Source organism: Blattabacterium sp. (Cryptocercus kyebangensis), assembly GCF_003226855.1.
In the GTDB taxonomy this organism is placed as follows: Bacteria; Bacteroidota; Bacteroidia; order Flavobacteriales; family Blattabacteriaceae; genus Blattabacterium.
In genome coordinates this window covers 173,015-230,685 of record NZ_CP029820.1, presented here as the reverse complement: position 1 = coordinate 230,685, position 57,671 = coordinate 173,015, and the positions used below count along the sequence as shown (strand labels likewise).

The 57,671-nt window shown below is 25.3% G+C and carries 56 protein-coding genes, 5 tRNA genes and 1 other RNA gene (2 of these 62 running past the window's edge); 25 read left to right on the top strand and 37 right to left on the bottom strand.

Translation table 11 applies throughout. The features are described from left to right. Both rpsI and rplM read right to left on the bottom strand, forming a co-directional pair. Positions 1-163: the beginning of a 30S ribosomal protein S9 gene (gene rpsI, locus DM815_RS01125; RefSeq protein WP_110508722.1), read on the bottom strand. The gene continues 212 nt to the left of window position 1, outside the view; the window shows 163 of its 375 coding nt (coding positions 1-163); the start codon lies at positions 161-163; its stop codon lies off the left edge, out of view. Next, positions 160-603, bottom strand: a complete 444-nt coding sequence (gene rplM / locus DM815_RS01120) for a 50S ribosomal protein L13 (protein WP_110508720.1) — start codon at positions 601-603, stop codon at positions 160-162. The genes rpsI and rplM overlap by 4 nt, the downstream gene beginning before the upstream one ends. Before the next feature lie 191 nt (positions 604-794). Here rplM and dnaK point away from each other — a divergent pair, with 191 nt between their 5' ends. Further along, positions 795-2,702, top strand: coding sequence for a molecular chaperone DnaK (gene dnaK, locus DM815_RS01115; RefSeq protein ID WP_110508718.1), 1,908 nt, complete (start codon positions 795-797; stop codon positions 2,700-2,702). A 38-nt stretch (positions 2,703-2,740) separates the two neighbouring features. Here the strand turns inward: dnaK and DM815_RS01110 are convergent, their stop codons facing one another. The 4 genes from DM815_RS01110 to rsfS are packed head-to-tail and all read right to left on the bottom strand — an operon-like array spanning position 2,741 to position 6,541. After that, positions 2,741-3,403, bottom strand: coding sequence for a phosphatidylserine decarboxylase family protein (locus DM815_RS01110; protein ID WP_110508716.1), 663 nt, complete (start codon positions 3,401-3,403; stop codon positions 2,741-2,743). A 9-nt stretch (positions 3,404-3,412) separates the two neighbouring features. After that, positions 3,413-4,222: a phosphatidate cytidylyltransferase gene (locus tag DM815_RS01105; RefSeq protein ID WP_110509372.1), complete on the bottom strand. Its 810-nt coding sequence runs from the start codon at positions 4,220-4,222 to the stop codon at positions 3,413-3,415. A gap of 13 nt (positions 4,223-4,235) precedes the next feature. Further along, positions 4,236-6,182: an ATP-dependent zinc metalloprotease FtsH gene (gene ftsH, locus DM815_RS01100; protein ID WP_110508714.1), complete on the bottom strand. Its 1,947-nt coding sequence runs from the start codon at positions 6,180-6,182 to the stop codon at positions 4,236-4,238. Between the two features lie 38 nt (positions 6,183-6,220). Continuing rightward, positions 6,221-6,541 (bottom strand): ribosome silencing factor, encoded by a 321-nt coding sequence (gene rsfS, locus DM815_RS01095; RefSeq protein WP_110508712.1) that lies wholly within the window; start codon positions 6,539-6,541, stop codon positions 6,221-6,223. An 88-nt stretch (positions 6,542-6,629) separates the two neighbouring features. Between rsfS and DM815_RS01090 the strand changes: the two genes are divergently transcribed. Next, a complete protein-coding gene (locus tag DM815_RS01090) occupies positions 6,630-7,388 on the top strand; it encodes a biotin--[acetyl-CoA-carboxylase] ligase (RefSeq protein ID WP_110508710.1) in 759 nt (252 codons plus the stop codon). Here the strand turns inward: DM815_RS01090 and yidC are convergent. Both yidC and DM815_RS01080 read right to left on the bottom strand, forming a co-directional pair. After that, on the bottom strand, positions 7,385-9,202 hold the full coding sequence (gene yidC, locus DM815_RS01085; protein ID WP_110508708.1) for a membrane protein insertase YidC: 1,818 nt from the start codon (positions 9,200-9,202) through the stop codon (positions 7,385-7,387). The genes DM815_RS01090 and yidC overlap by 4 nt on opposite strands. Further along, on the bottom strand, positions 9,199-10,842 hold the full coding sequence (locus DM815_RS01080; protein WP_110508706.1) for a CTP synthase: 1,644 nt from the start codon (positions 10,840-10,842) through the stop codon (positions 9,199-9,201). The genes yidC and DM815_RS01080 overlap by 4 nt, the downstream gene beginning before the upstream one ends. Before the next feature lie 143 nt (positions 10,843-10,985). Between DM815_RS01080 and ffs the strand changes: the two genes are divergently transcribed. Next, an RNA gene (ffs, locus tag DM815_RS01075) (signal recognition particle sRNA small type) lies at positions 10,986-11,087 on the top strand. A gap of 28 nt (positions 11,088-11,115) precedes the next feature. Then, entirely contained in the window at positions 11,116-12,342 is a 1,227-nt protein-coding gene (clpX, locus tag DM815_RS01070) for an ATP-dependent Clp protease ATP-binding subunit ClpX (RefSeq protein ID WP_110508704.1), read from the top strand. Here clpX and obgE read toward each other — a convergent pair. The 3 genes from obgE to lpdA form a co-directional block, all read right to left on the bottom strand. Next, positions 12,328-13,332 (bottom strand): GTPase ObgE, encoded by a 1,005-nt coding sequence (gene obgE / locus DM815_RS01065; RefSeq protein WP_110509370.1) that lies wholly within the window; start codon positions 13,330-13,332, stop codon positions 12,328-12,330. The genes clpX and obgE overlap by 15 nt on opposite strands. Positions 13,333-13,346: 14 nt before the next feature. Beyond that, positions 13,347-13,928 (bottom strand): nucleoside monophosphate kinase, encoded by a 582-nt coding sequence (locus DM815_RS01060; RefSeq protein ID WP_110508702.1) that lies wholly within the window; start codon positions 13,926-13,928, stop codon positions 13,347-13,349. Between the two features lie 130 nt (positions 13,929-14,058). Beyond that, positions 14,059-15,441: a dihydrolipoyl dehydrogenase gene (gene lpdA / locus DM815_RS01055; RefSeq protein ID WP_110508700.1), complete on the bottom strand. Its 1,383-nt coding sequence runs from the start codon at positions 15,439-15,441 to the stop codon at positions 14,059-14,061. A gap of 96 nt (positions 15,442-15,537) precedes the next feature. Here lpdA and fsa point away from each other — a divergent pair, with 96 nt between their 5' ends. Then, positions 15,538-16,200: a fructose-6-phosphate aldolase gene (fsa, locus tag DM815_RS01050; protein ID WP_110508699.1), complete on the top strand. Its 663-nt coding sequence runs from the start codon at positions 15,538-15,540 to the stop codon at positions 16,198-16,200. Here fsa and DM815_RS01045 read toward each other — a convergent pair. From DM815_RS01045 to DM815_RS01025, 5 genes are all read right to left on the bottom strand, one after another. After that, on the bottom strand, positions 16,193-16,504 hold the full coding sequence (locus tag DM815_RS01045; RefSeq protein WP_110508697.1) for a hypothetical protein: 312 nt from the start codon (positions 16,502-16,504) through the stop codon (positions 16,193-16,195). The genes fsa and DM815_RS01045 overlap by 8 nt on opposite strands. Further along, positions 16,504-17,193: an outer membrane protein assembly factor BamD gene (locus tag DM815_RS01040; RefSeq protein ID WP_110509368.1), complete on the bottom strand. Its 690-nt coding sequence runs from the start codon at positions 17,191-17,193 to the stop codon at positions 16,504-16,506. Before DM815_RS01040 ends, DM815_RS01045 begins: the two co-directional genes overlap by 1 nt. 1 nt (position 17,194) lies before the next feature. Continuing rightward, positions 17,195-17,725 carry a ferritin gene (locus tag DM815_RS01035; protein WP_110508695.1) on the bottom strand — a complete coding sequence of 177 codons (531 nt, stop codon included), beginning with the start codon at positions 17,723-17,725 and terminating at the stop codon, positions 17,195-17,197. 13 nt (positions 17,726-17,738) lie between these two features. Then, positions 17,739-18,620: a 4-hydroxy-tetrahydrodipicolinate synthase gene (gene dapA / locus DM815_RS01030; protein WP_110509366.1), complete on the bottom strand. Its 882-nt coding sequence runs from the start codon at positions 18,618-18,620 to the stop codon at positions 17,739-17,741. A 139-nt stretch (positions 18,621-18,759) separates the two neighbouring features. Next, complete coding sequence (locus tag DM815_RS01025; protein ID WP_110508693.1) at positions 18,760-19,029, bottom strand: RNA recognition motif domain-containing protein; 270 nt, start codon at positions 19,027-19,029, stop codon at positions 18,760-18,762. A 203-nt stretch (positions 19,030-19,232) separates the two neighbouring features. On the opposite strand from DM815_RS01025, the gene pncB reads away from it, so the two are divergent. The 7 genes from pncB (at position 19,233) to groL (ending at position 25,983) form a co-directional block, all read left to right on the top strand. Continuing rightward, positions 19,233-20,408 carry a nicotinate phosphoribosyltransferase gene (gene pncB / locus DM815_RS01020; RefSeq protein ID WP_110508691.1) on the top strand — a complete coding sequence of 392 codons (1,176 nt, stop codon included), beginning with the start codon at positions 19,233-19,235 and terminating at the stop codon, positions 20,406-20,408. 76 nt (positions 20,409-20,484) lie between these two features. Further along, entirely contained in the window at positions 20,485-21,879 is a 1,395-nt protein-coding gene (miaB, locus tag DM815_RS01015; RefSeq protein WP_110508689.1) for a tRNA (N6-isopentenyl adenosine(37)-C2)-methylthiotransferase MiaB, read from the top strand. Between the two features lie 20 nt (positions 21,880-21,899). Then, positions 21,900-23,168: a sigma-54 interaction domain-containing protein gene (locus DM815_RS01010; RefSeq protein WP_110508687.1), complete on the top strand. Its 1,269-nt coding sequence runs from the start codon at positions 21,900-21,902 to the stop codon at positions 23,166-23,168. Next, a complete protein-coding gene (locus DM815_RS01005) occupies positions 23,158-23,637 on the top strand; it encodes a hypothetical protein (protein ID WP_110508685.1) in 480 nt (159 codons plus the stop codon). Before DM815_RS01010 ends, DM815_RS01005 begins: the two co-directional genes overlap by 11 nt. Positions 23,638-23,643: 6 nt before the next feature. Then, positions 23,644-23,883 carry a preprotein translocase subunit SecG gene (secG, locus tag DM815_RS01000; RefSeq protein WP_110508683.1) on the top strand — a complete coding sequence of 80 codons (240 nt, stop codon included), beginning with the start codon at positions 23,644-23,646 and terminating at the stop codon, positions 23,881-23,883. 115 nt (positions 23,884-23,998) lie between these two features. Beyond that, positions 23,999-24,277, top strand: coding sequence for a co-chaperone GroES (gene groES / locus DM815_RS00995; RefSeq protein WP_201260571.1), 279 nt, complete (start codon positions 23,999-24,001; stop codon positions 24,275-24,277). Positions 24,278-24,339: 62 nt separating this feature from the next. Continuing rightward, a complete protein-coding gene (gene groL, locus DM815_RS00990) occupies positions 24,340-25,983 on the top strand; it encodes a chaperonin GroEL (protein ID WP_110508681.1) in 1,644 nt (547 codons plus the stop codon). Positions 25,984-26,034: 51 nt separating this feature from the next. Here the strand turns inward: groL and DM815_RS00985 are convergent, their stop codons facing one another. The 3 genes from DM815_RS00985 to DM815_RS00975 all read right to left on the bottom strand — a co-directional run bounded on the left by DM815_RS00985 (position 26,035) and on the right by DM815_RS00975 (position 28,767). Then, positions 26,035-26,514, bottom strand: coding sequence for a KdsC family phosphatase (locus DM815_RS00985; protein ID WP_410491981.1), 480 nt, complete (start codon positions 26,512-26,514; stop codon positions 26,035-26,037). A 114-nt stretch (positions 26,515-26,628) separates the two neighbouring features. Next, positions 26,629-27,018, bottom strand: coding sequence for a DUF3276 family protein (locus DM815_RS00980; RefSeq protein ID WP_110509362.1), 390 nt, complete (start codon positions 27,016-27,018; stop codon positions 26,629-26,631). 72 nt (positions 27,019-27,090) lie between these two features. Continuing rightward, positions 27,091-28,767, bottom strand: a complete 1,677-nt coding sequence (locus DM815_RS00975) for an ABC transporter ATP-binding protein (RefSeq protein WP_235610022.1) — start codon at positions 28,765-28,767, stop codon at positions 27,091-27,093. A 155-nt stretch (positions 28,768-28,922) separates the two neighbouring features. Between DM815_RS00975 and nusB the strand changes: the two genes are divergently transcribed. The 4 genes from nusB to DM815_RS00955 are packed head-to-tail and all read left to right on the top strand — an operon-like array spanning position 28,923 to position 30,966. Next, positions 28,923-29,861 (top strand): transcription antitermination factor NusB, encoded by a 939-nt coding sequence (gene nusB / locus DM815_RS00970; RefSeq protein WP_110508675.1) that lies wholly within the window; start codon positions 28,923-28,925, stop codon positions 29,859-29,861. Between the two features lie 58 nt (positions 29,862-29,919). Continuing rightward, positions 29,920-30,267, top strand: a complete 348-nt coding sequence (gene yajC, locus DM815_RS00965) for a preprotein translocase subunit YajC (protein ID WP_110508673.1) — start codon at positions 29,920-29,922, stop codon at positions 30,265-30,267. Continuing rightward, the gene (gene coaE / locus DM815_RS00960) at positions 30,264-30,878 is read left to right on the top strand and encodes a dephospho-CoA kinase (protein WP_110508671.1); all 615 of its coding nucleotides are present in this window, start codon (positions 30,264-30,266) and stop codon (positions 30,876-30,878) included. Before yajC ends, coaE begins: the two co-directional genes overlap by 4 nt. After that, positions 30,862-30,966, top strand: coding sequence for a 30S ribosomal protein THX (locus DM815_RS00955; protein ID WP_110508669.1), 105 nt, complete (start codon positions 30,862-30,864; stop codon positions 30,964-30,966). The genes coaE and DM815_RS00955 overlap by 17 nt, the downstream gene beginning before the upstream one ends. Before the next feature lie 6 nt (positions 30,967-30,972). On the opposite strand, the gene DM815_RS00950 is transcribed toward DM815_RS00955, so the two are convergent. Then, positions 30,973-31,662 carry a zinc metallopeptidase gene (locus DM815_RS00950; protein WP_110508667.1) on the bottom strand — a complete coding sequence of 230 codons (690 nt, stop codon included), beginning with the start codon at positions 31,660-31,662 and terminating at the stop codon, positions 30,973-30,975. 98 nt (positions 31,663-31,760) lie between these two features. On the opposite strand from DM815_RS00950, the gene DM815_RS00945 reads away from it, so the two are divergent. Then, positions 31,761-33,050: an NAD(P)/FAD-dependent oxidoreductase gene (locus tag DM815_RS00945; protein WP_110508665.1), complete on the top strand. Its 1,290-nt coding sequence runs from the start codon at positions 31,761-31,763 to the stop codon at positions 33,048-33,050. Here the strand turns inward: DM815_RS00945 and DM815_RS00940 are convergent. Continuing rightward, positions 33,047-34,129 (bottom strand): chorismate-binding protein, encoded by a 1,083-nt coding sequence (locus DM815_RS00940; RefSeq protein ID WP_110508663.1) that lies wholly within the window; start codon positions 34,127-34,129, stop codon positions 33,047-33,049. The genes DM815_RS00945 and DM815_RS00940 overlap by 4 nt on opposite strands. Next, the gene (locus DM815_RS00935) at positions 34,101-34,493 is read right to left on the bottom strand and encodes a PaaI family thioesterase (protein ID WP_110508661.1); all 393 of its coding nucleotides are present in this window, start codon (positions 34,491-34,493) and stop codon (positions 34,101-34,103) included. Before DM815_RS00935 ends, DM815_RS00940 begins: the two co-directional genes overlap by 29 nt. A 196-nt stretch (positions 34,494-34,689) precedes the next feature. Here DM815_RS00935 and DM815_RS00930 point away from each other — a divergent pair, with 196 nt between their 5' ends. The 7 genes from DM815_RS00930 (at position 34,690) to miaA (ending at position 41,965) form a co-directional block, all read left to right on the top strand. Further along, the gene (locus DM815_RS00930; protein WP_235610021.1) at positions 34,690-35,232 is read left to right on the top strand and encodes an NUDIX domain-containing protein; all 543 of its coding nucleotides are present in this window, start codon (positions 34,690-34,692) and stop codon (positions 35,230-35,232) included. Positions 35,233-35,243: 11 nt separating this feature from the next. Next, positions 35,244-35,654, top strand: coding sequence for a 6-pyruvoyl trahydropterin synthase family protein (locus tag DM815_RS00925; RefSeq protein ID WP_110508657.1), 411 nt, complete (start codon positions 35,244-35,246; stop codon positions 35,652-35,654). Next, positions 35,641-36,747 (top strand): glycine cleavage system aminomethyltransferase GcvT, encoded by a 1,107-nt coding sequence (gene gcvT, locus DM815_RS00920; RefSeq protein ID WP_410491980.1) that lies wholly within the window; start codon positions 35,641-35,643, stop codon positions 36,745-36,747. Before DM815_RS00925 ends, gcvT begins: the two co-directional genes overlap by 14 nt. Positions 36,748-36,900: 153 nt before the next feature. Next, positions 36,901-38,190 carry an MATE family efflux transporter gene (locus DM815_RS00915; RefSeq protein ID WP_235610020.1) on the top strand — a complete coding sequence of 430 codons (1,290 nt, stop codon included), beginning with the start codon at positions 36,901-36,903 and terminating at the stop codon, positions 38,188-38,190. 78 nt (positions 38,191-38,268) lie between these two features. After that, the gene (locus tag DM815_RS00910; RefSeq protein WP_110508653.1) at positions 38,269-39,921 is read left to right on the top strand and encodes a DEAD/DEAH box helicase; all 1,653 of its coding nucleotides are present in this window, start codon (positions 38,269-38,271) and stop codon (positions 39,919-39,921) included. Between the two features lie 26 nt (positions 39,922-39,947). After that, positions 39,948-41,033: a chorismate synthase gene (gene aroC / locus DM815_RS00905; RefSeq protein ID WP_110508652.1), complete on the top strand. Its 1,086-nt coding sequence runs from the start codon at positions 39,948-39,950 to the stop codon at positions 41,031-41,033. A 38-nt stretch (positions 41,034-41,071) separates the two neighbouring features. Continuing rightward, on the top strand, positions 41,072-41,965 hold the full coding sequence (gene miaA / locus DM815_RS00900) for a tRNA (adenosine(37)-N6)-dimethylallyltransferase MiaA (RefSeq protein WP_410491982.1): 894 nt from the start codon (positions 41,072-41,074) through the stop codon (positions 41,963-41,965). Here the strand turns inward: miaA and DM815_RS00895 are convergent. Together DM815_RS00895 and DM815_RS00890 are read right to left on the bottom strand one after the other, a co-directional pair. Continuing rightward, positions 41,925-42,000 (bottom strand) — tRNA-Val (locus DM815_RS00895). The genes miaA and DM815_RS00895 overlap by 41 nt on opposite strands. A 7-nt stretch (positions 42,001-42,007) precedes the next feature. Then, positions 42,008-43,273, bottom strand: a complete 1,266-nt coding sequence (locus DM815_RS00890; RefSeq protein WP_110508650.1) for a bifunctional folylpolyglutamate synthase/dihydrofolate synthase — start codon at positions 43,271-43,273, stop codon at positions 42,008-42,010. An 80-nt stretch (positions 43,274-43,353) separates the two neighbouring features. On the opposite strand from DM815_RS00890, the gene DM815_RS00885 reads away from it, so the two are divergent. After that, the gene (locus tag DM815_RS00885) at positions 43,354-45,045 is read left to right on the top strand and encodes a glutamine--tRNA ligase/YqeY domain fusion protein (protein ID WP_110508648.1); all 1,692 of its coding nucleotides are present in this window, start codon (positions 43,354-43,356) and stop codon (positions 45,043-45,045) included. Here the strand turns inward: DM815_RS00885 and rpoC are convergent. The 13 genes from rpoC to DM815_RS00820 all read right to left on the bottom strand — a co-directional run. Next, a complete protein-coding gene (rpoC, locus tag DM815_RS00880; protein ID WP_110508646.1) occupies positions 45,040-49,278 on the bottom strand; it encodes a DNA-directed RNA polymerase subunit beta' in 4,239 nt (1,412 codons plus the stop codon). The genes DM815_RS00885 and rpoC overlap by 6 nt on opposite strands. A 62-nt stretch (positions 49,279-49,340) precedes the next feature. Beyond that, positions 49,341-53,165 carry a DNA-directed RNA polymerase subunit beta gene (rpoB, locus tag DM815_RS00875; RefSeq protein ID WP_110508644.1) on the bottom strand — a complete coding sequence of 1,275 codons (3,825 nt, stop codon included), beginning with the start codon at positions 53,163-53,165 and terminating at the stop codon, positions 49,341-49,343. A gap of 42 nt (positions 53,166-53,207) precedes the next feature. Continuing rightward, the gene (rplL, locus tag DM815_RS00870) at positions 53,208-53,585 is read right to left on the bottom strand and encodes a 50S ribosomal protein L7/L12 (RefSeq protein WP_110508642.1); all 378 of its coding nucleotides are present in this window, start codon (positions 53,583-53,585) and stop codon (positions 53,208-53,210) included. Between the two features lie 46 nt (positions 53,586-53,631). Next, the gene (rplJ, locus tag DM815_RS00865; protein ID WP_110508640.1) at positions 53,632-54,150 is read right to left on the bottom strand and encodes a 50S ribosomal protein L10; all 519 of its coding nucleotides are present in this window, start codon (positions 54,148-54,150) and stop codon (positions 53,632-53,634) included. Beyond that, positions 54,147-54,845, bottom strand: a complete 699-nt coding sequence (gene rplA, locus DM815_RS00860) for a 50S ribosomal protein L1 (RefSeq protein ID WP_110508638.1) — start codon at positions 54,843-54,845, stop codon at positions 54,147-54,149. Before rplA ends, rplJ begins: the two co-directional genes overlap by 4 nt. Positions 54,846-54,869: 24 nt before the next feature. Beyond that, entirely contained in the window at positions 54,870-55,301 is a 432-nt protein-coding gene (gene rplK / locus DM815_RS00855; protein WP_110508636.1) for a 50S ribosomal protein L11, read from the bottom strand. An 11-nt stretch (positions 55,302-55,312) separates the two neighbouring features. Continuing rightward, positions 55,313-55,861, bottom strand: a complete 549-nt coding sequence (gene nusG / locus DM815_RS00850; RefSeq protein WP_110508634.1) for a transcription termination/antitermination protein NusG — start codon at positions 55,859-55,861, stop codon at positions 55,313-55,315. A gap of 17 nt (positions 55,862-55,878) precedes the next feature. Then, positions 55,879-56,076: a preprotein translocase subunit SecE gene (locus DM815_RS03220; RefSeq protein ID WP_110508632.1), complete on the bottom strand. Its 198-nt coding sequence runs from the start codon at positions 56,074-56,076 to the stop codon at positions 55,879-55,881. Positions 56,077-56,080: 4 nt separating this feature from the next. After that, positions 56,081-56,153, bottom strand: a tRNA-Trp gene (locus DM815_RS00840). 18 nt (positions 56,154-56,171) lie between these two features. Further along, complete coding sequence (gene tuf, locus DM815_RS00835) at positions 56,172-57,359, bottom strand: elongation factor Tu (protein WP_110508630.1); 1,188 nt, start codon at positions 57,357-57,359, stop codon at positions 56,172-56,174. A 53-nt stretch (positions 57,360-57,412) separates the two neighbouring features. Beyond that, positions 57,413-57,484, bottom strand: a tRNA-Thr gene (locus DM815_RS00830). Between the two features lie 11 nt (positions 57,485-57,495). Further along, positions 57,496-57,572, bottom strand: a tRNA-Gly gene (locus DM815_RS00825). Positions 57,573-57,596: 24 nt separating this feature from the next. Next, positions 57,597-57,671, bottom strand: a tRNA-Tyr gene (locus DM815_RS00820); it runs 9 nt beyond the window's last position.

Sequence of the window (57,671 nt, the reverse complement as noted above, 5' to 3'; positions counted from 1 at the left end):
ATTTATTATTATTTATTAACTGAAAAGGATATAAAATTTTTCCTTGAATATTCTCTGGAAAATATTTTTCTAATTTTTTAGAATTAATCGTAATAAATTTATTTCCAGGTTTTAAGTAAATACGAGCAAGAGAACGTTTTCTTCTTCCTATAGAATGGATCATTTTTTGTGAATTTTTAATTGAATCGGTTTTTGTGCTTGATGTTTATGTTCAGAATCTGGATAAATATGAAGATTTTTTATAATTTTATTTCCCAAACGATTTTTAGGTAACATTCCTTTAACCGCTTTATATATTATTTTTTTTGAATCTTTAAGAAAAAGATCTTTAGCAAGGGTAATTTTTTTTCCTCCTGGATATCCAGTATAACGAATATATTTTTTAGTAATCCATTTTTTTCCTGTAAGTTTTATTTTTTTAGAATTTATTACAATAACATAATCTCCACAATCTAAATTTGGAGAAAAATTAGTTTTATGTTTCCCTCTTATTCTAAAAGCAACCTTAGTAGAAAATCGACCTAAATACTGATCTTTTGCATCCATTATAATCCAATTTTTTGGATAATTCTTATTAACAGTTTTAAAACTTAAAAAATCCATACTTAAAATAAATTAATTTAAGAAATATAAGATATTTTCAAATAAAATTTGAATATAAATGACTTTTTGTCATGTTATTATTCCTATTTTTTTTTTATTGAAAGCATATTCTTGTTATTCATTCTATAACTTTATTATGGCATAATGATTGAACTGACTATTGAATGACTATATGAAAAAAAGTAATAAAAATGAGTAAAATTATAGGCATAGACTTAGGGACAACAAATTCTTGCGTTGCAGTAATGGAAATAAATGATCCTGTTGTCATACCTAATTCAGAAGGGAAAAGGACTACTCCATCTATAGTAGCTTTCGTATTAGATGGAGAAAGAAAAATAGGTGATCCTGCAAAAAGACAAGCAGTTACAAATCCACAAAAAACTATTTTTTCAATTAAACGTTTTATGGGAAGAATGTTTTCTGAAGTAACAGAAGAATCAAAGCATATTCCTTATAAAATTGTTAAAGGGGGGAATAATACACCACGTGTTGATATAGAAAATAGACTATATGCTCCTCAAGAAATATCTGCTATGATTCTTCAAAAAATGAAAAAAACAGCTGAAGATTATCTAGGAAAAGAAGTAAATAGAGCCGTTATTACTGTACCTGCATATTTTAATGATGCACAAAGACAAGCTACTAAAGAAGCAGGAGAAATAGCCGGATTGAAAGTAGAAAGAATCATTAACGAACCAACAGCTGCAGCATTAGCTTATGGTTTAGATAAAAAAAATCAAAATAAAAAAATAGTAGTATATGATTTAGGTGGAGGGACATTCGATGTTTCTATTTTGGAATTAGGAGATGGAGTTTTTGAAGTCCTTTCTACTAATGGAGATACACATTTAGGAGGAGATAATTTCGATCAAGTGATAATTGATTATTTATCCAATGAATTTAAATCTAAAGAGAATATAGATCTTAGAAACGATCCTATGGCTTTACAACGTTTAAAAGAAGCTTCTGAAAAAGCTAAAATAGAATTATCTTCTTCTACTAAAACAGAAATTAATTTACCATATATTACAGCTACAGAATCTGGTCCAAAACATATGGTTATCACATTAACTAGATCTAAATTTGAACAATTATCTGAAAATCTAATATTTAGATCTATTAATCCATGTTCCAAAGCATTAGAATCTGCTGGATTATCTACTAAAGATATTGACGAAGTTATTTTAGTAGGAGGTTCTACACGTATCCCAAAAGTACAAGAAAAAGTTGAAAATTTCTTTAAAAAAAAACCATCCAAAGGAGTAAATCCAGATGAAGTTGTAGCTATTGGAGCAGCTATACAAGGAGGAGTTTTAACCGGAGATGTACAAGATGTTTTATTACTTGATGTGACTCCTTTATCTTTAGGAATAGAAACTTTGGGTGGTGTTTTTACAAAACTTATTGAATCCAATACTACTATTCCTACTAAAAAATCAGAAATTTTTTCTACAGCAGCAGATAATCAATCTGCAGTAACTATAAGAGTCGGACAAGGTGAAAGACCAATGTTCAATGATAATAAAGAAATAGGTCGGTTTGATCTAGTTGATATTCCTCCTTCACCTAGAGGAACTCCTCAAATTGAGGTTAGTTTTGACATTGATGCTAACGGAATACTTCATGTCTCTGCAAAAGATAAGGGAACTAAAAAAGAACAATCTATACGAATTGAAACTTCTTCAGGATTAAATCAAGAGGAAATTGAAAAAATGAAAAGAGAAGCTGAAGAAAATGCAAAAAAAGACGAAAAAATAAAAGGGGAAATAGATAAATTAAACGCTGCAGATAATCAGATTTTTCAATCTGAAAAACAGTTAAAAGATTATGGAAATAAATTATCTGAGAATAATAAAAAAAATATAGAAAATTCTTTAGAAGAATTAAAAAAGGCTCACAATAAAAAAGATTTTTCATCTATTGATATTTGTATGAAAAAATTGAACGAAGTTTGGGCTAATGCATCAAAAGAAATTTATTCTCCTAATAATAAAAATAATAATTCAAATGATTCTACAAATGATTCTATTAAAAAAAATAATAACAATAAAGGAAATGAAAATGTACAAGATGTAGATTATGAAGAAGTTAAATAAAAAATAAATTTAAAAACTCCCTAGGGAGTTTTTACTTATTATGGAATAATAGAAATTATAGTTTCTCCACCAATAACTTTTTCTCCCTTTTTTATAAAAATAATAGAATCTAACGGTAGATAAATATCTATTCTAGATCCAAATTTAATAAATCCAAATTCTTCTCCTTTTTTAGCCAAATAATTCTCTTTAGAATAAAGAATAATACGACGAGCTAAAAATCCAGCTATTTGTCGAAATAATATTTTTTGTTTTGTATTTGTTTCTATAACTGTAGTGGTTCGTTCATTATTTAACGATGATTTTTTATTCCATGCTAACCAATATTTACCTGGATGATATCTAACATAGATTATTTTACCAGATACTGGAAATCTATTTACATGTACATTAAGTGGAGACATAAATATTGATATACATATACAATTTTTTTGTAAAAATTCACTTTCAAAAATTTTTTTTATTTCTAGTATTTTCCCATCAGAAGGAGAGACTACTTCCTTATCGTTTTTAGGATTTTTTTTAGATAAATTTCTTTTTGGATTTCTAAAAAAGAAAAGAAAAAACGCATAAAATATAATTAAAAAAGAGATTATAAATAAGTTAACAACTTTAGAAAATAGAAAAATAGAAATAAAAACTCCTATCAATATTAAAATTAATAAATATATTAACAATGGAAATCCTTCTTTATGGATCATCTATTTTTTTTAAAAAAAATATACTATTCCAATAGCTACAGTAGCAATGATTGGTATTACAAATATAAAACTATCTAATCTATCTAAAAATCCACCATGTCCAGGAAACCATAATCCTGAATTTTTTACATTGTAAGATCTTTTAATAGTAGATTCTACAAGGTCACCAATAGTAGAAAAAATAGGAACGGTAAAAGAAAGAATAAACCAATACTTTTTTCCCCAAATATTGTATAAAAATACTCCAAGTATTAAACAAAAAAAAAATCCTCCAAGAAATCCTTCTACAGATTTTTTAGGAGATATTGATATATCTATTTTTCTCTTTCCCCATTTTATCCCTATCAAATAGGATAAAGTATCATTTGTCCATATAAGAAAAAATGTACCTAAAATCAATTCTTTCCCATATTTAGAATATATATAAGATGCTAAAAAAAATGGAATTAGAATATATACTAAGCCAAAAGTTAAATGACTTACTTGTTTTATTTTTTCTTTATGAGAAGATCCTTTAGAAAATAATTGAATAATAAAAAATATTATAGAATAAGGAATAAAACATATGATATATAAAAATATATTTTTTTCCACAAAAAAATCTAATAATATTGAAAATAGAAAAAAGAATGAATTTATTTTTATTAAAGTTGTATTTGTTTTTAACATTACTAGAAATTCAAATAAACAAAAAAAAGATAATATCATCATTAACATTCTAAAAATTTTTTCTCCTTTTTCAATTGAAAAAATAATCATAAAAACATAAATAAAACCAGTAAAAAATCTTATCAAAAAATCATTTTTTTTTTTTTTCATTGGTTCCATTTTTTTAAAAATGACTTACTGAAGTCAACATATTTCCGATATCGTCAGAAAAAGGTCTTTCTCCAAATATTTTTTTCAAATCATCCCTAAAAATAACTTCTTTTTCTAATAATTCATTAGCAAGAATAGACAATTTTTTTTCATTATTTTTTAATATATTTTTAGCTCTTTTATATTGTTCTGTAATAATTTTTGATATTTCTTCATCTATAATTTGCGCAGTTTTTTCACTATAAGGTTTAGAAAAAGAAAATTCATTTTGTCCTGTAGAATCATAATAAGAAATATTTCCAATTTTTTCATTCAATCCAAAAATGGCTACCATAGATTGCGCTTGTTTAGTTACTTTTTCCAAATCATTTAAGGCCCCCGTTGAAATACTACTAAAAATAATTTCTTCTGCAGATCTACCGGCAAGCAAAGCACATATTTCATCTTTCATTTGTTCTGGAGTGGTTAATTGTCTTTCTTCTGGAAGATACCATGCAGATCCTAAAGATTTTCCTCTTGGAACAATAGTTACTTTAACTAAAGGAGAAGCATGTTCTAATAACCAACTTATTGCCGCATGTCCAGCTTCATGATAAGCAATTCTTTTTTTTTCATTTGGCTTGATAATCTTATTTTTTTTTTCTAATCCTCCTACAATACGATCTATAGCATCTAAAAAATCCTGATTTTCTATTTTAGATCTATCTTTTCTTGCAGCAATAAGAGCAGATTCATTACAAATATTTGCTATATCAGCTCCACTAAAACCTGGAGTTTGTCTAGCTAAAAATTCAATGTCTACTTTTTTAGATAATATAAGTTTTTGAAGATGGACACGAAATATTTCTTTTCTTTCATTTAATTCAGGAGGATCTACTAATATAGTTCGATCAAAACGGCCAGGACGAAGTAATGCTTTATCCAAAATATCGGATCTATTGGTAGCTGCTAGGACAATTACATTTGTATGAGTCCCAAATCCATCCATTTCTGTAAGTAATTGATTTAGAGTGTTTTCTCTTTCATCATTGGATCCAGCTATACTACTTTTTCCTCTTGCTCTCCCTATAGCATCAATTTCATCTATAAATATTATGCAAGGAGATTTTTCTTTCGCTTTTTCAAATAAATCTCTCACTCTAGAAGCTCCTACACCGACAAACATTTCCACAAAATCAGAACCAGAAATAGAAAAAAAAGGAACTTTTGCTTCTCCAGCTACAGCTTTGGCTAATAAAGTTTTTCCAGTTCCAGGGGGTCCTATCAAAAGAACTCCTTTCGGAATTTTACCTCCTAGTTTAGTATATTTTTGAGGACTTTTTAAAAATTCTACAATTTCTTGAACTTCTTCTTTCGCTCCTTCTAAACCAGCAACCTCTTTAAATGTTATTTTAACATTATCATTTTCATCAAATAACTTAGCTCTAGATTTTCCAATATTAAATATTTGACTACCTGGACCACCTCCAGAAGCACCAATTCTTCTAAATACAAAAATCCAAAAGATGATTAACAATATCAAGAATATACCATAATCAAAAAAAAATTTTGTTATGGTATATTCTTGTTGATTTTTAAAATCAATAATTGTATCTAGATTATATTTATTTTTGTATTCTTCAAATTTTTTTTGAAAAAACTGTAAATCTCCTATTTCAAATTCATATTGTAAAGGATGTATAATAAATTTTTTATGATTTTTATTTTTTATATTATGTTGATTGATATGATTATTAGAAGAATCATATTCTTTCTTTAAATAAACATGTACAATTTCTCTATGTTTTACTATAATTTTTTGTATTTCCCCCTTCATGAGAATTTCAAAAAAGGTATCCTGGTCTATTTTTATAGGATTAGAAAAAGAAGATTTAAAAAAAAATATTCCCAGAAATATAATTAATATAACTGCATATATCCAAAAAAAGTTGTTTTTTCTTTTCACTTTTTTATCTATCATAAATTTTCTTCATTTATCTAAATATAAACCAAGCTTAGTTATAATTTTTCATTCCAAATACTTTCTAGATTATAATATAATCTAAGTTCTTTTTTGAAAATATGGACCACAATAGAAACATAATCTATCAATATCCACTCTCCATTTTCTGATCCTTCTATATGCCAAGGTTTTTCTTTCAATTTCTCAATTGTGATCTTTTCTATAGATCTGTAAATAGCATAAACTTGACTTTTAGATTTTCCATCGCAAATAACAAAATAATCACAAATAAAATTATTTCTGTTTTTTAAGTTTAAAACAGAAATATCTTTTTCTTTTACCATTTCAATCCCTTCTATGATTTTATTTAATAACAAAACGGAATTTTTATTATATTATTTAATTTCAAAAAACAAAAATAAGGTTTTCACTTTAAAGAAGTTCAATTTCTCAATATAAAATATTTTGAAAAAATTTATTTGGCCAATATATTTAATTTTTCTACAAAAAGTTGATTCTACTAATCAATATGCAAAAAGAAATAAATCAAAATATATGAAAAATTGGACTATCATTTGGTCTATAAATCAAACTAATGGAAAAGGAGTAGGAAAAAATCATTGGGATACAGAAAAAGGGAAAAATTTGACTTTTAGTATTTTTTTAAATTCGATAATTTTTCCTATCGATAAAGGATATATTATAAATTTTATTATAAGCAATGCCATTCATAAAACATTATTTTTTTATAACAAAAAAATATGGATTAAATGGCCTAATGATATCATTCTAATGAACAAAAAAATAGGAGGTATTTTAATTGAAAATAATGTTTTTTATAAAAAAATACATACAATTATCATTGGAGTAGGAATAAATGTAAATCAAATAAAATTTGATGAAAAACTTCAAGCTACTTCTTTAAAAAAAATTCTTAAAAAAAATTTTAAATTAGAAAAACTTTTTTACAAATTAATTTATTCCATTCAAAAAGAATATTTTCTTTTTATGACTTATGGAGAAAAATTTATAAGAAATTATTACATAGATCATCTTTATATGAAAGATAAAATATCTTTTTTTGAGATTATTAATAATGATCATAAAAAATTTACTAAAGGGGTTATCCGAAATATAACTAAAAAAGGAAATTTAATTATTGAATTTAAAAAAGATAGGAAATTATATTCCTTTTCTAAAAAAAAAATAAAACTTATTTTTTAGTTAATATTATTTCCTTTATAAGGATTTTCTTTTCTAGTTTTTTCAATCATTTCTTTTATTTTACGATTCCAATAATTACGTTTTATTGGTTTTTTTTTATTTTCTTGAATTTTTTGATGAATTTTATGTTTATCTAACATAAATTTTTTAATAAAGAAAATAAAACCAATATTAATTACATTGGATGTAAAATAATAAAGAGAAAGACCAGAAGCATAACTATTTATAAAAAATAACATGATGATAGGCATCAAATATAACATAAAGCTAATATCCGGAACATTATTTTTATTGGAATAATCATTTCTTCCATCACTACTTAACTTTGTATAAATTAAAAGAGCTAATGAATACAATAAAGTAAGTAAACTTACATGATTCCCATAAAATGGAATAGAAAATGGTAATTCAAAAATGGAATCATATGAAGTAAGATCATCTACCCAAAAAAAAGATTTTCCTCTAAGATTGATTAGAGTAGGAAAAAATTTGAATAATGAATAAAAAATAGGAATCTGGAATAAAGTAGAAATACATCCAGACATAGGATTTATTCCTGCTTTTCGATATAATTCCATCATCGCTCTTTGTTTTTTTAATGGATCTGAATTTTGAAATTTATTATTTAATTCATCTATTTCTGGACGAATTAATTTCATCATAGCACTTAATTTATATTGTTTATAAGTTATTGGGGATAGGATTAATTTTACAACAACAGTCATTAAAATAATAATAATTCCATAATTCAAATTTGTTTTTTCCAAAAATTGAAAAATTATTAAAAAAAAATATTTATTAATCCATTTTAAAAAACCCCAACCAAATGGAATAATATTTTCAATTTTTTTTTCATATTTTTTTAATGAAGAAAAATCTAATGGACCAAAATATAACTGGAAAGAAAGATTCAAATTTTCATTATTTTTTATTTTAAAAAAAGATCTAGATTGAATTCTTTTTAAAAAATTTCCAGAAGAAAAATTTTCAGAACGAACAAAAACATTTTTCAAAGGATTTTTTGCAAAAAATACAGATGTAAAAAATTGTTGTTTATGTGCGATCCAATTCAAATTATGTATATTCTTTTCTTCTGAATCTTTTTCTGATAAATATTTTATTTTAGAACTAGAATTTTTATTATGAGAATAATAGACCTGAGTATAAGTATTTTCCCAATTTCTATCTTTTTCTAAAGAAAAAATTTTTTGTTCCAAATCAATAGAAATAGTCTTATCTAATAAATAAGAAGAAAAGTCTTCTGTACGAACAAAAAAACCAATATCATATTGATTTTCTCCACCTATAGTATATCTATATTCTATAAATCCTTTTCCATAAGGATTTTTGGCTCTCATTATAAGAACTTTATTATTTCCTTTTTTTTTAAAAAAAAGAGGATAAAAATAGAGAAAACTAGTATCTATAATCTTATTATTATTTTTTAAATCCTCTTTTTTGAAAAAAATCATCTTATATGAAAAACTAGAATCTTTTATTAAATAGAGATTTTTATTATGTGATAAATGGAGAGGATCATAAGCTTTATATTTTTTTAAAAAAACTTCGTTAATTGCTCCTCCTAAACTAGAAATTTTAAGTTTAAAAACATTATTTTCTAAAAAAAAATAATTATTTATTTTTTTTTTTGTTGTAGAAAGAGATTTTTTTGAAAAAAATGGGATCTTTCTAAGAATTTTTTCTGATGAATATTTTTTATCCTCAGATACATTAAAATATGTAAAAATTGTTAAAATAAATAATATAAGAAATAGACCAATAGTGGATTGATAATCTAATTTTTTATCCTTCATACATAAGAAGAGTTCTGTTTATGATAAACACATGATTTATAAATTTTAGAAATTTGGACAAAATATTTAAATAAAGGATGAGGATTAGAAACTGTACTTTTATATTCAGGATGAAACTGAACTCCTAAAAAAAAAACGTGATTATCTAATTCTATAGCTTCTACTAATCCTGTATCAGGATTTATTCCTACAATTTTCATTCCAGAATTAGAAAAATTTTCTAAATATGCATTATTAAATTCGTATCTATGACGATGTCTTTCAAAGATTTCTTTTTTCCCTCCATAAATAGAAAAAATTTTAGATCCTTTTATTAAAGAACATTTCCAATTTCCTAAACGCATAGTTCCACCTTTTTTTATAATATTTTTTTGTTCTTTCATTAAACTAATAACTGGATAAGAAGTATGTGGATTAGTTTCATTACTTTCCGCTTTTCGTATTTCTAATACATTTCTTGCAAATTCTATCACTGCTATTTGCATACCTAAACATATACCTAAAAAAGGTATTTTTTTTTCTCTTGCGTATTTTGCTGCAAGTATTTTTCCCTCTACTCCTCTATTTCCAAATCCAGGAGCAATTAAAACCCCCGAAATTCCATTAAAATATTCTTCTATATTATTTTCTTTTATTTTTTCAGAACAAATCCATCTTATATTAACATAAATTTCATTCTCTGTTCCTGCATGAATTAAAGATTCAGTTATTGATTTATAAGAATCATGTAAAGAAACATATTTTCCAACCAATGCTATTTTAATTTCATATTTAGGATTTTTATATTTTTTAATAAAAATTTTCCATTTATCCAAATTTGGAGATGTAAAAGTGGATAAATTTAAATGATTTAAAACAGATTTATCAAAATTTTGTAAATGTAATAAATATGGAAGATCATATATAATTTTGGTATTAATAGACTCAATTACATGTTCTGGTTTTACATTACAAAATAATGCTAATTTATTTCGAATATTTTTGGATATATGTTTTTCAGTTCTACAAACTAAAATATCTGCTTTAATTCCATTTTCCATTAAATTTCGAACAGAATGTTGTGTTGGCTTTGTTTTTATTTCTCCAGTAACTGATATATATGGTAATAAAGTTAAATGAATCACTAAACTATTTGATTCACCTAATTCCCATTTTAATTGACGAACAGATTCAATATAAGGAAGACATTCTATGTCTCCAACAGTTCCTCCTATTTCGGTAATAACAATATCATAACTATTGGATAATCCCAAAATTTTAATACGTCTTTTAATTTCATTTGTAATATGAGGGATAACTTGTACTGTTTTTCCCAAATAATCTCCATTTCGTTCGTTATCAATAACCGTTTTGTATATAAGACCAGAAGTAACATTATTTTCTTTTGTAGTAGCCTGATCTAAAAAACGTTCATAATGACCTAAATCTAAATCCGTTTCAGCTCCATCTTGAGTCACGAAACATTCTCCATGTTCATAAGGATTTAATGTTCCTGGATCTACATTAAAATAAGGATCTAATTTTTGAATTGTAATTTTATATCCTCTATTCTTCAACAACATTCCTAAGGAAGCTGAAATAATTCCTTTTCCCAATGAAGAAGTTACCCCACCTGTAACAAAAATATATTTAGTCTCCATGAAATAATTTATTGTTATCTTTTTATTTTTTTATCTTTATTTTTTATTGTATTGATTATCTGTCTATTAACTAGTAGAAAAATGAAAAATCCGTGTTTTAAAAAAAAAGAATTTATAATTTTTTTTTATATTTGCCAAACTTGGAGCAAGCTCTACACAATCAGCTCCCTATCAATCCTCCAGGGTGGGAACACAGCAAAGGTAATTAAGGTTGTAGCGATGTGATGTAGGTCTGCTTGCTCCATATATATTCTCTATTCCTGAATATTTTTTATGGAAAATTTGTTAAAATGTAATTTTTGTGGTAGAAAAAAAGATGAAATAACATTTCTAATATCAGGTATTAATGGTCATATTTGTAATTTTTGTATAGAAAAAACATATTCTATAATTCATAGAAAATTTTCTACGGAAAAAAAAGATTTTGAAGGTAAAGTTCCTGGAATAAAAAATCAAGAAATACAAATAAAAAAACCTAAAGAAATAAAAGATTTTTTAGACAAATATATTATAGGACAAAATGAAGCAAAAAAAATTATTTCCGTTGCTGTATATAATCATTATAAACGTATCCAATACGATAAGAATAAAAATAAAGATGATATAGAAATAGAAAAATCCAATATCCTATTGATAGGAAATACAGGAACTGGAAAAACTTTACTTGCTAAAAGTATCTCTAAACTTTTAAAAATTCCTTTTACTATAGCTGATGCTACTACTTTAACTGAGGCAGGATATGTTGGAGAAGATGTAGAATCCATCTTAACAAGATTATTACAGTCTGTAAATTATGATATAAATCATGCTGAAAAAGGGATTATTTTTATAGATGAAATTGATAAAATTTCTAGAAAAAGAAATAATCCCTCTATTACTAGAGATGTATCAGGGGAAGGAGTTCAACAGGCTTTGTTAAAGCTATTGGAAGGTTCAATTATTAACGTTCCTCCACAAGGAGGGCGTAAACATCCGGATCAAAAAATGATCCAAATTAATACCGATAATATATTGTTTATAGCTGGAGGTACATTCGATGGGATAGAAAGAATTGTATCCGATAGAATCAATCAATTTTCTATTGGATTTATTACAAAAAAAAGAAAAAAAGAGAAAAATAATGAAAATTATTTGCAAAATGTTATGGCTCATGATCTTAGAAAATTCGGATTAATTCCAGAACTTATTGGTAGATTTCCTATTATAACCTATTTAAATCCATTAAATAAAACTACATTAAAAAAAATTTTAGTTGAACCAAAAAATGCCTTAATAAAACAATATCAAAAATTGTTTTATATGGATGAAATATCCATGAATATTACGGATGATGCATTGGATATTATTGTAGAGAAAACAATTAAATTAGGATTGGGAGCTAGGGGATTACGTACTTTTTGTGAAAAAATATTTGTAGATTATATATTTGAAATGAAAGAATCTAAAAAAATTTTGAATATAGATAGAAATATGGTTATAAAAAAATTATCTTACTCGTAATTCTTGAATTATATTCCATAATTTATTTTTTAATTGAATTATTCCTTCTTTTGTAAAAGAAGAAATAAAGATGATATTTTCTCCTAATGTTAAAAATATTTTCTTTATTCTTTTTTTTGTTTCATTATCGATCAAATCTGATTTAGAAATAACCAATAAACGTTTTTTATTTAATAATTTTCGGTTAAATTTTTTTAATTCATTCAATAATATGAAATATTCTATTTTATTATTTTTCGTTTCTGCAGAAATTAAAAATAATAGAACAAGATTACGTTCTATATGTCTTAGAAAAGTATATCCTAATCCTTTACCTTGTGAAGCTTTTTCTATAATTCCAGGTATATCTGCTACTAAGAAAGTATCATAATCATAATTCATTTTAACTATTCCCAAATTAGGTATTTTAGTTGTAAAAGGAAAATTTCCTATTTTTGGTTTTGCTTTTGTAATTGTAGAAAGTAAAGTTGATTTTCCGGAATTTGGAAATCCAATTAAACCAACATCTGCCAAAATTTTTAACTCTAAAAAAATCCAATTTCCTATAGTTTTTATTCCAGTTTGTGCATAAAATGGAGATTGAAATTTAGAATTCTTAAAAAAGATATTTCCTTTTCCTCCTTTTCCTCCTTTGAATAAAACTTCTTCTTGATGATTTTTGGTTATTTCTACTAAAATATTTTTATTTATATCTTTAATTATAGTTCCTATAGGAACTTCTATAAATAAATTTTTACCGTTTGCTCCAGTAATATTATTCCCTTTTCCTGGATTTCCAGATTTAGCAATCCAATATTTATTATATTTTAGATGAATAAAAGTATGAAGATTAGAATTTCCTTGTATAATAATATCACCTCCTTTTCCCCCTGATCCTCCATCAGAACTCCCCCTTTTTATATATTTTTTTTTATGAAAATGAATACATCCTTTTCCTCCATTTCCACTTTTACAATAAATTTTTATAAAATCTATAAAACTTTTTGTCATAAAAAAAATTTTTTTCAAATATTTAAATTCAAAATTTTTTTTTCTATAAAAAAAGAAATTTCTTTTACAGAAGAAGAAGCATTAATTTCTATTTTATTATTTTTCCATTTTTTTTCATCCCAAATAAAAGAAGTTATTTTTTTATATTCTTCTATTCTTCTTTGAACCGTAATAATATCCGAATCATCATCACGATGACTAGTCTTACCTCTTTTTAATAATCTATTGATTAATAATTTTTTCTTTATACCAAAAGAAAAAATTATATTTATCCTTCCTAAGGATAGGATTTTTAATGTTTTTTCTAAAGAAAAAACTTGATTTTTTGTTCTAGGATATCCATCATAAATAATTCCTTTAGATTGAATATATTTTTTTATTTCTATATTCAACATATTTGTAGTAATTTTATCAGGTACTAATATACCTCGATTAATATAATAACGAGAAAGTTTTCCTAAGCTTGTTTTAGTTTTTATATGATGTCTAAATATCATTCCAGTAGATAGGTGAACTAATCCAAATTTATTTTCTAAAATTCTTGCTTGAGTTCCTTTACCACATCCAGGTGGTCCAAATAATATAATGTGTATCATAATAACATAATGACAAATAATATATAAAAAATATAATATGATAAGGTAATAAGGAATTCAGATCAAGATTATTGATAACAAGAATATCAATACTATAATAACTATTATTTATTCTTTTTGAGAATAATAATTACAGATGAATGGATTTTCCATAAGCATGAAAAATAGATTCAAGGATAGATTCACTTAATGAAGGATGAGGATGAACACTTCCCATTATTTCATAATTAGTTGATTCCAATTTTCTAGCAACTACGACTTCAGAAATAAGATCCGATACGTTATTTCCAATCATATGACAACCTAACCATTCATCATATTTTTCATCGAAAATAACCTTAACAAATCCTTCTGTATTTTCATCACAGATAGCCTTTCCAATGGCATGAAAAGGAAATTTTCCAACTTTAATTTGATACCCTTTTTCTTTAGCTTGTTTTTCAGTATAACCTACGGAGGCAATTTCTGGAGAACAGTAAATACATTTTGGAATATTATCATAATCTATTCTTTGAGGATTTAATCCTTTTATATTTTCAATACATGAAATTGCCTCATGTGAGGCAACATGTGCTAATGACGGTCCTTCTATTACATCTCCAACAGCATAATAACCTTCTATATTTGTCCTATATTTTTCATCTACTACTATAAATCCACCTTTTGTTTGAATTCCAATTTCTTCCAATCCTATGTTTATATTTGGAATAGTTCCAATTGCAGAAAGAGCTATTTCTGCTTCTATAGTAATATCCTTTTTAGGAGTTTTAATATTAACTACAATTCCTTTTTCAGTATAATCTATTCTTTTTATAAAAGAAGAAACATAACTTTTAATTCCTACTTTATCAAAAGTAGATTTTAATTGATCAGATATTTCTTCATCTCCACTTGGAAAAAGTTTAGGACAAAGTTCTATAAGAATGACTTCAGTTCCCATAGAATGATAGAAATAAGAAAATTCCAATCCAATAGAACCGGAACCAATAATAATCATTTTTCTTGGTAATCTAGAAAGAGAGAGGGCCTCTCTATATCCTATAATTTTTTTTTCATTTTGTTGAAATTTTTCTTCAATTTTAGGTTTTCCACCTGTAGCTATAATAATATGCGAAGCATAACATTCCTCCATTTTTTTTTTATTTCTAAAAATTTCAATTTTTTTCCCTTTTTTTAATTTTGCTTCTCCATTGATAACATGTATTCCATTTTTTTTCATTAAAAATGAAATTCTTTTTCTCATTTTATCCACTACATTTCTACTTTTAAAAATTATTTGAGAAAAATCAACTTTTATTTGATGAATACCAAATAATTTTTTATTTTTTTTTATTTCTTGTAAAGTTTTTGCGCTGTTTAAAATGGATTTTGTGGGTATACATCCCCAATTCAAACATATTCCACCCAAAGATTCTCTCTCTACTATAGCTGTTTTCATTCCCAGTTGTGCAGCTCGTATAGATGCAACATAACCACCAGGGCCACTACCTAAAACAATAACATCAAAATTCATAACTATAACTTGTCGATAAATATAAATTTACAAATTTTTATTCTCAATTTTTTTATAAATTTGTTTCTTTTTACTAAATAAAATCAAAAAAAATATATGAAATTTTTTATAGATACAGCTAATTTAGAAGAAATAAAAAAGGCAAAAATATTTGGAGTATTAAATGGAGTGACAACAAATCCATCTTTAATGTCAAAAGAATTTATCAAAAAAAAGGATATTTATGATCATTACATATCTATTTGTCATCTTTTAGATGATGAAAATGGAGATGTAAGTGCAGAAATAATCAGTACAAATTATATGGATATGATTGAAGAAGGAGAAAAACTTTCACTTTTACATCCAAAAATTGTTGTAAAAATACCGATGATTAAAGATGGAATTAAAGCTATAAAATATTTATCAAAAAAGAATATTAAAACCAATTGTACTTTAGTCTTTTCATCTGGGCAAGCACTTTTGGCTGCAAAATCGGGATCTAGCTATGTTTCCCCATTTTTAGGAAGATTAGATGATTTATCATATAATGGATTAAATTTAATAAGAGAAATCAAAACTATTTATGATAATTACCATTTCAAAACAAAAATTTTAGCAGCTTCAATACGTAATCCATTACAAATTATAGAATGTTCTAAAATAGGAATATATGCAGTAACATCTCCATTAAAAATAATTCTATCTTTATTTTACCATCCATTAACAAAAATAGGATTGAAAAAATTTTTAGAAGATTACAAAAATATTTTTAATTGATTTTTATTTTATTATCTAATAAATATTGAATGGCAATAGATGTAGCTTTTGGAAGTTTTTCATAAAATTTGGATAAATCTATTTGTTCCTTATTCTCAAAAATTTCTTCTAAATTATTTTTGTTTATAAAATTGAATTCTTCCAATTTTCTATCCAAATTTTCTTTAATTTTATGACTGATTTTTTGACTTATTTTTTCTAGAATATAAATAGTTTCATAAATATTTTTCCCTGATTTTTTTTCCAATTCTTCACGATCTATTGTTACTGTATTTATTGGAGCTTTAATTTCTTTAAAGTTCATTATTTTAATAATTTTTCATAAAATATTTTTAATTTTTTTATATTAGGAGAATTAGGATATGATTCTACATATCTATGATATTCCTCAATAAAATTAGAATAGTTTCCATTTTTAATAGAAAGTTTATATGCAATTAAGCAAATTTTGTATAAAACGTCTTCTCTAAGATCACTTTTTGGAAAATTGTTTAAAAAATCTTGAAAATAAATTAAAGAAGCCTTATATTTTTTCATGAAAAAATATGTATTAGCAATATAATAATTTTTTTTTTCAAGTTTTTTTGATAATTCATTTAAAATATCATTAACTTCTGCTGATTTTGAACTATTTGGATATTCTTTAATGAATTTATTTAATACCTCAATTGCCTCTTTAGTTTTCTTTTGATCCAAATCGAAATTTAAAGAGTCAAGATAATAAGTAAATCCACGTTTAAACGATTCATTTTCTTCATAATTTTTTCCTAAATACTTTTTTTTTGAAAATAGATTCAATTTTTTCAAAATATTTTTTAATACCGGAATTTCATTTTCATTTTTATAAAAATGAGGACTCCATTTTGATATATGATTCGGATGTTTTCCAGAATTATTAGACAAATCCGAATCTTTTAACAACAATAAATGTTGTCCATCATAACATCCAATTATTACAAATAATAATAAAAAAATTGTTTTTTTATTATTCATATTACCTAGTTTTTTTTTCCACTTTATTATAAAAATTTTTGATATCATGATTAAATAAATATAATCCACCCTTATCTTCTCCAATTAATTCAATTTTATCCAATATTTTTTTTATTAAAGATTCTTCTTCTATTTGTTCTTCTACATACCATTGTAAAAAATTATAAGTAAAAAAATCTTTTTCCTGTAATGATAATTCAACTAAAGAATTAATTTTTGAAGAAATTTTTTTTTCATGTTCAAATAATTTATGAAATAAATCCATCAAAGAACTATATGAAATTTTTTCAACAATATAATATTTACTTTTATTAAAAAAATCCACATATCCTCCTCTTTTATTGATATATTTTATTAATTTCAACATATGTCCTCTTTCTTCATCTGAATGATCATACAAAAAATTACAGATACCATCAAGACCCCCATATCTATGTTCAACCCAAGAAGCCATAGATAAATATAATTGAGAAGATTTTAATTCTCTATTTAATTGTTTTTCTAATTCTACTTGTATTTTTTTACCAAACATAAAAATTAAATAATTAATTTATTTGTAGTTTTTTTAATAAAAATTGCATTTTTTCTTTTAAATCAGGAGTTCCGCTTAACAATGGCAATCTTACATGTGAACTACATATACCTATAATATCCAAAAAAGTCTTAATCCCGGTAGGATTACCCTCTTCATAAATAAGATAAATCATATGAAGAAGTTCATAAAAAATAGAAAAAGCTTTTTTTGCTTCATTTTTTTTCGCTAAATATATCATTTTGGATACCTTATCTGGAAATCCTTGAGCTATTACAGAAATAATACCATCTCCTCCTCCTAGTATTAAAGGTAAAGAAATAAAATCATCTCCCGATATCACACTAAAATTATTTGGTTTTTTTTCAATTATCTTATAAGATTGTAAAATATCACCAGAGGCTTCTTTTATGCCTATAATTCTATTAAAATCATTAGCTAAACGAATAACCGTTTCCGGAAAAACATTAGATCCTGTTCTCTTAGGAACATTATAAACAATGATATTGGCGTCTGTATTATCAATAATAGATTTAAAATGTTGGTATATACCTTCTTGAGATGGATTATTATAATAAGGAGAAACAGAAAGAATAGCTAAAAAATCTGATAAGTTGATACTTTTTATTTTTTTTATAACATCTTCTGTATTATTCCCTCCTATTCCTAATATTAAAGGAATTTTTTTATAATTTGAACTTTTTATATATTCAATTATATCTTTTTTTTCATTTTTTTTTAAAGTAGATGTTTCTGCTGTGGTCCCTAGTATTACTAAATAATCCACTTTATTTTCTATATATTTTAGAATTTTTCCAATTCCATTAAAATCAATCTTTCCATTCCTTTTAAAAGGAGTAACTAACGCTACACCTGTTCCATATAATTTTTTCATAAAATTCATAGAATTAATTCACTACATTATTATTAATAATATTATTTTTATTCCATATCATAACTATTAATATTTCAGTATTTTTTTCATTTTCATTTTTATAATAAACAGATGTAGACGTATAGAAAAAGGAAATAAATTAATCCCTTTTTATTCTTGGTCTAGCCACAGAAACAATAATATTTCTTCCCATAAATTCTGTTCCATTCAATTTTTCTATGGCTTGTTTTGCATTTTCTTTATTAGACATCTCTATAAATCCAAATCCTTTGCTTCTTTTATTAGAAGTAGATTCATCAAAAATAATTTTGGCGTTAATAACTTCTCCTATAGATTCAAAATATTCTTTTAATTCTTGTTCTGTCATATCATAAGATAAATTACCAACGTATAATTTCGTATAATCCATATTAAAAAATAAATTGTTTTAAAAGCAAATTTAGAGAAATATTTTTTCTAAATAAAAAAGAAAAATATTCTTCTTGAAGAAGTTTTTTAACTTCATATAAAAAAACAAGATTTTTTCAACTATTATTGTAAATAATTTTTTATTTTCAATTATTACAAATAATAATTTTTTGATAAATATCAAAGAATATCTTTAATGAATTAATGAATGAATTTCCTATTTTATCGTCTTTATTAGACAATGATTTTTACAAATTTACTATGCAAAATGCTGTAATAAAATTATTTCCTTTAGTAAAAGCTAAATATAAATTTATAAATCGTGGAAAGCATTCTTTTCCAAAAAATTTTTCCAATTCTTTAAAAGAAAATCTTGATAAAATGGCACATCTAAAACTATCAAAAAAGGAGAGATTTTTTTTAGAAAAAAATTGTCCTTATTTGGATACTGCTTATCTTGATTTTTTAAATAAATACCAATATAATCCAAAAGAAGTTAATATATCTCAAAAAGGAAAAGATATACAAATTCATATAGAAGGTTTATGGTATAGAACTATTTTATGGGAAGTTCCTTTAATGGCTATTATATCTGAATTATATTATCAATTAACAGGAGCAAATCGTATTTCAAATAAAAAAATTATTCTTTTAACGAAAAAAAAATTAAATAAATATAAAAAATTAAATATCAAAATTGGAGAATATGGAACTAGAAGAAGATACTCATATCAAATACATAAATTAGTTTTAAAATTCTTAAAAAAAGAAGGATCTTCTTCTTTTATAGGTAGTAGTAATGTACATTTATCTCATATTCTATCAATAAAACCTATTGGAACTCATGGCCATGAATGGATTATGTTCCATGCAGCTAAATATGGATATAATATAGCAGATAAAATTGCTATGAAAAATTGGTTAAATATATATGGAAAAAATTTAGGAATAGCCTTATCTGATACATATACTACCCCAATCTTTTTTAAGAATTTTGATCAAAAATTAGCAAATATTTTTGAAGGGATTAGACATGATAGTGGAGATCCTATTTCCTTTACTGAGGAAACTATAAAACACTATAAAAAATTTAAAATAAATCCATTACAAAAAAAAATTATATTTTCCGATAATCTTAATCCATATAAAGTAGCTAACATTTCCTCTTTCTGTAAAAATAAAATAACCCCCTTCTTTTGTATAGGAACAAATTTTACTAATGATGTTGGCCCAACCTCAATGAATATCGTTATTAAAATGGTAAAAGCTATTCCAAAAAAAAAATGGATATCTGTTGTAAAACTTTCCAATGTGAAAGAAAAATCCACAGGAGATAAAAAAATGATTTTTTACGCTAAAAAAATACTTCAAATTCCATAATAATAATTTCATTTTCCATTTTATTATGACATAATGACATTTTACTTATCTTTAAATAATTAAATAACATAACAAAATGAATGAAAAAAAATTTAGTATCCTAAAAAAAATTTTTTTTTATATAGAAAGTTATGGATGTCAAATGAATATTTCTGATACTGAAATAGTTATTTCTATATTATTAAAAAATGGATTCTTTTTTACAGAAAATTTAAAAATAGCAAATATAATATTATTAAATTCTTGTTCTATAAGAAATAAAGTAGAAATAACTATAAAAAATAGATTACAAAGATTAAAATATTTAAAAAAAGAAAAACCTACATTATTTGGTATTTTAGGATGTTTATCTAACTCAATGAAAAAAAAATTTTCAAATAGTGATCTGATAGATTTTACAATTGGACCAGATTTTTATAAAAAAATACCCAGTATAATTCGTTTATCTATGGAAGGGAAAAAAACTTTTCATAATACTTTTTTAGATAAAAAAGAAACCTATTCCAATATAGATCCATTTAGAAAAAAAAATAAAATAACATCTTTTTTGAGTATAACAAGAGGATGTGATAATATGTGTACTTTTTGTATAGTTCCCTTTACAAGGGGAAGAGAAAAAAGTCGTGATCCTTATTCTATAATTAAAGAATGTGAAAATCTATATCAAAAAGGATTTAAAGAAGTAACTCTTTTAGGTCAAAATGTAGATTCTTATTTATGGTTTGGTAGTGATGGATTCAAAAAAACAATTTATAAAAAAATATACACTGAAAATAAAAAAATAATAGATTTTTCTAATCTTTTAGATTTATTAGCTGTAGAAATTCCTTTTATGAGAATTCGTTTTTCTACTTCTAATCCACATGATATGTCTCCGAAAGTAATAGAAACAATATCAAAACATTCAAATATTTGTAAACATATTCATTTACCAGTTCAATCTGGTAGCAATAAAATATTAAAATTAATGAATAGAAAGTATACTCGAGAAAAATATCTTTTTTTAATCAAAAAAATTAGGTCTATAATTCCTGAATGTTCTATATCTCACGACATTATGACTGGATTTTGTAATGAAGACGAAAAGGATCATCAACAAACGATTAGTTTAATGAATGAAGTAAAATATAATTATGGTTATATGTTCTCTTATTCTCCTAGACCTGGAACTTATTCCTATAAAAAATTGAAGGATAATGTTCCAGAATTTATAAAAAAAAAACGATTAAAAGAAATTATTGATCTTCAAAAAAATCATTCCATTTTTCAAATGAAAAAATATATAGGAAAAATTCAAGAAGTTTTAATAGAAGGAGAATCTAAAAAAAACAATCAATATTGGTATGGAAGAAATACACAAAATATTGTAATAGTTTTTCCAAAGAAAACTTATAAAATAGGAGAAACCGTTTTTATAAAAATAATAGATTGTACATCTGCTACATTAATAGGAAAGGAACAGGAAAAATAAATAAGTAAAATCCATACAACATGGAATCTATCCATAATATAAAACAAAAATTTTCCATTGTTGGAAACGATTATGCATTGCATAGAGCCTTAGAAAAGGCTATTCAAGTTGCACCAACAGATATTTCTGTATTGGTTCTTGGAGAAAGTGGAGTAGGAAAGGAATTTATTCCAAAAATTATTCATCAATTTTCCTATAGAAAACATCATTCTTATATTGCTGTAAACTGTGGTGCTATTCCAGAAGGGACTATTGATAGTGAACTATTTGGGCATGAAAAAGGTTCTTTTACAGGAGCTACAAGTATGCGAAAAGGATATTTTGAAGGTGCAAATGGAGGAACTATATTTTTAGATGAAGTTGGTGAACTTCCTTTAACTACACAAGTTCGTTTACTTCGAATTTTAGAAACAGGGGAATTTATAAAGGTAGGTTCTTCTCAAATACAAAAAACTAATATACGTATTGTTGCTGCAACTAATTTAAATATTCTAGAATCTATTCAAAAAGGAAAATTTAGAGAAGATTTGTATTATCGCCTTAATACAGTTCAAATAAATCTTCCTCCTTTACGTTTTCGTAAGAATGATATTAAATTATTATTCAAAAAATTTTCTAATGATTTTTCAGATAAATATCATATTCCTTCAGTAAAACTAACTGAAGAAGCCATAAAATATTTGGAAAAATATCCTTGGCCTGGAAATATAAGACAATTAAAAAATCTTATAGAACAAATATCTGTAATAGAAACAAAACGTGAGATTTCTTCAGAAAAATTAAAAGAATATATTCCAGAAAATATTCCTTCTTTATCCCCACATTCAAATAACGAATATTTTTTTCAAGATTTTTCTAACGAAAGAGATTTTCTATACAAAATTTTGTTTGATATGAAAAAAAGTTTAAATGATTTGAAAAATTTAACATTGAAATTAATAAAAAGTAACAATAATAATAAGTTTGTAAAAAAAAATCAAGAACTTATGGAAAAAGTATTTGGAAAAATGATTAATTCTTCCAATAGTTCTATTAAGTCTATAATGAAAAATTCAATATTTCAGTTAGAAGATTCTTCAAAATTTTTATCCAGATATGATTTTGATTATGAAGAAATAGAAGAAGATTTTTCAAAAAATGAATCTGATTCATTTTCATTACAAAAAAAAGAAATAGAATTTATTCAGAAAGCATTAAAAAAAAATAATGGAAAAAGAAAAAAAGCAGCAATAGAATTAGGTATTTCAGAAAGAACATTATATAGAAAAATTAAACAATATGGTTTGTAAAAATATTCTTATTACATTTCTTTTTTCCATTTTTTTAAGCAGTAATCATTGTTATTATATTCCTTCTTTATTGAATAAAAGAACAATAGAAATTGGAAATTTTTCAGATAATATAAATATTTCAGGAAAATCTATTTCTTTTGAGTTTAAAAAAAAATTTGAAGATTTTATTTTAAAACATACCCCTTGGAATTTTGTAAAAAGAGGGGGAGATATTCATCTGGATGGAAATTTTATAGACTATAAAATAATTAAGAGGAGAAATTCTAAATTAGAAGTTATTAAAATGACAGTAAAAATTTATTGTAAAGATAATTTAAATCCAGAAAAAAATTGGGAAAAATATTTTGATGTTATAGAATCTATTTCTAATAGAGAAAATTACCCTTTAGAAAATTCTATTATAGTAGAAAAAATTATTAATAATTTGATTTTTCAACTATACAATAAAATATTTAATAATTGGTAATTAATTATGTATTCAACTATATTTATCGGAATTTTCATCATTTTAATATGTTTTCTTCTTATTGTAATAATTTTGATACAAAATCCTAAAAAAGGAATTTTTTATCAATCTTTCATGGATAAAAATTTTAGACTTTTTGGAATCAAAAGAACAAATACTCTTTTGGAAAAAATTACTTGGATATTATCTATTTTCATATTTTTTTTGACTTTATTTTTCAATTTTTTATTAAAAAACCATTCATAAATATGTCATTTTGGCATATAAAATTATTCAAATACAAAAAATTCAAATATTTTTTGTTTGGCATGTTTTTGGCTTTGAACGAATAGTATCATTAACTTTAAAAATTATTTTAAATATGATGGAAGTAAAGATTAAACCTTTAGCAGATCGAGTTCTAGTGAAACCTGATCCTGCTGAGACAAAAACAGCTTCAGGTCTCATTATTCCTGATACTGCAAAGGAAAAACCACAGAAAGGTACTGTGATATCTGTTGGAAATGGGAAAAAAAATGAACCTATGATTCTAAAAAAAGGAGATAGAGTTTTATATGGAAAATATTCTGGAACTGAGTTAAAATGGGAAGGGAAAGAATATCTTATTATGCGAGAATCTGATGTGATAGCAGTTATATAATTATTGAAATAGTAAATAATTATGAATAATCCATAACTTGTAATTTAAAAAATATAAAAATTATGGCAAAAGATATTAAGTTTGATATTGAGGCAAGAGATAAACTAAAAAAAGGAGTCGATGCATTGGCTAATGCGGTGAAAGTTACTTTAGGTCCAAAAGGTCGTAATGTTGTATTACAAAAATCTTTTGGGGGACCACAAGTAACTAAAGATGGAGTGACTGTAGCTAAAGAAATAGAGCTAGAAGATTCAATAGAAAATTTAGGAGCTCAAATGGTTAAAGAAGTTGCTTCTAAAACCAATGATGTTGCTGGAGATGGAACGACAACAGCAACTGTATTGGCACAAGCTATCGTTAGAGAAGGGTTAAAAAATGTAGCAGCTGGAGCTAATCCTATGGATCTAAAAAGAGGAATAGATAAAGCATTAGAAGTAGTTATTTTAGATTTAAGGAGACAATCTAGAGAAGTGGGAGGAAATACAGATAAAATAAAACAAGTAGCTTCTATATCTGCCAATAATGATGAAAAAACTGGAGCATTAATAGCCGATGCTTTTGAAAAAGTAGGTAAAGAAGGAGTGATTACTGTGGAAGAAGCAAAAGGGACAGATACATCAGTAGATGTAGTAGAGGGAATGCAATTTGATAGAGGTTATCAATCTCCTTATTTTGTAACAAATACTGAGAAAATGATAACAGAATTTGATCAACCTCAAATTCTACTATCTGATAAAAAGATTGCGGCAATGAAGGATTTATTACCTATATTAGAACCTGTAGCTCAATCTGGAAAACCTTTACTCATTATTTCTGAAGAAGTAGAAGGAGAGGCCCTAGCTACTTTAGTAGTCAATAAAATACGTGGGACACTAAAAGTAGCAGCTATAAAAGCTCCTGGATTTGGAGATAGAAGAAAATCTATGTTAGAAGATATCGCTATTCTTACAGGAGGTACTGTAATTTCAGAAGAAACGGGTAGTAAATTAGAAGATGTTAAATTAAATATGCTCGGAAAAGCAGAAAGAGTTATTATTGATAAGGATAATACTACTATTATTAATGGTGGAGGGAGTAAGAAGGATATAAGAGCTCGTGTAGATCAGATAAAAGCTCAAATAGAATCTACTACATCTGATTATGATAAAGAAAAATTACAAGAACGTCTTGCTAAATTAGCTGGAGGAGTGGCTGTCCTTTATGTAGGAGCAGCATCTGAAGTAGAAATGAAAGAAAAGAAAGATCGTGTAGATGATGCTTTAAATGCTACTCGTGCAGCTGTTGAAGAAGGTATTGTAGCAGGAGGTGGAGTTGCATTAGTTCGTGCAATCAAATCATTAGAAAATATTATAGGAGATAATCCTGATCAAGATACTGGTATACAAATAGTAAGGCGTTCATTGGAAGAACCTTTACGTCAAATTGTGGCTAATGCTGGTGGAGAAGGATCTGTAGTAGTGGCTAAAGTAGCTGAAGGAAAAGGAGATTTTGGTTATGATGCTAAAATTGGAGAATATAAAAATATGATAGTTGAAGGAATTATAGATCCTACTAAAGTAGCTAGAGTTGCATTAGAAAATGCAGCATCAGTATCCGGAATGTTATTAACTACTGAATGTGTTGTTACAGAAATAAAAAAAGATGAACCAAATACTAATCCTCCAATGCCTGGAGCTGGTGGTGGTGGAATGGGTGGAATGATGTAGTAATAATAAAAATGATAAAAAAAATAGTGTCGTTAGACACTATTTTTTTTACTATAACCAATTTTTTTGTATCTTTAAAGTCTGTTCTATTACATCTCTTACACATCCTCTACCCCCCCTTCTTGGGGAAATATACTTAGATACCTCTTTTACTTCTGGAACAGCATCTATTGGAGAACAAGGTAAGGCTACAGATTTCATAATTTCAATATCTGGAATATCATCCCCCATATATAATATTTTTTTCCTAGTAATGTTTAAAAAATCACAATATTCATCCAAATATTTTTTTTTATTATCAACACCTTGATAAATATATTGAATATTAAGTTCTCTTAAACGTCTAAAAACCATTAAATCTGAACCTCTTGTAATAATACATAAATTATACCCCTTATTTTTCGCTAATTGTAGAGCAAAACCATCCTTAGCAAACATTTGACGAACCATATTCCCATCAGGAAATAAATTTAAAGTACAATTTGTTAATACCCCATCCACATCAAAAATAAAAGTATTAATATCGTTCATTATATTTCTATAATTTTCCATAACATCAAAATATTATCATTAAATCAAATTGAAAAAATCCTAAAAAATATAATAATATAATAATACTTTTGATAAATACTATTTTATATTTATTTATATATCCTCAAAATTAATATTTGTAAAATCCTTTGTTTCCGATGATTTTTTATGAACTTCTTTAACTTCTTGGTTAAATGTATGATTTTTAAAATCTTTTTGATGACGTTCTGAAATTACTTCCCTTCCTTTTTCATTTATAATGAATCGAATCATATCATCAAGTATACTCTGAAATTTAGAAAAATCCTCTTTGTATAAATAAATCTTATGTTTTTTATAAGTAATTTCTCCAGTTTCAGAAAAAATTTTTTTACTTTCAGTAATAGTCAAATAATAATCTCCTGCTCTTGTTTCCCTAGCATCAAAAAAATACGTACGACTTCCAGTTTTTAAGGTACGTGAACAAATTTCATTTCTTTCTTTAATATTTTCTTTTTCGTCCATTTCAAACAATATTATAAATCCTAATTAAGCAAATCTAAATAAAAAAAATGGTCCATCCTACTTTTCCAAAAATTATTCAACCTTTTTTTTATAAAAAAAAGAATTTTGATTCCCTACTTGAAATATTTTTCCATTTTTTAATACAATAATAAGATCAAAATCAGATATATAAGATATATCATGAGTGATAATAATAATAGTACTATTTTTAAGATCTTTTTTTATAGAAAGAATTATCAATTTTCTAGTTTTTTGATCTATAGAAGAAAAACTATCATCAAATATAAGTATTTTTGGATTTCTTATAATAGCTCTTGCAATACATATTCTCTGTTTTTGACCTCCAGATAATGTAATCCCTCTCTCTCCTACAATCGTTTCATATCCACTTTTAAAATTCAGGATTTCCTCTTCTATCATCACTTTCCTTGCTGCTTCATAGACTTTACATGAATTTTCTTTTTTAATACTTCCTAAGGCTATATTATTATAAATAGAATCTGAAAAAAGAAAAGATTCTTGAGGAACATAACCAATTTTACTTCTAAAATTAGAAAGGTTATGATTTTTTAAAGAGATATTATCTATAAGTATTTTTCCTTTATTTGGATCATACAAACGAGAAATCAATCTTCCAATAGTTGTTTTTCCAGATCCTGTCTCTCCAGTTAAAATTAAAGTTTTTCCTTTTTTAATAGTAAAAGAAACTTTATCTAGGGTATTAGATGGATTCTTTAAATCAGAATTATAAATAAAACTAACATTTTTAAATTTAATTTTTCCGATAATTTTTGTTTTTATAATATTTTTATTTAATATTTCAGGGTTTTCTTTTAAAAATTTATTTATACGTGTTTGTGATACTTTTGCTCTTTCAACTATAGAAACAACCCAACCCAAAATAATAAAAGGAAAAACTAATACATTTATATACGTAAAAAATTCTGCAAGAGTCCCTATTTCTTTTATTTCTCCTTTAAAATATTTTTTTCCTCCAAAAAAAAGAATTAACAAATGACTCGTTCCAATAAAAAAAATAATAATAGATGATAAAATAGTATCGATTTTAGCTAATTCTATATTTTTTTTCTTATATTCTAATATAATTTTTTTATGTTTCTCTTGAAAAAAAATTTCAGAGACAAATGATTTAACAACATTAATTCCAGAAAAAGTTTCTTGCATAAAAGAAGAAATAAGAGATTGATAATTTTGTACATCTTTACTTTTTTTTGTAATAAAAATACCAATATAATAAATAGAAATAAAAAGCATAGGAATAGGTAATACCACATAAAAAGCCAATATTTTATCTAATCGAAACATTTGTATAAAAACCATTAAAAATAAGATTATAAGATTGACAAAATACATAACCCCAGGTCCTATATACTGTCGTATAAAAGATACGTCTTCTGTAAGACGATTCATTAAATCTCCAGTTGAATTTTTCTTATAAAAGGATAAACTCAATTTTTGATAATGCAAAAAAATCTCATTTTTTATATCAAATTCTATCATCCTGGACGTTGTAATAATACATTGTCTCATATGATATTTAACAATTCCTCCTATAATTGGAACTAATAATATTATACCTGTATAAACAAGTATTTCTATTTTTAGATTATTAGAATAATTATAGGAATTGTATTTCGAAAAATATATAAAAATATTTTTTATTGTATTAATAGATTTTCCTATATAAGGAATGGGAAGTACAGTTAAAATATTTGATATTAAAATCAATAAAAAACCTATACATAAACGAAATTTATATTTAAAAAAATATTTTTTACTGAAAAAAAATAAACTCCCCATATAAAATATAAAAATACAAACTTTTAAGTTTGATATTTTATTTATATAATTGCAAACTATGAAAAATTAATACCATACAAAAAATGTTAATTAGGCGATACTTCAGAATAAGAAGTTTGCAATTTTTATATGCCCAACATTTATCTAAAATGAATTTTAAAAAAGTAGAAAAAAACATGCTTAAAAACATAGAAGAACTAGATGATTTGTATGTTTTTCTTCTCTACTTAATATTGAGAATTAGAGATAAAGCTATAAAAAATATAAATGAAATTTCAACTAAAAATAAAATAAGTTCTGTACATAAAATAGCATATAATTCTGTAATTAAAATATTATCCAATAATAAATACTTATTAAAGTATAAATATTCAAAAAATTATGAAAAAAAAATATGGATAAAACAGGATGAATCTATTCTTTTTTTCTTAATAAAAGAAATGAAAAAATCACAAGTTTTTAAAAACTCTATCCAAAAATTTAGTTCCTCCTTCGAGGAGGAAAAAGACTTTATTATAAAATACTACAAAAATAATATAATTCCTAATAAAAAATTAATAGATTACATCGAAGATAGATATGTCATAAATGGATCAGAAAATCTATATATAGCACATATAATGGTCTGTAAAACATTAAAATATATAAAATTGTCTACACCACAAAATTTTAAATTATACAACGTTTATAAAAATAATGAAAACAAAAAATTTATTATTGATTTATATAGAAATACAATTTTTCATAAAAATGAATTTAATAAACTAATTGAATATATATCCAAAAATTGGACTATAAAAAGAATAGCTACTATAGATTTAATTATATTACAAATGGCTATTTGTGAATTTTTATACTTTCCAAGTATTCCACCAAAAGCAACTATAAATGAATACATAGAAATTACAAAAATATTTTGTATGGAAAAAAGTAAAATTTTTATTAATGGTATTTTAGATAAAGTATTCAAATTACTATGCAAACAAAATAAAATATTTAAAGATGGAAAAGGATTAATATAATTATTTTTTATTCATTTTACTCATTTTATTTACTATATTCAAAAAAATATTCAACTTTATGTTTCCCATACTACAACAAAATCCTATAACAAGCACTATTTGGATGTTTGCATTAATATTTATTGTATTTTACTTCTTTATGATACGTCCTCAATTACGAAAACAAAAAATAGAAAAAAAATTTCAGGAAAATTTAAAAAAGGGAATTTATATAGTAACAAATTCTGGTTTACATGGTAGAATCATAGACATTTCAAATCATTTCTGTATATTAGAAACTATTACAGGAAAAATAAAATTTGAAAAAAACGCCATATCTAAAGAATTAACCCAATTACGTTATGAAAATTTTTCTAATAATAAAAAAAAAGAAATAGAATTGAAAAAAAACACTGAAAAAAAATGAGATCATTTTTGATAGGAATTACCGGAAATATGGGATCTGGAAAAAGTTCATTTACCTCTTTTTTTAAAAAAAATGGGATTCCTGTATATTCATCAGATAAAAGAGGTAAGATTTTAATGAATAAAAAAAAAATATTAAAAAATAATATTATAAAATTTTTTGGAAAAAAATCATATGAAGAAAATAAAGTCAATACAAAATTATTATCTAGAATAGTATTTAAAAATCCTACTTCCTTAAAATTATTATGTTCTATTGTTCATCCCTGGATATTCTTAGATTTTAAAAATTGGATTTTTTCAAAAAAATCTTTTTATTCTATAAAAGAATCCGCACTTTTATTTGAAAGTGGATCTTATAAGGATTGTGATTTAATTATCACTATTATTTCTCCTATAGAAAAAATGATTGAACGAATAATAAAAAGAGATCATTTAAGTGAGAGAGAAATTATGAATCGTATTAAATTTCAAATTTCTGATAGGGAAAAAATAAAAAATTCCAATATAATTATTGAAAATTCTCAAGATATTTCTTTTCTAAAAAAGAAAACAAAAGAAATCCATAATAAAATTATTCAAAAAATTTTCAAAAATGGGAAAAGGAGATAAAAAAACTAGAAAAGGAAAAATAAGAAATAAAACATATGGAAATCTTCGTAGAAATCCAAGAAATTCTAAAAAGAAGAAAAAAAAATAATCAAAATTATTCATTTTTTTTGTTAAAAATGGATAAAAAATACATCAATTGAGCTAAACTCCCTAAAGCTGAAACAACATAAGTCATTGCCGCCCATTTTAAAGAATCTTTTGCATGTTCATATTCCTGAAAGGTTACCATATTCTTATTTTTTAACCAAGTTAAAGCTCTTTTACTAGCATCAAATTCTATTGGAAGAGTAATAAAAGAAAAAAAAACAGCTATAGAAAATAAACCTATACCTAACTTAAGAATAAAAGAATTTTTTCCTTCTGAACTATAAAATATTGTAAGTCCAGCCATAATAGCTAGATTTGTAAATCTAGAGCTAAAATTCAAAATAGGAATTAATCCATTTCGTAGTTTCAATAAATTATAACCCCATTTGTGTTGTAAAACATGACCACATTCATGAGCAGCAATAGCAGCAGAAGCTGCTGAATTTTCATAATAAACTTTTTCACTTAAATTAACTGTTTTATTTAATGGATTATAATGATCTGTTAATTCTCCCTCTATAGATATAACATTTACATCATAAATCCCATTATCTGTTAACATTTTTTCTGCTATTTCTTTTCCACTCATATGATTATGTAAATATAATTCAGAATAAATCCTAAATTTATTTTTTAGAATCCTACTTACCATAATACTAAAAAAAAACGTTATTCCTACAATAAAATAATAAATCATAAAAATTATAATATAATCTTTGTTAACAAAATTATTAATTTATCAATTAAAATGAAAATATAATTTTTATAATAAATTTATATGTCAAATTTTTGATTATGAATATCCCAATAAAAAATAATCTAAAAAGAGTCGTAATAATTGGAGCTGGATTTGCCGGTTTACAAGTTGCTAAGAAATTAAGAAGAGACAAATTTCAAGTTGTACTTATTGATAAAAACAATTATCATACTTTTCAACCTTTATTATATCAAGTAGCAACTGCAGGATTAGAACCAGATTCTATTGCACATGCTATTAGAATAATCATAAAAAAAACAAAAAACTTTTTTTTCAGACTAGCTAACGTTCATTATATTAATGCAAAGGAACAAAAAATATATACGAATGTAGGAATTTTATCTTATGATTATTTAATTGTGGCTACAGGATCTGTAACTAATTATTTTGGAAATAAAAATATAGAATTTTTTTCATTACCTATGAAATCTATTCCAGAAGCATTAAATCTAAGAAGTCTTATATTACAAGATTTTGAATATGCATTACTTACCAAAAATTATAAAGAAAGAGAAAGACTTATGACTTTTGTTATTGTTGGAGGAGGACCTACTGGAGTAGAACTAGCTGGAGCTTTAGCAGAAATGAAAAAATATATACTACCTTATGATTATCCAGATTTAAATATTCAACGTATGAATATTTATTTATTACAAGCTTCCCCTAGATTATTAGATGGAATGTCTGAAAAATCTGCAAAACAAGCTTTTAAAAATTTAAAAGAATTAGGGGTAAATATTTGGTTAGACTGTTTAGTAAAAGATTACGATGGTAAAATCGTTTTTATAGATAAAGACAAAAAAATAGAATCTGCTAATGTTATATGGGCTGCAGGAGTAAAAGGAGCTATAATTAAAGGATTTATAAAAGAAGATCTGATGAATGGACAAAGAATTCTAGTAGATAATTATCTTAAAACATTAAGATATCAAAATATTTTTGCGATCGGGGATATAGCTTGTATGATTAAAAATAAATATTATCCAAATGGTCATCCTATGACGGCACAACCTGCTATTCAACAAGGTAATTTTCTTGCTGAAAATTTTAATTATTTTTTATTGGATAAAAAAATAGGAAAACCTTTTAGATATAAAAATCTAGGGACCATGGCTACCATTGGTAGAAATAAAGCCGTATGTGATTTTCCCTATTTTAGATTAAAAGGGTTTTTAGCATGGATTATTTGGATGTTTGTTCATTTAATTGGTTTAGTTGGATTTAGAAATAGAGTAATAGCTTTAACAAATTGGATTATTCAATATTTTCATTATAATAAGAGTGTACGAATAATTATAAAACCATTTCATAGGAGAAAAAAAAATTAATTAAAAATAAATTTAGAAAGAATATTTTTTATTTTATTTTCTGTTTCTAAATATTCTTTATCCACATCACTATGTATAGTTATTCCACTTCCTGCATATAAATTGATTTCTTTTTTATCCATTCTTATTCTTGCACACCTTAGGTTAAGGTATAATTCCATATTTATTTTATTAACAGGACCAAAATATCCTGTATAAAAATTTCGATTATATTCTTCATTTTTTTGAATAAAATCCAAAGATTTTTTTTTAGGGAAACCACATATAGAAGGAGTTGGATACATATTTTTTAATATTTCGTAATAATTTGGTTTCTTAAAAAAAGTAAAACTAATGGGAGTTTCTAAATGCTGTATAACTCCTAAATTTCTAGTTTTTGTTTTACCTATAGAAAGAATTCCTGAATAATATGTTTGTAAAAAATTAGTAATATATTCTATTACAATTTTATGTTCTTCTATTTCTTTTTTTGTCCATTTATTTTTTTCTTCTAAACCGAAAATAGTACCAGCTAATGCTATGGTTATCAATTTTTTATCGTTACATTTTATTAATAATTCTGGAGAAGCTCCAATCCAAAACCCATAATCGGAATCATACCATAAACTAATGAAAGAGTTAGGACAAGAAAAAATTAATTTTTGAAAAGTTTTTTTAAAATAAAAATTATGAAATGGGATTTTTATTAATCTAGATAAAACTACTTTTTTAAAGTAGTTATTTTTTATAAATCTAATAGCCTTTTCAATCAAATTTTTATATTTATATGAATAAATTAGAGGATAGGAATTTATATCACCAAAAATAGGAGAAGAATTTATTAATTTTTGAGAGTAAAAAAAATCTTTTATATCTACAGAATAGATTTCATTAGTATAAATTTTTATAATGGTTCTATGGTTGAAACTTCCAATTAAAAAAAAATTTTCTTCTATTTTAATTTTCCTATTATTATTACTAGAATAAAGATAAATTTTGTTTTCATAAGGTTTTTTAAATAAAAAAAAACTCTCATTTTTCCAATATTTTTTTATTATTTTCTTGTATAAACTAATGATGCTTATTTCTATAAATTTCATATTTTTTTTTAGGAATTATTATATTAGTCATTTTACAAAAACTAATAATATCTTTATGTTCATTATAGATATTTATTTTTAAAAAATGAATGGTTTTCCCTTTATGAACAATCTTTGCTTTCGCAAAAAGAATTCCATTTTTAACATTCTTTATATGATTTGCAGAAATTTCTATGTTAAAAACATTTGAATTATCTTTATTCACGTTTATTACAGATAAAGCACTTCCAACACTTTCCGCTAAAGCAATTGTAGCCCCACCATGAAGAAAACCCATGGGTTGAAGTAATTTTTTATTTACTGACATTTTTGCTATTAAAGTATTTATTCCTATACGAATATATTTTATTTTCAAAGTATACATTAAAGTATTTTTTCTTAAATTATTCAATTCATTTAATAATTTTTTTTTTTCATCTTTTAAATATTTTTAAATTTCTATAATTAAGAATAAATACAATTTTTATCAAGTAGAATTGATCAATTTTTTTTCATAAAAAAATTTAATTTATACCAAAATAGTGGTATTATACATTATAAATTCAAAAAAATAAATCATGATGAAAAAAAAAGATATGTTTATTCCTCTAATAGGTAAAAAAAATAAAATTATTGGTTTTGAAAAAAAAGAAAAAATTCATATAAGAGGATTATTACACAGTGCGGTATCCGTATTTATATTTAAAAATGATACAAAAAATAATAATAAATTATTAATGTTACAAAAAAGATCTTCAGAAAAATATCATTCTTCACTACTTTGGACTAATACATGTTGTAGTCATCCTAAAAAGGATGAGTCTATTTTAACAGCAGCACATAGATGTTTAATAGAAGAAATGGGGTTTGATTGTTTTTTAGAAAAAAGATTTTGTTTCACTTACCATGAATTATTAAATAATGGATTAATAGAAAATGAATTAGACCATGTTTTTGTAGGATATTATTCTCATCCACCCGTAATTAATTCTAGAGAAGTAGATAAATGGAAATGGATTACACTAAAAGAATTGATCAAAGATATTCATTTTTATCCCAATTCTTACACTATATGGTTTAAAATTATTATTAATAAATATTTAAACAAATTAAATTTCGAATAAATAATTATATTATGAAAGCAACTATAAGTAGAAAAGGACATTTTAGTGCAGCACATAGGCTTTATAATGTTCATTGGGATCATAATAAAAATATTGAAGAATTTGGAAAATGTGCATATGTCAATTATCATGGACATAATTATAAATATATTGTTAGTATTACAGGAGAAATAAATCCAAAAACTGGATTTGTTTTTAGTATACAAAAATTAAAAAATCTTATTCGTGAAGAAATAGATGTTCTTTTTGATCATAAAAATATTAATGTAGATATTGAAAAATTTTATGATGTTAATCCTACAACGGAAAATATTGTTGTTTTTCTTTGGAATCAAATAAAAAAAAAAATATCTTCTAATTTAGATTTAAAAATAACTTTGTACGAAACTGAAAACAATTTTGCAGAATATGATGGATCTTAATGTATTAAAAAAAACTATATTATATAATAATCATATAAAATTAGGAGCTAAAATGATTCCTTATTCTGGATTCTCCATGCCTCTTCAGTATATTTCTTCATTAATAGAACATATGGCAGTAAGAGAATCCGCAGGGATATTTGATGTTAGTCATATGGGAAAATTTATTTTAAAAGGAAAAGATTCCCATAATTTTCTTCAATATCTAACAATAAATAATCTATCTAATATAAAATCTGGACAAGCTCAATATACTTGTTTCGTTAATTCTTTAGGAGGTATTATCGATGATTTAGTTATTTATAAAATTTCAGAAAAAAAATTTTTACTCATAGTTAATGCAATAAATATTGATAAAAATAAAAAATGGATAAATGATCATATAAAGGATAAAAATTTAAAATTTTCAGATATATCTCAAAAATATTCTTTTTTATCTATACAAGGACCAAAATCTATATCCTATATTCAAAAATTAACGAATATTTCGTTATCTAAAATTCCTTTTTATCATTTTGAAATAGGAAAATTTTCGGATATAGATAAAATTTTGATATCCAGTACAGGATATACTGGATCTAAAGGAGTAGAAATTTTTATTCATAATAAATATGCAGAATATATATGGAATAATATCCTAAAGATAGGTGCTCCATCATCTAAAATAATGCCTTGTGGAATAGCAAGTAGAAATTCATTGAGAATGGAAATGGGTTACCGTTTATATGGTCAGGATATTTCTGAAGAAATTACTCCTATAGAAGCTGGATTATGTTGGATTACAAAATTTAATAAAAAATTTATAGCAAAAGACATACTGCAAAAACAAAAAACAGAAGGTCCATACAAAAAATTTTTTTCTTTTGTTATAGAAGAAAAAGGCAAAATACCTAGACAAGGATATTTATTGAAAAATAAAGAAAATTCTATTATTGGAAAAGTAACTTCTGGTTGTTTTTCTCCAGTTTTAAAAAAAGGAATAGGATTAGGTTTTATTACAGAAAAAAAATTAGATAAAAAATCTGTTTTTATTTCAATAAGAGAAAAAAAAATTCCTATTAATATTGTAAAATGCCCATTTATAAAAATTTAGAATATTTTTTTCTTTATTTATAAACAATTTATTATTCAAATAATAAAAAAATATAAAACATATTTACAGCATTTTAAGAAAAATCTTTTATTAGCGATCCCGGTATCTTTTACACAATTAGGAGTTATAAGCGTTGGAATATCTGATAATATAATGGTTGGTCTTTTAGGTAAAAAAGCTTTGGCTTCAGTTTCATTAGCTAACTCTGTATTTCTTGTACTCGTTATTTTTGGATTTGGAATATCTACGGCTATATCTCCTTTAATAGCATCAGTAGATGCAAAAAATGAGTATAAAAAAGGAGCTGTTATTTTCTATCATGGATTGATTCTCAATTTTTTTTTATCAATACTCATGTATATTTTTATACATATTTTCTTCTATATTCTTCCATATTTAGGACAACCTAAAGAAATTTTAAATGATGCAATATCGTTCTTAAGAATTACAGCTTTTTCTTTGATCCCATGGATGATTTTCGAAGTTTTTAGAAAATTTTCAGAAGGATTATCTTTAGTTTTTCCAAGTCTAATCATTACTTGGATCTCTGCTTTTATTAATATTTTTCTTAATTATTCGTTCATTAATGGATTCTACGGAATACCAAGATTAGGAATTTCTGGAGTAGCTTATGCTACTTTAATTTCCAGAATTACCATGTTAATAGGTATTTATTTTTTATTATATAAATACAAAAAAGTTCGTAATTATTATAATCATTTTAAATATTTTTTTTTTAAAAAAAAATATTTGAAAAAAATTCTAAAAATAGGTATTCCTTCCGGATTGCATATGTTATTTGAAATGAGTGCTTTTTCTATCTCTTCTTTTATATCCGGAAAATGTGGAATAAAAGAATTAGCTGCACATCAAATAGTACTTAATCTTGTCTCCTCTACTTTTCTTCTTAGTACAGGATTTTCTGTATCAGCAACAATTAGAATAGGAAATCAGTTAGCATTAAAAAATTATTCTGAATTAAGAAAAGTAGGATGGTCGGTTATAATTATGGGAATAATATTTATGTTAATATGTAGTCTTATATTTTTCTTTTTTCGAAGTTATATTCCTTATTTATATATAAAAAACGATTATGAAGTAGTTTATATAGCAGAAAAAATGATTATAATTGCTAGTATTTTTCAAATATCTGATGGAATACAAGGAATAATCATTGGAGCATTAAGAGGAATACAAGATGTTAATGTTCCTATGTGTATAAGTTTTTTTTCTTATTGGATTATCGCATTACCTATAGCATGGTTATTTTCCATATATTTTAAAATGGGTGGAAAAGGTGTATGGATTGGATTATGCATAGGGATTACTTTATCATCTATGCTTTTGATAATAAGATATGAAACTATAACTAAAAGACTTATAAAAGAAAAAGGAAAATATAAAACTTCTAATCTTCTTTTGAAGAATAAATTTATTAAGTAATCATTAACGATTAAATATCTATATTTGTGATATAAAAAATAATAATAATGTCTTTATTTTTATTAATTTATTTCGTTTATGAAAACCTTTAAAGAATACAATTTTTTAAACGATAAAATTATTCAAGCTATAGAAGCTATTGGATTTAAATCTCCTACTCCTATACAAAAAAAAGTAATTCCATTTTTATTAGAATCAGAAAAAGATATAATAGCATTAGCTCAAACAGGTACTGGAAAAACAGCGGCTTTTGGATTACCTATTATACAAAAAATAAATTTAGAAATTCGTAACCCACAAGCATTAATACTATGCCCTACAAGAGAGCTTTGTATTCAAATTACACGTGATCTCTTTCGTTTTTCAAAATATATTTCACTAATAAAAATTATTTCATTATATGGTGGAGTGAGCATAGATAATCAAATAAAATCTCTTAAAAAAAGCAATCATATAATTGTAGGAACACCAGGTAGAATTATTGATTTAATTCGAAGAAATAAATTGTATTTATCTAATATTAAATATTTAGTACTCGATGAAGCGGATGAAATGCTAAATATGGGATTTAAAGAAGAATTAGATTCCATTATTTCAAAATTACCAAAAAAAAGACAAAGTCTCCTATTTTCAGCGACAATGTCTAAATATATGAATGTTATAGCACATTCTTATTTAATAGAACCTAAAGAAATTATTACAGGAAAACGAAATATTTCTTCTGATGATGTAAAACATATTTACTACATAGTAAGTAATTCAAATAAATATTTAGCATTAAAACGTATCGTAGATATTCATCCAGAAATTTATGGAATTATATTTTGTAGAACTAGAAAAGAGACTAAAGAAATAGCAGAATCCTTAATACAAGATGGTTATAATGCAGATTCTATTTATGGAGATTTATCACAAGCACAACGTGAGTCTGTTATGAATAGATTCAGAAAAAAAAATTTACAATTGCTTGTAGCAACAGATGTTGCTGCTAGAGGAATAGATGTAAATGATATTACTCATGTTATAAACTATAATCTCCCTGATGAAAGTGAAATTTATGTTCACAGAAGTGGTCGAACGGGTAGAGCTGGAAATACAGGTATTTCTGTTTGTATTATTCATTCTAAAGAGACTAAAAATTTACGAGAATTTGAAAAAAAGATTGAAAAAACTTTTGAACGAACTATGATTCCTTCTGGAAAAGAAATATGCGAGAAACAACTAATCTATTTTATAGAAAAGGTAAAAAATGTAATAGTTGATGAACAATCAATGATTCCATTTTTTCCGGAAATACAAAAAAAATTAGAATCATTCGATAAAGAAGAATTAATCAAACGTTTTTCTTGGATAGAATTTAATCGTTTTATTTCTTCTTATAAAAATTCTAAAGACATTAATATTATTCCTTCCTCTAAATCTAATTCTTCCTTTTTCTATACAAAAAAATTCAAGAAAGGATCTTTTTTTAAATCCAAAAAATTCAAAAAAGAATCTTTTTCTAAACTTTTTTTAAATATAGGATCCAAAGATAATTTAACAAAATTAAGATTAATTAACTTAATTAATCAAGTAGTTAATAATAATTCACGTGTTAATATTGGCCATATAGAAATTTTATCAAATTTTTCCTTATTTGAGGTAGAAAAACGTTATCAAAATAAAATTCTAACAGGAATGAGTAGAATAAATCATTTTGGAAGACCTCTTTCTATAGAAATAAAAAAATAAAGTTTTTTAAATGATTAAATTAATTTATGGCGGGTAATATTTTTGGAAATTTATTTCGAATTACTACTTTTGGAGAAAGTCATGGAAATTCTTTAGGAGGAATTATTGATGGATGTCCAGCAGGATTAAAATTGAATTTTGAAGATATACAAAAAGAATTAAATCGTAGAAGACCTGGTCAATCATCTATTGTTACTCAAAGAAATGAACCTGATCAAGTAAATTTTCTTTCGGGTATTTTAGATGGAATAACTACAGGAACACCTATTGGTTTTATAATTTATAATAAAGATCATAAATCTGAGGATTATAAACATATAAAAAATCTATATCGACCTTCTCATTCAGATTTTACATATGAAAAAAAGTATGGAATAAGAGATTATAGAGGAGGTGGTAGATCTTCAGCTCGTGAAACAATATGCAGAGTGGTTGCTGGATCTATTGCCAAACAATTAATAAAAGATATTCATATTATATCTTATGTTTCTTCTGTAGGAAATATTGCAATAAATAAATCTTATCAAGATCTTGATTTATCTGAAAAAAATATAGAAAAATCACCTATAAGATGTCCAGATCCATATACTGAAAAAAAAATGTTATCATTAATTCATAAAATCCAAAAAATTGGAGATACTATAGGAGGAACTATAACTTGTGTTATAAAGAATATTCCATTGGGAATTGGGGAACCTATTTTTGATAAATTACATGCTGAATTAGCAAAGGCAATGCTTTCAATTAATGCTGTAAAAGGGTTTGAATATGGTAGTGGTTTTTTTGGTACTCAATTAACTGGATCTCAACATAACGACTTATTTAATGTTGATGGGACTACTAAAACTAATTTATCTGGTGGAATTCAAGGTGGAATATCAAATGGAATGGATATTTATTTTAAAATAGCCTTTAAACCTGTAGCAACAATTATGAAAAAACAAAAAACTATAGATAAATATGGAAATTTTTCAATTATAGAAGGGGAAGGAAGACATGATCCTTGTGTTCTACCTCGTGCAATTCCTATTGTAGAATCCATGACTGCCTTAGTTATAGTAGATTACTGGATGTTTAAAAAATTATCTAAATATTCTGAATTCAAAAATTGAAAAAAAATTTCCTCATTTTTATTTTAGGTCCAACAAGTGTGGGAAAAACATCTGTTTCCATTTTTTTAGCAAAAAAATTGAAAACGGAAATTTTATCTTGTGATTCTAGACAATTTTATAAAGAACTAAAAATAGGTTCTTCTATTCCAACTATAGAAGAACTTCAATTGGTCCCTCATCATTTCATAGGACATTTGACTATTCATCAAATTTATAATGCAAAATATTTTGAGAGAGAATCTCTAGAAAAAATAAAAAAACTATTTCATAAATATTCTATTTTAATCATGGTAGGAGGATCCGGATTATATGAAAAAGCGGTAACAGATGGATTATCTGATATTCCAGATATTGATTTAAACATTAGAAACAATTTAATTTTTAACTTTAAAAAAAAAGGGATCCTTTTTTTACAAAAAAAAGTTCAAAAATATGGAAAAGTCCCAAATTATTTGGATATTAATAATCCAAGACGTTTAATACGATATTTAGAAATATTTCAAACTACAGGGCAACCTCCTACTTTTTTTTTTAAAAAAAAGTATTTAAAAAATTTTACGATTTTAAAAATCGGATTAATTTTATCAAAAGATGAAATTAATTTTCGAATAAATAACAGAGTAGAAAAAATGATCCAAAATGGATTATTAGAAGAAGCAAAAAAATATTATCCTTACAGACATCTAAATAGCCTAAATACTATAGGATATAAAGAAATTTTTAATTTTTTTTCTAAAAAAAAATATTCTATTCAAGAAATTTCAAAGGAAATAAAAAAAAATACCAGAAAATATGCGAAAAGACAATTAACATGGTATAGAAAAGACTCTTCCATCACATGGTTTAACCCAAAAGAAAAAGATAAAATATTCTCTTTTATTTTAAATAAGGTGGGCAATACTGGATTTGAACCAGTGACCCCCTGCTTGTAAAACAGATGCTCTAAACCAAACTGAGCTAATTGCCCCTTTATATTATTTTTCCAAATGTAAGGAAAAATTTACAATTAAAGCTTCAGAAACAATAAAAGTACTTCCACTTATTAAAATCAAATCTTTTTCTTTTGCTTTATATTTAGCGTATAAATAAGCCTTTTTTACAGAAGTAAAAAAATCGATTTTTCTATAGTTTTTAAAATTTTTTTTTACCAATTTTTTTAAATTATAAATAGGAAATTTTCTTTCTATATTTGGTTGACAAAAATAATAAAAAGCTTCATTAGGAAAATATTTTAATAACTTTTCTACTTTTTTTTCTTTTACAAAACCTAATATCAAATGTAAATTCTCGTATAATTCTTTTTTCAATTGTTTTTTTATCATAAATAATCCATCTTCATTATGAGCTATATCACAAATAATTTTTGGTTTATACTGTAAAATATGCCAACGACCTCTAAAATTAGTATTTTTAACGACATTTTTTAATCCATTTTTTATAGATTTATTCGAAATAATAATATTTTTTCTTTTATTCAAAATATCTATAGTTTTTAATACAATAATTTTATTTAAATTTTGATAATTTGCTTCAAATGGAATTTTATATTTAGAATAATCTTTTATATTTTCTGAAAAATATATAGGAGAATTTTTTTTAAATGACTCTTTCAAAAAAAGAAATCGTATATCATTGGATATTTTATTTCCAATTACAACTGATTTATTTTTTTTTATAATACCTGCTTTTTCTAAAGAAATTTTCAATCTATTTTCTCCAAGAAATTCTGTATGATCTTCACTAATATTAGTAATAATGGATATTTCAGGATATATGATATTAGTAGAATCTAAACGCCCCCCCATTCCTACTTCAATTATAGCTATATAAACTTTTTTTTCTTTAAAATATTGAAAAGCCAAAGCGGTATTCATTTCAAAAAAAGACATTTGTTCTTTTTCAATGATTTTTTTATTTTCTTTAATAAAATCTATAATAAAATCTTTCTCTATAAGAAATCCATTATAGCTTATTCTCTCTCTAAAATCTATTAAATGAGGTGAAGTGAACAATCCTATATTATATCTTTCTTCTTGTAAGATAGAAGATAACATATGTACTGTAGATCCTTTTCCATTTGTCCCTCCTACATGAATACTTTTAAAATAATTCTGGGGATTTCCTAAATAAGAACAAAAAGTTTTGATTCTTTGTAAACCTGGTTTATATGATTTTAATCCAATATTTTGATAACTTGGAAGACGATTAAAAATCCATTGAATAGTTTCAGAGTAATTCACTAGTATAGAATTTTATTGATATAACAAAAATATATTTTTTAGAAAAAAAATCATTAAATTTATTGGGTATTTAATTATTTCTGATAATAAAATCACATTTACACTTTATTGAAAAAATAATAGAAGAAGATATAAAAAATGGATTTTCTTCTGAAAAGATAAGATTTAGATTTCCACCGGAACCAAATGGTTATCTTCATATAGGACATGTTAAAGCTATTTACCTAAATTTTGAATTAGGAAAAAAGTACAATGCTCCAGTAAATTTGAGATTTGATGATACAAATCCTATTGGAGAAAAAATAAAATTTACAGATTCTATAAAAAAAGACATAAAATTTTTAGGTTTTAAATGGGATCAAGAATACTATGCTTCAGACTATTTTCAACAACTTTACGAATGGGCTATAGAACTTGTTAAAAATAATAAAGCTTATGTAGATAATCTACCTAAAGCAATTATTCAGTTTCAAAGAAAAAATCCTTTTGAATCTGGAATAAACAGCAATTATAGAAATAGATCTATAAATGAAAATCTATATTTATTTGAAAAAATGAAAAAAGGATTTTTTGAGGAAGGGACATGTGTATTAAGAGCAAAAATAGATATGAGTTCCTCAAATATGAATATGAGAGATCCAATTATGTATAGAATTTTGAAAAAAAAACATCATCGTACCAAACATAAATGGTGTATTTATCCTACTTATGATTGGACACATGGTCTATGTGATTATATTGAACAAATATCACATTCTTTATGTACATTGGAATTTGAAAACAGACGTCCTTTATACAATTGGTATCTGGATCAAGTTTGTGAAAAAAATAAAATAAGACCTAAACAAATAGAATTTTCAAGATTAAATTTAAGCTATTCTATAACTAGTAAAAGAAAAATACAATATTTAATAAATAAAAAAATAATACAATCTTGGGAAGATCCTCGTATTTTTACAATATCTGGATTACGTCATAGAGGTTATACCTCTATAGGTATAAAAAATTTTATTCAAGAGATAGGAATTTCAAAAAGAAATAATATTATTGATACATCTCTTTTAGAATTTAAAATTAGGGAACATTTGAACAAAATATCTCCTAGAGTAATGGTTGTATTAGATCCAATTAAATTAATTATTGATAATTATTCTTCAAATAAAATAGAATGGGTAGATTCAGAAAATAATCCAGAAAATCCAAGATTTGGACATAGAAAAATTCCTTTTTCAAAATATTTATATATTGAAAAAAATGATTTTTTAGAAAAAAAAAGAAAAGAATTTTTCAGACTTTCAATTGGATGTGAAGTAAGACTGAAAAATGCTTACATTATTCAAGCGAATTCTATTATAAAAGATTCTAATGGAAAAATAATAGAAGTACACTGTACTTATGATCCTAAAAGCAAATCTGGAAAAAAAGAAAATATTAAAAAAAAAGGAAAAATAAAAAGTACTCTACATTGGGTTTCTATAAAACATTCTATTCCCATAAATATATATATATATAATTCTCTTTTTTTAATAGAAAAAACAGATAAAAATTTAAACCAATATATAAATCCTAAATCAATAGAAAAAATTATAGGTTATGCAGAACCATCTATTCACAAAGCTAAAAAGGGAGATCATTTTCAATTCCAAAGAATTGGATATTTTTATGTAGGGACAACGAAAAAATACAATAAAAAATTAATTTTTCATAAAACAGTTTCCATGAAAGATCAATGGAAAAAAATAAATGATAAGAATAAAAAAATTGAATTATAAAATTTCTGATAAAGTATTTTCATATTCTTTTAATCCAGTTCCTGCAGGTATTTTATGACCTACAATAACATTTTCTTTTAATCCATATAAATTATCTGTTTTGCTACTTATAGCTGCTTCACTCAAAACTTTTGTAGTTTCCTGAAAAGAAGCTGCAGATATAAAGGATTTAGTTTGTAAAGCTGATCTAGTAATTCCTTGTAATATAGGTCTTCCAGTAGCTGGAATTGCATTTCTAGTTTTTATCAATTTCTTTTTTTTATATTTTAAAACTGCATTCTCATTTCTAAAATCTCTATAACTAATTATATCTCCAGATTTAAAATTTTCAGAATCTCCAGAAGATTCAACAACTCTCATTTGAGAAATTCTATCATTCTCTTCTATAAAATCATCTTTATACTCAATATTACCTTCTAAAAATCTAGTATCTCCTATATCTATAACTTCTACCTTTCGCATCATTTGCAAAACAATAATTTCAAAATGTTTATCATTAATTTTTACACCTTGTAATCTATAAACTTCCTGGATTTCTCTAACTAAATATTCTTGAACTGCTCTAGGTCCTCTTATATTTAAGATATCATTAGGTGTTACAGCACCATCCGATAAAGCCATTCCCGCTTTTACATAATCATTTTCTTGAACGAGAATCTGATTAGAAAGTTTTACGAGATATTTTTTTATATCTCCTGTTTTAGATTCAACAATAATTTCTCTGTTTCCTCTTTTTATTTTTCCATGGATGACTATTCCATCCATTTCTGATACTACAGCTGGATTAGAAGGATTACGAGCCTCAAACAATTCTGATAAACGAGGTAACCCTCCTGTAATATCACCAGATTTAGCAGTTCTTCTAGGAACTTTAACCAAAATTTTTCCTATTTCTATTTTTTCTTCATCTTCTACCATTAAATGAGCACCTACTGGTAAATTATAAACTTTCAATTCTTGGTTATTATTATCAACAATTTTTAATGTTGGTATTAAATTTTTATTTCTTACTTCTGTAATAACTTTTTCTTGAAATCCAGTTTGTTCATCTATCTCTACTTGAAAAGACAATCCCTGTTCTAAATGTTGATAAGATATTTTTCCAGTATATTCTGAAACAATAACTGCATTATACAAATCCCATTTACATATTTTATCTCCTTCTTTTAATCTATCACCATGTTTAACATATAAAGTAGCTCCATAAGGAATATTATGAATCATTAAAATAGAGGATTTATTTTTATTAAAAAGTTTCATTTCTGTAGAACGAGAAACAACTATTCTTATTTTTTTTTCATAATCATTTTTTGTTTCTACAATTTTTAAATCTTCAAATTCTATAATTCCATCATATTTTGCTATTATTTGCGAAGATTCAGCAATATTTCCAGCCGTTCCTCCAACATGAAAAGTTCGAAGAGTTAATTGCGTTCCAGGCTCTCCAATAGATTGAGCAGCAATAACTCCTACCGCATCCCCCTTTTGAACTATTTTTCCTGTAGATAAATTTCTACCATAACATTTAGAACAAATTCCCATTTTAGATTCACAAGTAAGTGGAGAACGAACTTTTACAAATTCAATTCCAGCTTTTTCAATTAAATACGAAATTTTTTCATTAATCATTTCTCCAGAAGAAACTATTAGTTTATTTTTTTTAGGATGATAAATATCATTTAAAGATATTCTTCCCAAAATTCTATTAAATAACGTATCCACTATTTCTTCATTCTTTTTTAAAGAAGATATTTTTAAACCACGCAAGGTTTTACAATCCTCCATTTTTATAATAACATCCTGTGCCGCATCAACTAAACGTCGTGTAAGATATCCAGCATCTGCCGTTTTTAAAGCAGTATCTGCTAATCCTTTACGAGCTCCATGAGTTGATATAAAATATTCTAAAATAGAAAGCCCTTCTCTAAAGTTTGATAAAATTGGATTTTCAATAATTTCTCCACCAGAAGATCCAGCTTTTTGAGGTTTAGCCATTAAACCTCGCATACCAGAAAGTTGACGAATCTGTTCCTTAGATCCTCTAGCACCAGAATCTAACATCATATAAACAGGATTAAATCCCTTTCTATCCTCACGCATACGTTTCATTACTTTTTCTGTAAGCATTGCATTTGTATTAGTCCAAATATCAATAACTTGATTATAACGTTCGTTATTTGTGATTAATCCCATATTATAATTCATTTTTACATTATCAACCTGCTTAATAGCATCATCTACCATATTATTTTTATCTTTCGGAATAATAATATCTCCTAATCCAAAAGAAAGACCTCCTTTAAATGCATTATAAAAACCTAATTCTTTAATATCATCTAAAAATTTAGCAGTAGTAGGGACATCTGTAAAATGTAAAATTTTTCCAATAATTTCTCTTAAAGATTTTTTCGTAAGGGATTCATTAATAAATCCTACTTTTTTAGGAACCACTTGATTAAATAAAACTCGACCTACAGTAGTTTCTATTAACTGATTATACAGAAAATTATCATCTTTTAGAAGATTAACTTTTACCTTAATAAGGGTATGCAATTTCACTATATTATGATAGTAGGCTATTTCTACCTCTTCCGGAGAATAAAAGATAAAAACCTTTTTTTTTATTTTTTTATTTTTTGATGAATATAAAGGTTTAGTCATATAATATAACCCTAATACCATATCTTGAGATGGAACAGTAATAGGAGATCCATTAGCAGGATTTAAAATATTTTGAGATGCTAACATAAGAAGTTTAGCTTCTAAAATTGCTCCAGGAGATAAAGGTAAATGTACGGCCATCTGATCTCCATCAAAATCTGCATTAAAAGCAGCACAAACTAAAGGATGTAATTGTATCGCTTTCCCCTCTATTAATTTAGGTTGAAATGCTTGAATACCTAATCTATGTAAAGTCGGTGCTCTGTTTAACAGGACAGGATGTCCTCTTAATACATTCTCCAAAATATCCCATATCATTGGAACTCTTTTATCAATAATTTTTTTAGAAGATTTTACAGTTTTTACTACCCCTCTTTCAATCAATTTTCGTATAATAAAAGGTTTATATAACTCGGCTGCCATATCTTTAGGTAATCCACATTCATGTAATTTTAAATGAGGTCCTACTACAATAACTGAACGTGCAGAATAATCTACTCTTTTTCCAAGAAGATTTTGTCTAAACCTACCTTGTTTCCCTTTTAAAGAATCGGACAATGATTTCAAAGGACGATTACCTTCAGATTTTACTGCAGAAACTTTTCTTGAATTATCAAAAAGAGAATCTACAGCTTCTTGAAGCATCCTCTTTTCATTTCTTAAAATAACTTCGGGAGCTTTAATTTCCATAAGTCTTTTCAAACGATTATTTCTTATAAGTACACGACGATATAAATCAGTCATATCAGAAGCTGCATAACGCCCTCCATCTAAAGGGACTAAAGGTCGTAATTCAGGTGGAATAACAGATAAAACATGAATAATCATCCAAGAAACATTACCTCCATTTTTTTTACCTTCTCTAAAAGATTCCACTACTTGTAACCGTTTCAAGGCTTCAGTTCTTCTTTGTTTAGAAGTTTCGTTGTGAGCTTGATTTCTTAATTCAAGAGATAAAAGATCTAAGTCTAAACGATTTAAAAGATCTCCTATACATTCTGCCCCCATTTTAGCTATAAATTTATTAAGATCCGTATCTTCTAACAACTGATTTCCTTTTGGGAGTTTATATAAAACATATAAATATTCTTCTTCGGTAAGAAAATCTCCTTTTTGAAAAGTTGATCCATCTGGACGATTAGATAATCCTCCTTGTATTACTACATACCGTTCATAATAAATGATCATTTCAAGTTTCTTAGATGGTAATCCCAATAAATATCCTATTTTATTAGGAGAAGTACGAAAACACCAAATATGAACAACTGGAACAACAAGGCTAATATGACCCATTCGTTCTCTCCTAACTTTTTTTTCAGTAACTTCTACTCCACATCTATCACAAACAATTCCTTTATAACGTATTCTTTTATATTTTCCACAAGCACACTCATAATCTTTTACTGGACCAAAAATACGTTCACAAAAAAGGCCATCTCTCTCTGGTTTATGAGTCCTATAATTAATTGTTTCTGGTTTTAAAACTTCTCCATGAGATTCTTTTAATATAGTTTCTGGAGAAGCTAATCTAATTGTAATTTTATTGAATCTGCTATTTTTTTTTCTATTCATTTTTTAATGTATCATATAGATATATATCTAGAAATATAAGTAAAGGACAATAAAAAAAATTATCACTCTTCTAAATTAATATCCAAACCTAATCCTTTTAGCTCAAAACACAAAACATTAAAAGATTCTGGATTATTTGGCTCTGGAATAGGATCTCCTTTAACTATAGATTCATAAGTTTTAGCTCTTCCTATTACATCATCTGATTTAACAGTTAATATTTCACGTAAAATGTTGGAGGCACCAAATGCTTCTAATGCCCAAACTTCCATTTCTCCAAAACGTTGACCTCCAAACTGTGCTTTTCCACCTAAAGGTTGTTGAGTAATAAGAGAATAAGGTCCTATCGAACGAGCATGCATTTTATCATCTACCATGTGACCTAATTTCAACATATATATAACACCAACTGTAGCAGGTTGATCAAACCTTTCTCCCGTCCCTCCATCAAATAAATAAGTAGTTCCAAAATTTGGAAGGCCCGCTTTTTTTGTATACTCTAATATTTTTTCTATAGTAGCTCCATCAAATATAGGGGTAGAAAATTTAATACCTAATTTATATCCTGCCCAACCTAATACCGTTTCATATATTTGTCCAATATTCATTCTAGAAGGGACTCCTAATGGATTTAAAACAATATCTACCGGACTACCATCTTCTAAAAATGGCATATCTTCTTCACGAAGGATACGTGCTACAACTCCTTTATTTCCATGTCTACCTGCCATTTTATCTCCTACTTTTAATTTTCTTTTTTTTGCAATATAAACTTTAGCCATTTTAATAATTCCAGAAGGTAATTCATCTCCAACAGTAATAGAAAATTTTTTATGTTTCAAAACACTATTCAAATCGTTAAATGATATTTTATAATTATGCAATATTTCTGATATAAGATTGTTAATCTCTACATCAGAAGTCCAATTATATGGAGATATATTTATATAATCAGATATACTATTTAATAGTTTTAGGCTAAACTTAGTTCCTTTTTCTATAAATTCCTGTTTTTTTTCATTAAAAACAATTTTTTGAGAAATTTTCCCATGTAAAATAGTATATAATTTTTTTAAAAACTTATTTTTTAAATCCAAAAATTTTTTATCGTATTCTTTTTCTATACGTTCTATTTGTATTTTATCCTGAGTTCTAGATTTTTTATCTTTTATACTTCTAGTAAATAGTTTTGTATCAATTACAATACCAAATAAAGAAGGCTCGGCTCTTAAAGAAGCATCTTTTACATTTCCTGCTTTATCTCCAAAGATAGCTCTTAATAATTTTTCTTCTGGAGTTGGATCAGATTCTCCTTTTGGAGTTATTTTTCCAATAAGAATATCTCCAGGTTTAACCTCCGCTCCAACACGTATAATTCCATTTTCATCCAGATCTTTAGTAGCTTCTTCACTAACATTAGGAATGTCATTTGTTAATTCTTCCATTCCTAATTTTGTGTCCCGTACATCTAAAGAATATTCATCTATGTGTATTGATGTAAACCAATCCTCACTCACTACTTTTTCTGAAATTAGAACAGCATCTTCAAAATTATAACCATTACAAGGAATGAAAGCCGCTCTCAAATTTCTTCCCAAAGCTAACTCTCCGTTTTCAGTAGCATATCCTTCACAAAGAATTTGCCCTTTTACTATTCTCATTCCTTTTTTAACAATAGGTTTTAAAGTAATACATGTATTTTGATTTGTTTTTCTAAATTTTATCAAATCATAAACTTTAATTTCAGAATCGAAGCTTACCAATTCTTCTCTATCCGTTTTATCATAACGAATAATTATTTTTTTTGCATCAATATATTCTACTATTCCATTTTTTTCTGCATTAATCAAAATTCGAGAATCTATTGCTACTTGTTTTTCTAATCCAGTTCCAACAATAGGGGATTCAGGTTTTAACAATGGAACGGCTTGACGCATCATATTAGATCCCATAAGAGCTCTATTAGCATCATCATGTTCCAAAAAAGGAATTAAAGAAGCTGAAATAGAGGCTATTTGATTAGGGGCTACATCTAGATAATCTACTTGTTTCGATTTTACTATTGGAAAATCTCCATCTTCACGAGCAATAATTCTATCAGATATAAAATTTCCATATTTATCTATAGCATTAGCTTGTGCAATAATTTTACCTTCTTCTTCTTCTGCACTTAAATATTTTATCTTAGATTTTAAATTTACTTTTCCTTTATTAGTAGATCTATAAGGAGTTTCTACAAATCCCATATTATTGATCTTTGCGAAAACAGAAAGAGAAGAAATTAAACCAATATTAGGTCCTTCTGGAGTTTCAATAGGACATAATCTTCCATAATGGGAATAATTAACATCTCTAACCTCAAATCCTGCTCTTTCTCTAGATAATCCACCAGGACCTAAAGCAGATAATCTTCTTTTATGAGTTATTTCAGATAATGGATTTGTTTGATCCATAAATTGGGATAATTGATTAGTTCCAAAAAAAACGTTTATAACGGAAGACAATGTTTTAGAATTGATCAAATCTATCGGCATGAAAACTTCATTATCTCGAACATTCATTCTTTCTCTAATAGTTCTAGACATTCTAGATAAACCAATACTAAACTGAGTATAAAGTTGTTCTCCTACAGTTCTTACACGTCTATTGGATAGATGATCTATATCATCTACTTCTCTTTTAGAGTTGAACAAAGCATTCAAATGTTCAACTATGGCAATAATATCTTCCTTAGTCAAAACTAAATAATTGGGATCTAGATTTAACCCAAGACGTTTATTTAAACGATATCTTCCTACAGGGCCTAAACTGTATCTAGCATCTGAAAAAAAAAGCTTATCTATAACTCCTCTAGCTGTTTCTTCATCAGGCGGTTCTGTATTTCTAAGTTGCCTATATATATATTCTACTGCTTCTTTTTCAGAATTAGTAGGATCTTTTTGCAAAGTATTGTAAATAATAGAATAATCTTTCTTTTTTCCTCCTTCTTTATGCAATAAAATTGTTTTTATTTCGTTTTGAAGGATTAGATCTATATGCTCTTGTTTTATAACAATATCCCTATCTATTAAAATCTCATTTTTTTCTATGGAAACTACTTCACCTGTATCTTCATCGACAAAATCTTCATGCCATATTTTCAATATTCTAGCAGCAAGAGTCCTGTCTAAAATATTCTTGTTATTTTCTATTATTTTAACTTCTTCCGCTAAATTAAATATTTCTAATATATCTTTATCTCTTTCATATCCAATTGCACGAAGTAAGGTCGTCATTGGTAATTTTTTCTTTCTATCAATATATGCATACATAACACTATTTATGTCAGTAGCGAATTCAATCCAAGATCCTTTAAAAGGAATAATTCTCGCAGAATATAATTTAGTCCCATTTGCATGATGAGATTGTCCAAAAAAAACTCCAGGAGAACGATGTAATTGAGATACAATAACACGTTCTGATCCATTGAAAATAAAAGATCCAGAAGGAGTCATATATGGATAAGTACCTAAATAAACATCCTGATATACTGTTTCAAAATCCTCATGTTCAGGATCCGTACAATATAGTTTCAATTTAGCTTTTAAAGGAACACTATAAGTCAATCCTCTTTCAATACATTCTTCTATAGAATATCTAGGAGAATCTATGGAATATCCTTTAAATTCTAAAACAAAGGAATTTCTTGAATCTGAAATTGGAAAATTTTCGGTAAAAGCTTTAAATAACCCTTCGTTTTTCCTATTTTCTGGTTTTGTTTCAAGTTGAAAAAAATCTTTAAATGATTTTATTTGAATATCCAAAAAATCAGGATATTCTACTTGTTTATCCACCGATGCAAAAGTAATTCTTTCTAATTTTTCTGAGATTCTTTCTGTATTCACCAAATTTTACAGTAATTTAAACTTTTCTGAAAAAAAATTAACCTATCATTTCAATTCCACTTCAGCTCCTATTTCCTCAAGTCTTTTTTTTAAGCTTTCTGCTTCTTTCCTATCAATAGACTCTTTAAGAACATTTGGAACATTATCTACCAATTCTTTGGATTCTTTAAGTCCTTTACCCGTAATTTCTTTAACTAATTTTACTACAGATAATTTAGAATTTCCTGGTGATTTTAATATTAAATTGAAAATATTTTTTTCTTCTTTTTCTGGATTTTTTTCTTTATTTTTAGGAATATCCACAGATGTTCCTAAAAAAGTATTAGACGGTTCGATCCCATACTTTTTTTTTAAAAAAGTGGCCAATTCATTAACTTGTTTTACAGTAAGATTAACCAATTTTTCTGCTAGATTTTCTATCATTTTATTATTTATTTTTTATGGAAATTATGGGGAATCAATATCATCATTATGATAATGATTCTAGAATTCTAGATATTTTATATTCACCTAATTTTAAAGAAAAAAGTATTTTTTCAATTGGAGATTGAAGCATATTCAAAATATCAATTATAAGATCTTTTTTAGATTTCATATTAATTAATATATCCAAATCTTTATTTCCAAAATAAAAAGAATTTTCCACATATGCACTCTTTAAATAAGGTTTTTCAATCTTTTCTTTAAAATGAAAATTTTTTATGATTTTTGATGGAACACCTCCTAAATTAGAAGCTAAAATAGAGGTGTTCCCATTTAAAATAGGGAAAAAAGAATCTAATTGTTTATTTTCAATTTTTTCTAAAGCTTTTTTCAATAAAGTATTTTTTACTACTTTCATTTGAATATAAAATTTATTAAAATTCTTTCTAAGAATAGAAATTTGATTAGAATTTAAATCGGATATATCAATTAAATATATAGTATCATTATCAGACAATATAGAAATTAATTCTAATAATTCTTTTCTTTTTTTTTCTTTCTTCATTTTTTTAAAAAACTTTTTGAGTCTAATAAAATACTAGGACTCATGGTCGTTGATAAATAAATTCTTTTTATATAAGATCCTTTCGAAGAAGATGGTTTACTTCGGATAACTTCGTTTATAAAAGTTTTTAAATTATTCAATAAGTATTGATTAGAAAAAGAAATCCTTCCAATAGAAGAATGAATAATACCATAACGATCCGCTTTAAATGTTACTTTTCCAGATTTAATTTCTTTAATAGACTTTCCTGGATTTGTAGATACTGTATCTAGTTTCGGATTTGGCATTAAACCCTTTGGTCCTAATATCTTTCCTAAAGATCCTAATTTATTCATAACCGATGGAATAGCTACTATTACATCTATATCTACCCATCCAGACTTAATTTTTTCTATATAATCCAATCCTACATAATCTGCACCAGCTTCTTTAGCCTCCAATTCTTTATCTTTACTTACTAAAGCCAAAACACAAATATTTTTTCCTATACCATGTGGTAATAGAACAGTCCCTCTTATTATTTGATTTGATAAACGTGAATCTATTCCTAGATGAATAGAAATATCTACAGATTCATCAAATTTAGAAAAAGAAATTTTTTTAATAATAGTAGTAGCATCTTCTAAAGAATATTTATTCTTCTTATCTATTTTTTCTAAAATTCTTTTTCTATTTTTAGTTAATTTTTTTGACATGAGAAAAAAAATAAGAATATACTTTTATTTTTTATAAATTTCGATTCCCATAGAACGTGCAGTTCCACATACCATAGATATAGCAGATTCAATTGAAGAACAATTCAAATCTTCCATTTTATTTTTTGCAATCATTTTTATTTGATTTAAACTTATTTTTCCAATTTTAGAACGATTTGGTTCCTTAGATCCTTTTTCTACTTGAATTATATTGAGTAATTGAATGGATACTGGAGGTTTTTTAATCACAAAAGAAAAAGATTTATCCTCATATATAGTAAGAAGAACTGGGCATATTTTACCTTTTCTTTCCTGAGTCCGTAAATTATATTGTTTACAAAATTCCATTATATTCACTCCAGAACTTCCTAAAATAGGACCAATAGGAGGTGATGGATTAGCATTCCCACCATTTATTTTTTGTATTTTTATTTTTTTTACTATTTTTTTATCCATTTTTCTTTTAACTAAATTTTTTCTATTTGTGTAAAATTTAATTCCAAAGGAGTTTTCCTCCCAAAAATTAAAACGGCTAATTCTAGTTTTCTTTTTTCTTCATTAATTTTTTCAATAGTTCCATTAAAACCATTAAAAGGACCATCTATTACTTTTATGGTTTCACCAATTATAAACGGAATGCTAATATTTTCATAACTTTCGGATAATTGATCCATTTTTCCCAACATTTTATTTACCTCTTCTTTTCGCATAGGAATAGCAGATCCTCCTCTACCTTCACTTAAAAAATTAATAACACCAGGAACATTCTTAATTGCATGTACTGCTTCTAATTCAAGATTTGTCTCTATCATTACATATCCTGGATAGTGAACTTTTTCCCTGTGAATTTTCTTTCCTCTTCTCATTTGTATAACTTTTTCAATAGGGACTAAAACCTTTCCTATACACTCTTTAAATCCATTATTTATCACTTCATTTTCAATATATAATTTTACCTTATTTTCTTGACCACTAATAGTTTTTAAAACATACCATTTTCTTTCTAAATCACTCATCGAACTTTTATATTATTTTATAAGGAAAACAATTTTTTAATAAAAAAAATAAATATACCATCTACACCATATAAAAACATGGATAAAAATATAGAAAAAAACGATACTATTAATGTAGTAATTTGCAAATCTATCCACTTAGGCCATGTAATGAAATAAAAAAATTCATCGTAAATTTCTAAAAAGTAATTTTTTTTTTCATAATTATCTACGATTATGCACGGATGGTAAGGATCGAACTTACGACCTTCGGTTTTGGAGACCGATGCTCTACCAGCTAAGCTACATCCGTTTTATTTTTAAAATATTATTAATCCATAATTTGAATAACCTGTCCTGCACCAACTGTTCTTCCTCCTTCACGAATAGCAAAACGTAAATTTTCACTTAAAGCGACCGGTTGATGTAAACTTACATCCATAGAAATATTGTCTCCTGGCATTACCATTTCTATCCCTCCTAATAAATGAATTTCTCCAGTCACATCAGTAGTTCTTAAATAAAATTGAGGACGATATTTTTCATGAAAAGGAGTATGCCTCCCTCCTTCTTCCTTTGTAAGAATATATACTTCTGCTTTAAATTTTTTATGAGGTTTGATCGATCCTGGTTTTCCGATTACCATTCCACGTTTAATATCTTTTTTTTCTATCCCACGCAATAATAACCCTACATTATCTCCTGCTTGTCCATTATCCAATATTTTACGAAACATTTCCACTCCTGTTACTGTAGATGATAATTTTTCTTCCCAAAATCCTATAATATCTACTAAATCTCCTGTATTTATAATTCCAGTTTCAATACGTCCTGTAGCCACTGTCCCTCTACCTGTTATAGTAAAAACATCTTCTATAGGCATTAAAAATGGTTTATCCATTTCACGAACTGGTTCTGGAATATACTCATCTAAAATATTCATAAGTTCCTGAATTTTTTGAACCCATTTTTTTTCTCCATTTAAAGCTCCTAAAGCTGATCCTTGTACAATAGGAATGTTTTCTCCATCATACTCATATTTGGAAAGTAATTCTCGTATCTCCATTTCTACTAATTCCAATAATTCTGGATCATCTACTTGATCTACTTTGTTCATGAATACAATAATCTTAGGAACACCTACTTGACGAGCCAATAAAATATGTTCTCTAGTTTGAGGCATAGGACCATCTGTTGCGGCAACCACTAAAATAGCTCCATCCATTTGTGCCGCTCCAGTAATCATATTTTTAACATAATCTGCATGTCCAGGACAATCTACATGAGCATAATGTCGTTTTTTTGTTTCATATTCTACATGAGAAGTGTTTATAGTAATTCCTCTAGCTTTCTCTTCTGGAGCATTATCAATTGCATCAAAACTCTTTTCTTCTGCAAGACCCATTTCTGACAAAACTTTTGTAATGGCTGCTGTTAAAGTGGTTTTTCCATGATCTACGTGACCTGTAGTCCCTATATTTAAATGTGGTTTGTCACGTTTAAATTTTTCTTTTGCCATGATAAATAATAATTTCTAACAATTTTTAATAATTTTAAAAAAATTCAAAAAAAAGCCAATGGCGGGATTTGAACCCGTGACCTCTTCCTTACCAAGGAAGTGCTCTACCTCTGAGCTACATTGGCCATATAATAATTGGAGCGGAAGACGGGATTCGAACCCGCGACATTCAACTTGGAAGGCTGATGCTCTAACCAGCTGAGCTACTTCCGCTTAATACCACTTAATATGTGAAAATGGGGAGAGCAGGATTCGAACCTGCGAAGGCATAGCCAACAGATTTACAGTCTGTCCTCGTTAACCGAACTTGAG

Excerpts from the sequence above, each read along its gene's own strand:
- DM815_RS00980 (WP_110509362.1), bottom strand. The coding sequence starts at position 27,018 with ATGGACGAAAAAGAAAATATTAAAGAAAGAAATGAAATTTGTTCACGT.
- DM815_RS01105 (WP_110509372.1), bottom strand. The coding sequence starts at position 4,222 with ATGAAAAAAAAAAAAAATGATTTTTTGATAAGATTTTTTACTGGTTTT.
- rpoC (WP_110508646.1), bottom strand. The coding sequence starts at position 49,278 with ATGAATAGAAAAAAAAATAGCAGATTCAATAAAATTACAATTAGATTA.
- dnaK (WP_110508718.1), top strand. The coding sequence starts at position 795 with ATGAGTAAAATTATAGGCATAGACTTAGGGACAACAAATTCTTGCGTT.
- groES (WP_201260571.1), top strand. The coding sequence starts at position 23,999 with ATGATGGAAGTAAAGATTAAACCTTTAGCAGATCGAGTTCTAGTGAAA.
- miaB (WP_110508689.1), top strand. The coding sequence starts at position 20,485 with ATGAATGAAAAAAAATTTAGTATCCTAAAAAAAATTTTTTTTTATATA.
- rplA (WP_110508638.1), bottom strand. The coding sequence starts at position 54,845 with ATGTCAAAAAAATTAACTAAAAATAGAAAAAGAATTTTAGAAAAAATA.
- ftsH (WP_110508714.1), bottom strand. The coding sequence starts at position 6,182 with ATGATAGATAAAAAAGTGAAAAGAAAAAACAACTTTTTTTGGATATAT.
- gcvT (WP_410491980.1), top strand. The coding sequence starts at position 35,641 with ATGATGGATCTTAATGTATTAAAAAAAACTATATTATATAATAATCAT.
- secG (WP_110508683.1), top strand. The coding sequence starts at position 23,644 with ATGTATTCAACTATATTTATCGGAATTTTCATCATTTTAATATGTTTT.
- DM815_RS01025 (WP_110508693.1), bottom strand. The coding sequence starts at position 19,029 with ATGGATTATACGAAATTATACGTTGGTAATTTATCTTATGATATGACA.
- DM815_RS01010 (WP_110508687.1), top strand. The coding sequence starts at position 21,900 with ATGGAATCTATCCATAATATAAAACAAAAATTTTCCATTGTTGGAAAC.
- rplK (WP_110508636.1), bottom strand. The coding sequence starts at position 55,301 with ATGGATAAAAAAATAGTAAAAAAAATAAAAATACAAAAAATAAATGGT.
- DM815_RS00925 (WP_110508657.1), top strand. The coding sequence starts at position 35,244 with ATGAAAGCAACTATAAGTAGAAAAGGACATTTTAGTGCAGCACATAGG.
- rplL (WP_110508642.1), bottom strand. The coding sequence starts at position 53,585 with ATGATAGAAAATCTAGCAGAAAAATTGGTTAATCTTACTGTAAAACAA.
- DM815_RS00985 (WP_410491981.1), bottom strand. The coding sequence starts at position 26,514 with ATGAACGATATTAATACTTTTATTTTTGATGTGGATGGGGTATTAACA.
- DM815_RS01110 (WP_110508716.1), bottom strand. The coding sequence starts at position 3,403 with ATGATCCATAAAGAAGGATTTCCATTGTTAATATATTTATTAATTTTA.
- DM815_RS00930 (WP_235610021.1), top strand. The coding sequence starts at position 34,690 with ATGAAAAAAAAAGATATGTTTATTCCTCTAATAGGTAAAAAAAATAAA.
- DM815_RS01040 (WP_110509368.1), bottom strand. The coding sequence starts at position 17,193 with ATGAATAATAAAAAAACAATTTTTTTATTATTATTTGTAATAATTGGA.
- tuf (WP_110508630.1), bottom strand. The coding sequence starts at position 57,359 with ATGGCAAAAGAAAAATTTAAACGTGACAAACCACATTTAAATATAGGG.
- rplJ (WP_110508640.1), bottom strand. The coding sequence starts at position 54,150 with ATGAAGAAAGAAAAAAAAAGAAAAGAATTATTAGAATTAATTTCTATA.
- nusG (WP_110508634.1), bottom strand. The coding sequence starts at position 55,861 with ATGAGTGATTTAGAAAGAAAATGGTATGTTTTAAAAACTATTAGTGGT.
- DM815_RS01060 (WP_110508702.1), bottom strand. The coding sequence starts at position 13,928 with ATGATACACATTATATTATTTGGACCACCTGGATGTGGTAAAGGAACT.
- DM815_RS00910 (WP_110508653.1), top strand. The coding sequence starts at position 38,269 with ATGAAAACCTTTAAAGAATACAATTTTTTAAACGATAAAATTATTCAA.
- nusB (WP_110508675.1), top strand. The coding sequence starts at position 28,923 with ATGTTAATTAGGCGATACTTCAGAATAAGAAGTTTGCAATTTTTATAT.
- DM815_RS01080 (WP_110508706.1), bottom strand. The coding sequence starts at position 10,842 with ATGGAGACTAAATATATTTTTGTTACAGGTGGGGTAACTTCTTCATTG.
- coaE (WP_110508671.1), top strand. The coding sequence starts at position 30,264 with ATGAGATCATTTTTGATAGGAATTACCGGAAATATGGGATCTGGAAAA.
- yajC (WP_110508673.1), top strand. The coding sequence starts at position 29,920 with ATGTTTCCCATACTACAACAAAATCCTATAACAAGCACTATTTGGATG.
- dapA (WP_110509366.1), bottom strand. The coding sequence starts at position 18,620 with ATGAAAAAATTATATGGAACAGGTGTAGCGTTAGTTACTCCTTTTAAA.
- clpX (WP_110508704.1), top strand. The coding sequence starts at position 11,116 with ATGGAAAATTTGTTAAAATGTAATTTTTGTGGTAGAAAAAAAGATGAA.
- DM815_RS00935 (WP_110508661.1), bottom strand. The coding sequence starts at position 34,493 with ATGTATACTTTGAAAATAAAATATATTCGTATAGGAATAAATACTTTA.
- DM815_RS01045 (WP_110508697.1), bottom strand. The coding sequence starts at position 16,504 with ATGAACTTTAAAGAAATTAAAGCTCCAATAAATACAGTAACAATAGAT.
- aroC (WP_110508652.1), top strand. The coding sequence starts at position 39,948 with ATGGCGGGTAATATTTTTGGAAATTTATTTCGAATTACTACTTTTGGA.
- pncB (WP_110508691.1), top strand. The coding sequence starts at position 19,233 with ATGAATGAATTTCCTATTTTATCGTCTTTATTAGACAATGATTTTTAC.
- DM815_RS01005 (WP_110508685.1), top strand. The coding sequence starts at position 23,158 with ATGGTTTGTAAAAATATTCTTATTACATTTCTTTTTTCCATTTTTTTA.
- rplM (WP_110508720.1), bottom strand. The coding sequence starts at position 603 with ATGGATTTTTTAAGTTTTAAAACTGTTAATAAGAATTATCCAAAAAAT.
- lpdA (WP_110508700.1), bottom strand. The coding sequence starts at position 15,441 with ATGAATTTTGATGTTATTGTTTTAGGTAGTGGCCCTGGTGGTTATGTT.
- groL (WP_110508681.1), top strand. The coding sequence starts at position 24,340 with ATGGCAAAAGATATTAAGTTTGATATTGAGGCAAGAGATAAACTAAAA.
- DM815_RS00915 (WP_235610020.1), top strand. The coding sequence starts at position 36,901 with ATGGTTGGTCTTTTAGGTAAAAAAGCTTTGGCTTCAGTTTCATTAGCT.
- DM815_RS00940 (WP_110508663.1), bottom strand. The coding sequence starts at position 34,129 with ATGAAATTTATAGAAATAAGCATCATTAGTTTATACAAGAAAATAATA.
- DM815_RS00945 (WP_110508665.1), top strand. The coding sequence starts at position 31,761 with ATGAATATCCCAATAAAAAATAATCTAAAAAGAGTCGTAATAATTGGA.
- obgE (WP_110509370.1), bottom strand. The coding sequence starts at position 13,332 with ATGACAAAAAGTTTTATAGATTTTATAAAAATTTATTGTAAAAGTGGA.
- DM815_RS00950 (WP_110508667.1), bottom strand. The coding sequence starts at position 31,662 with ATGATTTATTATTTTATTGTAGGAATAACGTTTTTTTTTAGTATTATG.
- DM815_RS01035 (WP_110508695.1), bottom strand. The coding sequence starts at position 17,725 with ATGTTTGGTAAAAAAATACAAGTAGAATTAGAAAAACAATTAAATAGA.
- yidC (WP_110508708.1), bottom strand. The coding sequence starts at position 9,202 with ATGAAGGATAAAAAATTAGATTATCAATCCACTATTGGTCTATTTCTT.
- DM815_RS00955 (WP_110508669.1), top strand. The coding sequence starts at position 30,862 with ATGGGAAAAGGAGATAAAAAAACTAGAAAAGGAAAAATAAGAAATAAA.
- fsa (WP_110508699.1), top strand. The coding sequence starts at position 15,538 with ATGAAATTTTTTATAGATACAGCTAATTTAGAAGAAATAAAAAAGGCA.